Annotated in this window: 44 protein-coding genes (1 of these 44 running past the window's edge); 12 read left to right on the top strand and 32 right to left on the bottom strand. The window is 70.6% G+C overall.

Features of this window, described 5'->3' with window-relative positions; all coding sequences use genetic code 11:
• Positions 1–325 precede the first annotated feature (325 nt).
• From yjfF to ACGFIO_RS34955, 4 genes are read right to left on the bottom strand one after another with little or no spacing between them, the layout of a single operon-like run.
• Positions 326–1270: a galactofuranose ABC transporter, permease protein YjfF gene (gene yjfF / locus ACGFIO_RS34970; protein WP_392833202.1), complete on the bottom strand. Its 945-nt coding sequence runs from the start codon at positions 1268–1270 to the stop codon at positions 326–328.
• Positions 1267–2244: an ABC transporter permease gene (locus ACGFIO_RS34965; RefSeq protein ID WP_392833199.1), complete on the bottom strand. Its 978-nt coding sequence runs from the start codon at positions 2242–2244 to the stop codon at positions 1267–1269. The genes yjfF and ACGFIO_RS34965 overlap by 4 nt, the downstream gene beginning before the upstream one ends.
• Positions 2241–3758 carry a sugar ABC transporter ATP-binding protein gene (locus ACGFIO_RS34960; protein WP_392833198.1) on the bottom strand — a complete coding sequence of 506 codons (1518 nt, stop codon included), beginning with the start codon at positions 3756–3758 and terminating at the stop codon, positions 2241–2243. Before ACGFIO_RS34960 ends, ACGFIO_RS34965 begins: the two co-directional genes overlap by 4 nt.
• Before the next feature lie 3 nt (positions 3759–3761).
• Positions 3762–4745 carry an ABC transporter substrate-binding protein gene (locus ACGFIO_RS34955; protein WP_392833196.1) on the bottom strand — a complete coding sequence of 328 codons (984 nt, stop codon included), beginning with the start codon at positions 4743–4745 and terminating at the stop codon, positions 3762–3764.
• A 198-nt stretch (positions 4746–4943) separates the two neighbouring features.
• Here ACGFIO_RS34955 and ACGFIO_RS34950 point away from each other — a divergent pair, with 198 nt between their 5' ends.
• The gene (locus ACGFIO_RS34950) at positions 4944–5918 is read left to right on the top strand and encodes a hypothetical protein (protein WP_392833194.1); all 975 of its coding nucleotides are present in this window, start codon (positions 4944–4946) and stop codon (positions 5916–5918) included.
• Positions 5919–6023: 105 nt separating this feature from the next.
• On the opposite strand, the gene ACGFIO_RS34945 is transcribed toward ACGFIO_RS34950, so the two are convergent.
• The 7 genes from ACGFIO_RS34945 to ACGFIO_RS34915 form a co-directional block, all read right to left on the bottom strand.
• Entirely contained in the window at positions 6024–6887 is an 864-nt protein-coding gene (locus ACGFIO_RS34945; protein ID WP_392833191.1) for a hypothetical protein, read from the bottom strand.
• On the bottom strand, positions 6860–7471 hold the full coding sequence (locus ACGFIO_RS34940) for a hypothetical protein (protein ID WP_392833189.1): 612 nt from the start codon (positions 7469–7471) through the stop codon (positions 6860–6862). The genes ACGFIO_RS34945 and ACGFIO_RS34940 overlap by 28 nt, the downstream gene beginning before the upstream one ends.
• 29 nt (positions 7472–7500) lie before the next feature.
• On the bottom strand, positions 7501–8526 hold the full coding sequence (locus ACGFIO_RS34935; RefSeq protein ID WP_392833187.1) for a hypothetical protein: 1026 nt from the start codon (positions 8524–8526) through the stop codon (positions 7501–7503).
• 69 nt (positions 8527–8595) lie between these two features.
• Positions 8596–9156, bottom strand: coding sequence for an ATP/GTP-binding protein (locus ACGFIO_RS34930; protein ID WP_392833186.1), 561 nt, complete (start codon positions 9154–9156; stop codon positions 8596–8598).
• Positions 9157–9173: 17 nt separating this feature from the next.
• Complete coding sequence (locus tag ACGFIO_RS34925; protein ID WP_392833185.1) at positions 9174–9536, bottom strand: DUF742 domain-containing protein; 363 nt, start codon at positions 9534–9536, stop codon at positions 9174–9176.
• A gap of 3 nt (positions 9537–9539) precedes the next feature.
• A complete protein-coding gene (locus ACGFIO_RS34920; RefSeq protein ID WP_392833182.1) occupies positions 9540–9929 on the bottom strand; it encodes a roadblock/LC7 domain-containing protein in 390 nt (129 codons plus the stop codon).
• Positions 9930–9980: 51 nt separating this feature from the next.
• Positions 9981–12491, bottom strand: coding sequence for a nitrate- and nitrite sensing domain-containing protein (locus ACGFIO_RS34915; protein ID WP_392833179.1), 2511 nt, complete (start codon positions 12489–12491; stop codon positions 9981–9983).
• 397 nt (positions 12492–12888) lie between these two features.
• Between ACGFIO_RS34915 and ACGFIO_RS34910 the strand changes: the two genes are divergently transcribed.
• Complete coding sequence (locus ACGFIO_RS34910) at positions 12889–13809, top strand: hypothetical protein (protein WP_392833177.1); 921 nt, start codon at positions 12889–12891, stop codon at positions 13807–13809.
• Here the strand turns inward: ACGFIO_RS34910 and ACGFIO_RS34905 are convergent.
• Together ACGFIO_RS34905 and ACGFIO_RS34900 are read right to left on the bottom strand one after the other, a co-directional pair.
• The gene (locus tag ACGFIO_RS34905) at positions 13799–14455 is read right to left on the bottom strand and encodes a response regulator (RefSeq protein WP_392833175.1); all 657 of its coding nucleotides are present in this window, start codon (positions 14453–14455) and stop codon (positions 13799–13801) included. The two genes, ACGFIO_RS34910 and ACGFIO_RS34905, sit on opposite strands and share 11 nt — an antisense overlap.
• A complete protein-coding gene (locus ACGFIO_RS34900) occupies positions 14443–15645 on the bottom strand; it encodes a sensor histidine kinase (protein ID WP_392833172.1) in 1203 nt (400 codons plus the stop codon). Before ACGFIO_RS34900 ends, ACGFIO_RS34905 begins: the two co-directional genes overlap by 13 nt.
• A gap of 439 nt (positions 15646–16084) precedes the next feature.
• On the opposite strand from ACGFIO_RS34900, the gene ACGFIO_RS34895 reads away from it, so the two are divergent.
• A complete protein-coding gene (locus ACGFIO_RS34895) occupies positions 16085–17056 on the top strand; it encodes an asparaginase (protein ID WP_392833170.1) in 972 nt (323 codons plus the stop codon).
• Between the two features lie 480 nt (positions 17057–17536).
• Here the strand turns inward: ACGFIO_RS34895 and ACGFIO_RS34890 are convergent, their stop codons facing one another.
• Together ACGFIO_RS34890 and ACGFIO_RS34885 are read right to left on the bottom strand one after the other, a co-directional pair.
• Positions 17537–18205, bottom strand: coding sequence for a hypothetical protein (locus tag ACGFIO_RS34890; RefSeq protein WP_392833167.1), 669 nt, complete (start codon positions 18203–18205; stop codon positions 17537–17539).
• A 46-nt stretch (positions 18206–18251) separates the two neighbouring features.
• The gene (locus ACGFIO_RS34885; protein WP_392833164.1) at positions 18252–18902 is read right to left on the bottom strand and encodes a response regulator; all 651 of its coding nucleotides are present in this window, start codon (positions 18900–18902) and stop codon (positions 18252–18254) included.
• A gap of 453 nt (positions 18903–19355) precedes the next feature.
• On the opposite strand from ACGFIO_RS34885, the gene ACGFIO_RS34880 reads away from it, so the two are divergent.
• Positions 19356–19685: a hypothetical protein gene (locus ACGFIO_RS34880; protein ID WP_392833163.1), complete on the top strand. Its 330-nt coding sequence runs from the start codon at positions 19356–19358 to the stop codon at positions 19683–19685.
• A 52-nt stretch (positions 19686–19737) separates the two neighbouring features.
• Here ACGFIO_RS34880 and ACGFIO_RS34875 read toward each other — a convergent pair whose 3' ends face one another.
• On the bottom strand, positions 19738–20478 hold the full coding sequence (locus ACGFIO_RS34875; RefSeq protein WP_392833161.1) for a hypothetical protein: 741 nt from the start codon (positions 20476–20478) through the stop codon (positions 19738–19740).
• Positions 20475–21359, bottom strand: coding sequence for an ABC transporter ATP-binding protein (locus ACGFIO_RS34870; protein WP_392833158.1), 885 nt, complete (start codon positions 21357–21359; stop codon positions 20475–20477). The genes ACGFIO_RS34875 and ACGFIO_RS34870 overlap by 4 nt, the downstream gene beginning before the upstream one ends.
• Before the next feature lie 90 nt (positions 21360–21449).
• Here ACGFIO_RS34870 and ACGFIO_RS34865 point away from each other — a divergent pair, with 90 nt between their 5' ends.
• Together ACGFIO_RS34865 and ACGFIO_RS34860 are read left to right on the top strand one after the other, a co-directional pair.
• On the top strand, positions 21450–22895 hold the full coding sequence (locus ACGFIO_RS34865; protein ID WP_392833155.1) for a sensor histidine kinase: 1446 nt from the start codon (positions 21450–21452) through the stop codon (positions 22893–22895).
• A 660-nt stretch (positions 22896–23555) separates the two neighbouring features.
• On the top strand, positions 23556–25139 hold the full coding sequence (locus ACGFIO_RS34860) for an FAD-dependent monooxygenase (RefSeq protein WP_392833153.1): 1584 nt from the start codon (positions 23556–23558) through the stop codon (positions 25137–25139).
• Between the two features lie 235 nt (positions 25140–25374).
• Here ACGFIO_RS34860 and ACGFIO_RS34855 read toward each other — a convergent pair whose 3' ends face one another.
• The 3 genes from ACGFIO_RS34855 to ACGFIO_RS34845 form a co-directional block, all read right to left on the bottom strand.
• Positions 25375–26160 (bottom strand): hypothetical protein, encoded by a 786-nt coding sequence (locus ACGFIO_RS34855; protein ID WP_392833152.1) that lies wholly within the window; start codon positions 26158–26160, stop codon positions 25375–25377.
• 238 nt (positions 26161–26398) lie between these two features.
• Positions 26399–27049: a response regulator gene (locus ACGFIO_RS34850; protein WP_392833149.1), complete on the bottom strand. Its 651-nt coding sequence runs from the start codon at positions 27047–27049 to the stop codon at positions 26399–26401.
• A complete protein-coding gene (locus ACGFIO_RS34845) occupies positions 26982–28343 on the bottom strand; it encodes a sensor histidine kinase (protein WP_392833147.1) in 1362 nt (453 codons plus the stop codon). Before ACGFIO_RS34845 ends, ACGFIO_RS34850 begins: the two co-directional genes overlap by 68 nt.
• Positions 28344–28444: 101 nt before the next feature.
• Between ACGFIO_RS34845 and ACGFIO_RS34840 the strand changes: the two genes are divergently transcribed.
• Positions 28445–30220 carry an ABC transporter ATP-binding protein gene (locus ACGFIO_RS34840; protein ID WP_392833145.1) on the top strand — a complete coding sequence of 592 codons (1776 nt, stop codon included), beginning with the start codon at positions 28445–28447 and terminating at the stop codon, positions 30218–30220.
• A 277-nt stretch (positions 30221–30497) separates the two neighbouring features.
• Positions 30498–31328 (top strand): serine/threonine-protein kinase, encoded by an 831-nt coding sequence (locus ACGFIO_RS34835; RefSeq protein WP_392833142.1) that lies wholly within the window; start codon positions 30498–30500, stop codon positions 31326–31328.
• 27 nt (positions 31329–31355) lie between these two features.
• On the opposite strand, the gene ACGFIO_RS34830 is transcribed toward ACGFIO_RS34835, so the two are convergent.
• The 6 genes from ACGFIO_RS34830 to ACGFIO_RS34805 all read right to left on the bottom strand — a co-directional run bounded on the left by ACGFIO_RS34830 (position 31356) and on the right by ACGFIO_RS34805 (position 37115).
• Positions 31356–32396 (bottom strand): endonuclease/exonuclease/phosphatase family protein, encoded by a 1041-nt coding sequence (locus tag ACGFIO_RS34830; protein WP_392833139.1) that lies wholly within the window; start codon positions 32394–32396, stop codon positions 31356–31358.
• Between the two features lie 225 nt (positions 32397–32621).
• Positions 32622–33467 carry an NAD(P)-dependent oxidoreductase gene (locus tag ACGFIO_RS34825; RefSeq protein ID WP_392833137.1) on the bottom strand — a complete coding sequence of 282 codons (846 nt, stop codon included), beginning with the start codon at positions 33465–33467 and terminating at the stop codon, positions 32622–32624.
• 26 nt (positions 33468–33493) lie between these two features.
• Complete coding sequence (locus ACGFIO_RS34820) at positions 33494–34507, bottom strand: hypothetical protein (protein ID WP_392833134.1); 1014 nt, start codon at positions 34505–34507, stop codon at positions 33494–33496.
• A gap of 25 nt (positions 34508–34532) precedes the next feature.
• Positions 34533–35312 carry an ABC transporter permease gene (locus tag ACGFIO_RS34815; protein WP_392833131.1) on the bottom strand — a complete coding sequence of 260 codons (780 nt, stop codon included), beginning with the start codon at positions 35310–35312 and terminating at the stop codon, positions 34533–34535.
• 1 nt (position 35313) lies between these two features.
• On the bottom strand, positions 35314–36102 hold the full coding sequence (locus ACGFIO_RS34810) for an ABC transporter permease (RefSeq protein WP_392833129.1): 789 nt from the start codon (positions 36100–36102) through the stop codon (positions 35314–35316).
• Complete coding sequence (locus tag ACGFIO_RS34805; RefSeq protein WP_392833126.1) at positions 36099–37115, bottom strand: ATP-binding cassette domain-containing protein; 1017 nt, start codon at positions 37113–37115, stop codon at positions 36099–36101. Before ACGFIO_RS34805 ends, ACGFIO_RS34810 begins: the two co-directional genes overlap by 4 nt.
• A gap of 251 nt (positions 37116–37366) precedes the next feature.
• On the opposite strand from ACGFIO_RS34805, the gene ACGFIO_RS34800 reads away from it, so the two are divergent.
• The 3 genes from ACGFIO_RS34800 (at position 37367) to ACGFIO_RS34790 (ending at position 40131) form a co-directional block, all read left to right on the top strand.
• On the top strand, positions 37367–38824 hold the full coding sequence (locus ACGFIO_RS34800) for a CehA/McbA family metallohydrolase (RefSeq protein ID WP_392833125.1): 1458 nt from the start codon (positions 37367–37369) through the stop codon (positions 38822–38824).
• A gap of 81 nt (positions 38825–38905) precedes the next feature.
• Positions 38906–39430 (top strand): SigE family RNA polymerase sigma factor, encoded by a 525-nt coding sequence (locus tag ACGFIO_RS34795; protein WP_392833122.1) that lies wholly within the window; start codon positions 38906–38908, stop codon positions 39428–39430.
• Positions 39427–40131 carry a hypothetical protein gene (locus ACGFIO_RS34790; protein ID WP_392833119.1) on the top strand — a complete coding sequence of 235 codons (705 nt, stop codon included), beginning with the start codon at positions 39427–39429 and terminating at the stop codon, positions 40129–40131. The genes ACGFIO_RS34795 and ACGFIO_RS34790 overlap by 4 nt, the downstream gene beginning before the upstream one ends.
• Here the strand turns inward: ACGFIO_RS34790 and ptsP are convergent.
• The 5 genes from ptsP to ACGFIO_RS34765 all read right to left on the bottom strand — a co-directional run bounded on the left by ptsP (position 40112) and on the right by ACGFIO_RS34765 (position 46701).
• Positions 40112–42547: a phosphoenolpyruvate--protein phosphotransferase gene (gene ptsP / locus ACGFIO_RS34785; RefSeq protein ID WP_392833204.1), complete on the bottom strand. Its 2436-nt coding sequence runs from the start codon at positions 42545–42547 to the stop codon at positions 40112–40114. The genes ACGFIO_RS34790 and ptsP overlap by 20 nt on opposite strands.
• Positions 42547–43179 (bottom strand): dihydroxyacetone kinase subunit DhaL, encoded by a 633-nt coding sequence (gene dhaL / locus ACGFIO_RS34780; RefSeq protein WP_392833116.1) that lies wholly within the window; start codon positions 43177–43179, stop codon positions 42547–42549. The genes ptsP and dhaL overlap by 1 nt, the downstream gene beginning before the upstream one ends.
• Positions 43176–44177: a dihydroxyacetone kinase subunit DhaK gene (gene dhaK / locus ACGFIO_RS34775; RefSeq protein ID WP_392833114.1), complete on the bottom strand. Its 1002-nt coding sequence runs from the start codon at positions 44175–44177 to the stop codon at positions 43176–43178. The genes dhaL and dhaK overlap by 4 nt, the downstream gene beginning before the upstream one ends.
• 61 nt (positions 44178–44238) lie before the next feature.
• Positions 44239–46350 (bottom strand): DUF6596 domain-containing protein, encoded by a 2112-nt coding sequence (locus tag ACGFIO_RS34770; RefSeq protein ID WP_392833111.1) that lies wholly within the window; start codon positions 46348–46350, stop codon positions 44239–44241.
• Between the two features lie 27 nt (positions 46351–46377).
• Positions 46378–46701 (bottom strand): YciI family protein, encoded by a 324-nt coding sequence (locus tag ACGFIO_RS34765; protein WP_392833108.1) that lies wholly within the window; start codon positions 46699–46701, stop codon positions 46378–46380.
• A gap of 336 nt (positions 46702–47037) precedes the next feature.
• Here ACGFIO_RS34765 and ACGFIO_RS34760 point away from each other — a divergent pair, with 336 nt between their 5' ends.
• On the top strand, positions 47038–47490 hold the full coding sequence (locus ACGFIO_RS34760; RefSeq protein WP_392833106.1) for a hypothetical protein: 453 nt from the start codon (positions 47038–47040) through the stop codon (positions 47488–47490).
• 300 nt (positions 47491–47790) lie between these two features.
• Here the strand turns inward: ACGFIO_RS34760 and ACGFIO_RS34755 are convergent, their stop codons facing one another.
• Positions 47791–48301, bottom strand: the 3' end of a protein-coding gene (locus tag ACGFIO_RS34755) for a DNA recombination protein RecN (RefSeq protein ID WP_392833104.1). The gene runs 1397 nt beyond the window's last position; the window shows 511 of its 1908 coding nt (coding positions 1398–1908); its start codon lies beyond the right edge, outside the window; its stop codon occupies positions 47791–47793.

The raw sequence follows: 48301 nt of genomic DNA, 5'->3' as shown, positions 1-48301 counted from the left end.
TGACGGGCGCTCAACGGCGCAGTAGCCCTGTCGCCAGTCGGGATGCCCCGGACCGCCAAGCCTCGCTAACACTCCCGCAAGCCCTCAAACCAAAAAAGGGGGCAGCAACGGTGGGCGATGACCCGACGGATCCAGATGCCTCCGGCCCTAACGGGCCGGACAACATCAAGGGTCCACCAATGAGCAGCGGTCCGCACCACCCACCCAGCTACGACATCCTGCTCTTGATCTTGAAATTGCGCCGCCACCGCCTCCTCCCCCACCCTCTGGGTGGGCGGCCGACCATAGCCGGGAAAAGGGGCGAGCGGCCGCGGTTGTCCACAGGTCAGGGGGTTCGCCGGACGACTGTGCGTTGCAGCAGGACGAAGACGAACAGCAAGCCACCGATCACGATGCGCGTCCACCAGCTGCTCAGGTTGCCCTGAAAGGTGATGATGGTCTGGATCAGGCCGAGGACCGTGATTCCCAGGACCGTGCCCAGCACATAGCCGGAACCGCCGGTCAGCAGGGTGCCGCCGATGACGACGGCGGCTATCGCGTCGAGTTCCATGCCGATGGCGTGCAGCGGGTCGCCCGAGCTCATGTAGAAGCTGAGCAGCAGGCCTCCGATGGCCGAGCACAGCCCGCTGATCGTGTAGACCGCGATCCGGGTGCGCCCGACGCCCAGGCCCATCAGCATCGCCGAGGTCGGGTTGCCGCCGATGGCGTAGACGGTGCGGCCGAGGCGGGTCCAGGCCAGTGTCACCGCGGCGATCACCACCACCAGTGCGGCGATGAGCACGCTGGGCGTGATGGTGAAGGTGCCGAGGGCTATGCGGTGCTGGGCGGTGGTCTTCCAGAACGGCGCGTTGATCGAGATGGAGGATGTGCTGATCACGTAGCAGAGGCCGCGGGCCAGGAACATGCCGGCCAGGGTGACGATGAACGGCTGGATCTCGAAGAAGTGGATTACGCAGCCCATCAGGAAGCCGAGGGTGGCCCCCATGAGCAGGACGGCGAGCATGGACAGCGGGGTCGGCCAGCCGTGGTTGAGCAGGGTGGCGCAGACCATTGTGGTCAGCGCGACGACCGAGCCCACCGACAGGTCGATGCCGCCGGTCAGGATGACGAAGGTCATGCCGACCGCGACGACCAGGAGGAACGAGTTGTCGATGAAGATGTTGAGCAGGATCTGAGTGTTGTAGAAGTTCTCGTAGTTGGCGATGCCGATGGCGTACATGATGATCAACAGCGCGAGGGTCCCGGCGACGGGCAGATACCGGCGGCTCATGCGGGCACCGTCCGGAGGACGCGGCGGCGGAAGACGGGCGACTGGACCAGGCAGATGACGATCACCACGACCGCCTTGAACAGCTGGGTGGTCTGCGCGGGTACGCCGGTCGTGTAGATGGTCGTGTCGAGGGCCTGGATGAGCAGGGCGCCGATGACCGTGCCGGCGATGGAGAAGCGCCCGCCGGCCAGGGATGTGCCGCCGATGACGACGGCGAGGATGGCGTTCAGCTCGATCAGGCTGCCGACCGCGTTGCCGTCGGCGCTGGACACGTTGGCCGTGGCCATCAGGCCCGCGATGCCGGCGACGAGGCCGGTGAAGGCGTACACACCCCAGATCAGGCGGCGGGAGTGGATGCCGGAGAGGCGACTGGCCCGCGGGTTGCCGCCGACCGATTCGATCAGCAGGCCGAGGGCGGTGCGCCGGGTGATCAGGGCGGCGACGGCGACGACGGCGGCCGCGATGATCACGGCGAAGGGAAAGGTGAGCAGGTAACCGGCGCCGATGAAACGGTACGGCGGGGAGTTCACGGTGATGATCTGGCCCTCGGTGATCAGCTGGGCCAGCCCGCGCCCGGCCACCATCAGGATCAGCGTGGCGATGATCGGTTGCAGCCCGATCACCGAGACCAGGAAGCCGTTCCAGGCGCCGAGCACAAGAGCCAGACCCAAGGCGATCGAACAGCCGATGAGTACGCCCGGCAGCCCCGAATTATCCGATACGTACAGGCAGGCCAACGCCCCCGCGACTGCCATCACCGACCCGACGGACAGGTCGATCCCGCCCGTGGCGATCACCAGTGTCATGCCCAGCGACACCAGGATCAGCGGGGCCGACAGCCGCAGGATGTCGATCAGGCTGCCGTAGAGCTGCCCGTTGCGGAGCTCGATGGAGAAGAAGTGCGGCGTGAAGATCAGGTTGCCCAGGAGCAGGACGATCAGGGCGGCGGAGGCCCAGAACAATCGATGCTTCACGAGCTCTCCCCGCCGGCGATCGTGTTCATGATGGTGTTGGCGTCGACCGACTCGGTGTTCTCGACCTGGGCGACGACCACCCGGTCGCGCAGCACGACGATCTTGTGGCTGAGCCGGAGCACCTCCTCCAGTTCGGCGCTGATGAACAGCACGGCCAGCCCGTCCCCGGCCAGGCTGACGACCAGCCGCTGGATGTCGGCCTTGGCGCCGACGTCGATGCCGCGGGTCGGCTCGTCCAGGATCAGCAGCCGCGGCGCGGTGATCAGCCAGCGGGCCAGGAGCACCTTCTGCTGGTTCCCGCCGGACAGGTTGCGCACCACGGTCTGCGGGTCGGCGGGGCGGATGCTGAGCGCCTGGACGTACTTGCCGACCAGCTCGTCCTGCTGCCGGCGGGGCACCGGACGGGCCCAGCCGCGGCGGGCCTGCAGGGCCAGGATGATGTTCTCCCGTACGGTCAGCTCCTCGATCAGGCCTTCCGCGCGACGGTTCTCCGACAGGTAGGCGATGGAGTGGGACATGGCCGCGCGGGGGCCGCGTAACGCCACCGGCTGACCTTCGACGCGCAGCTCGCCCGAGTCGGCCTTGTCCGCGCCGAACAGCAGCCGGGCCAGTTCGCTGCGGCCGGAGCCGAGCAGCCCGGCCAGTCCGACCACCTCGCCGGCGTGGATGGTCAGGCGGAACGGCGCGATCGCACCGGTCCGGCCCATGCCGTCGGCCTCGACCAGCGCCGACGCGGCCGGCAGGACTGGTTTGGCCTGCTCCTCGAGGCTCTCCAGGGCCGACAGCTCCTTGCCGATCATCTTCTCGACCAGGTTGCGCTGGGACAGCTCGGCCGTCTTGAACTCACCGACCAGCCGCCCGTTGCGCAACACCGTGATCCGGTCCGAGATCTCGTAGACCTGGTCGAGGAAGTGCGTCACGAAGACGATCGCGAGACCCTGCTCGCGCAGGCCGCGGATCACCCGGAACAGTTGGGCCACCTCGCCGGCGTCGAGGCTGGACGTCGGCTCGTCGAGGATGAGGACCCGGGCCGAGATGTCCACGGCGCGGGCGATGGCCACCATCTGCTGCACGGCGATCGAGTGTCCGGCCAGGATCGAGCCGGGGTCGATGTCGAGGCCGAGCGAGCCCAGCAGCTCGGCCGCCTTCGCCCGCATGGCGCGGAACGAGATGAGGCCGAGCCGCCGGGGTTCGCGGCCGATGTAGATGTTCTCCGCCACGGTGAGGTTGGGGCAGAGGTTGATCTCTTGATAGACGGTGCTGACGCCGGCGTGCTGCGCCTGTTTCGGTCCAGAGAAATTCACGGGTACGCCGCTGAGCTCGATCGCCCCGTCGTCGATGCCGTGGACACCGGTCAGGATCTTGATCAGTGTGGACTTCCCGGCACCGTTCTCCCCCATCAGCGCATGCACCTCGCCGGGGAAGAGGCGGAAGTCCACGCCGTCGAGCGCCGTCACCCCGGGGAACCGTTTGCCGATGCCCCGCATCTCGAGGATCGGCGTGGTCTCCGCCATCGGTCAGTACTTCCGGGTGGGCAGGGCTTCCTTGGCCTGCTCCCGCGTGAAGGTGGTCTCCTCGGTCAGGATGCGCGGCTCGACCTGCTCGCCCGCCTTGACCTTCTTGACCAGGTCCATCAGCTGTGGTCCGAGCAGCGGGCTGCACTCCACGATGTAGTTGATCTTCCCGTCGGCCAGAGCCTGCATGCCGTCCTTGACCGCGTCCACTGTGATGATCTTGATGTCGGTGCCCGGCTTCTTTCCGGCCGCTTCGATCGCCTCGATCGCGCCGAGGCCCATGTCGTCGTTGTGGGCGTACAGGACATCGATCTTGGGGTTGGCCTTGAGGAAGGCCTCCATCACCTCTTTGCCGTCGGCCCGGGTGAACTTGCCGGTCTGCGATGCGATGATCTTGAACTTGGGGTCGGCCTTGATCTTCTCCTCGAAGCCCGACTTGCGGTCGTTGGCCGGCGCCGAGCCCGTGGTGCCCTCCAACTGCACGATGTTGACCGGGCCGGACTTGCCCTCGTACTCCTTGACCAGCCAATCGCCGGCCTTCTGCCCCTCGACCACGAAGTCCGAGCCGATGAACGTCTTGTAGAGCGTCTTGTCCTGTGAGTCGACCGCGCGGTCGGTCAGGATGACCGGGATGTTCGCGGCCTTGGCCTCCTGCAGCACCGCGTCCCAGCCGGTCTCGACCACCGGCGAGAAGGCGATCACGTCGACCTTCTGCGCGATGTAGGAGCGGATCGCCTTGATCTGGTTCTCCTGTTTCTGCTGGGCGTCGGCGAACTTGAGGTCGACACCCGCGGCCGCGGCCGAATCCTGGATGGACTTGGTGTTCGCGGTACGCCAGCCGCTCTCGGCCCCGACCTGCGAGAACCCGAGCGTGATCTTGCCGTCGTCGGTGCCGCCGGACACCTGATTCCCGTTCCCGCAGCCGGCCATGGCGCCGCCGAGCAATACGACCCCGGCGACGACGGCGGACATCCTGTGCAAAATCATGTTTCCCTCCTGGCGCGAGTAAGGAGGTTGATGAGTTTCGATAGTGTTAACGCTCCCATACCGGTGCGTCAAGGCTCGATCACACAACGCTCCCAAGTCCCATATCCGTTTGTTATCGTTCACAACTTGAACCGGCGCCCCCACGGCCTCCGGCGATGTGCCTACGCTGTCCCTCCGCACTATCCGGATTGGACAGACATGGCTTTACGCATCGCACGACGCGTGTTCGCCGGCCTCACCGCGGCCGCTCTCGCCGCGACGACCGGAGCCCTCCCGGCCTCCGCCGCCGACGCCGCCCAGGTCTACGTCGTCGCCTCCGACGTACTCCTCCCGGTGGACGGCGCGGCCATCCTGGTCTCGCCCCACCTCGCCGCGTCGGAACCGGTGACCATCGAGGACGCACAGGTCACCTTCCGCCTCACCGGCATGTACACCGCCGTCACCCTGACCGGGGCCGACCAGGGACCGGTGCACTGCTCCAGCACGACACCGACCGAGGTGGTCTGCGTGCACGACGGCAGCCTCACCCTCACCCCCGACGGGATCGCGGGCCTCTTCCGGGCGTACGCGAAGGCCGACTACAACCCGCGCTCCGATGGATCGCTGGCGATCACCTTCTCCGGCCGTGGCTACGGACCGGTCACCAGCACCGTCGCGGTACGCGCGGCCGACGCGGTCGACCTCACCGCCGGACCCCCGGTTCAGCGGACCCAGTCACCCGGCGACCGATTCGGCATCCCGCTCCGGGTGAAGAACACCGGAACCGACGGGATCAACGGCATCGCGGTGATCCTCAACAGCGGTCCCGACATCACGACGCGCGATCGGCCCAGCAACTGCTGGTTCAAGGAGGGCCGGCCGACCGCCTGCTTCTGGGACAAGCGGATCGTGTGGGACTCGACCTACCAGGCCGGCATGGGGCTCTACATCAGCAAGGACGCGCAGGCGCCGGCACGGACGAGCCTGCAGCCGCAGTGGATGACCGGCGACGAGTTCGCCGACTACCAGAACTACCTCGCCCGGCTCGGGCTCGACCTCGGCCTGCCCGGCACCGACTACAGCATGAAGCTTCAGCGCTTGACCCCGCCGACCGGCCAGACCAAGCTCCAGGCCGACCAGAACCCGGCCGACAACTGGAGCTACGTGGACATCACGATCGAACCATCAGCGTGACCAACAGGTTGGCATAGCCGCGGTGTCGGCGATGGCTCGGTGCGTGTGCTCCACGTCGCCGAGCCACCCGCGGCGGCAGCGTCCGCGACGTAGGCCCAGGGACCGTCAGTCAGGTCCGGGGTCCGCCAGACGCTCGTTCCAGCGCTCGACCGCCGCGATCAGCTCGGGTGGCGCGTCCACCCGGCGCAGGTGATAGAGGTGGTCGTCGAGGAACCTCCGATAGAGGGGTACCAGGCCGGCGGCCAGCGAGATGGCCGCCTCCTCCGGGTCCAGGGGTTCGCCACCGCGGATCCGGTTGGCCATGCGTACGAGGTCGCCCCCCGGAGGCTGGGACCGGTTGACCAGGTACCACATGAGGGCGTCGTCGTTCTTCGAGGAGGTGCCGGCTCCCCCCTCCGCGCTGAACCTGATGCGGAGCGGAAAGAACACCGCCTTGGTGAACCAGACCGGATCGACCAGCAGCCGGCGCGGCCGGTGGAACTCGGCGATCACCTCGTCGGTGGCCAGCAGCTCGACGGCGAACCGGATGCTCTCCAGCATCAGGTCACGGCCGGGGATCCGGCCCACCTGGCCGGTCACATCGGTGCCGGCCAGCAAGACACCGTCGTCAACGAGTTGCATCCGGTCGATCCCCGGGAACCGGCCGTCGGACTCGCCGGCACGCAGGGCGGGCAGAGAACTCCAGAAGACCGAGAGCTTGGCGTGCAACGGGCTCCGCTCGCGGAGCGCGCCGACGGTGGCATCGACGAGATCCGGGTCGCCGGGTTGCCGGTCGGTGAGGACGACGGCGACGTCGATGTCGCTGACCGCCGGGGCGTACCCCCCGTAGGCGAGACTGCCCAGCAGATAGCCGGCGGCGAGCCGGTCACCGAACGCGTCCGCGAAGGCCTGAATGGTTTCCGCGGCGACAGCGCGCGCCGCGGAAACCGGGTCGGGATGGGTCACGCCGCGGTGTCGCGGCGCGCGCACTCGGCGATGCGATCGGACACCACGCCGATCACCTGCCAGCCGCGGTCCAGGACCTCGATGACCCCGTCGGCACTCCAGTCGTCGCGCTCGCGGAGCACGTCGTAGCCCATCTCGAGGTGTCCGACATCGGCCTCGTCGTGCAGGTCGAAATACTCGTCGTCGGGGAAGGCCCTGGTGCCGGCCTGGCTGAAGACCAGGCTGCCGGCCTCGAGCGCCAGGTGGGCGAGGGCCGCCTTCTTGACCCCGGGCTGCACCGCGAACTGGTCGACGAACCAGGACGCGCCGGCCTCGATCACCGGGTCCCAGACCACCTTGGTGTCCTCGGCGCGGCTGCGGCGCAGGATCGCGTCGTGGCCGATCTCTTCCTGCTGGTGTTCCAGGGCCAGCGCGTACAGGGCCGGGTCGGACTCGAAGGTGACCCGGGCACTGATCATCCGCTGGAACGCGTTGGACCAGGGCTGGAGGTAGGTCAGTACCGCCTTCTTGGTCGCCGGGTCGGTGGACTCGTCGGTCAGCAGCCTGATCAGCGCCGACTCGGCGTACTCGCGCTGTCGTTCCTCGTTGAACTGGGCAACGCGTTCCACATCCTGGACTGTCACGAGGGACTTCCTTTCTACCGTGGGTAAACGGGGAACCGGAAGTAGGTGGTGATGTCCGCGGGGCGGCCGGCCGCACGGAAACTGACCAGTTCGAGCAGGCCGGTGCTGTGCGCCAGCGGCACCGGGGCGAACGCCTCGGTCAGCGCGCGGAACCGGCCGGGGTCGACACCGTGGTGGCTCAGCAGAGCGCTGGTACGGTCCACCGCCTCCTGGTCGGAGGCGGTCAGCGTGGGCATCCGCAGGTACGTCGTCGACTCGATCGCCGTGGCCGCCCCGGACCGGAAGGCCAGGCAGGTCAGCGCGGCCCGGCCGGCCTTGGTACTCGGCCCGGCCAGCATCCGGTAGGCGGTCGTCGCCTCGCTCACGTCGTGCTTCGAGGCCACCGCGGCGACCCGGCACACCTCGGCCAGGTCGGCGTCGTGGTTGCGGTAGTAGACCTTCGCGCGGGCCTCGGCCCGGCCGACCAGGTCGACCGCGAAGAACTCGATCTCCCGTTCGCCGCCGGGGACCTCGACCCGCCGGTGGGCGTCGGCCCAGGCCGCGTCCAGGCCGAGCCGGGTCATCGCCGCGCCGACGGCCGCCCGGCGATCGGGCTTGGGCAGTGCGTACAGGCCGTAGTAGGTCTTGAGCACGACCCGCACCGGGGGGCGCCAGGCGATCGCGTGCCACACCGGGGCCGTGGGGAAGAGGTCGGCGACCGAGCCCGCCGGCTCGTCGGGGAACACCCACTGCTCGCCGAGGCTGTCGAAGAGGAGGCGCAGCTCGGGGCGTGGCCCGGACCAGTTGACCGAGATCTCGGCCGGGAAGCCGTCATCGGACACGTAGGACTGCTGCGGTGGCGTGATCCCGATCTTTTCCGAGCTCCAGGCCGGGAGCAGCGAGCTCACCATCTGCACGCTCTGGGCCGCCGGGCTGTGCGGCACGCCGAGCGCGCCGCAGGCGGTGGCCCAGAGTCCACCTAGAAAGGTCCCGAACGACCGGCCCGCCGCTGGATAGTTTTCCCAGGCTATATCGGGAAATCCAGGGAGATGACTGGTCATGGGACTAGATAATATCGTCGATCGCCGATCTCGACCAGTAGTGACAAGGTCACTCAGCGCAGCGTATGATCACACCTTCAGTTCGTCCGGCAGCCGCGACAGAGCATGTCGGACCAGCGCCACCAAAGTCTCGCGCACCGACGCCCGGTTCCGCGCGTCCGTCCACAGGAGTGGGACGCTCTCGTTCAGATGCAGCGCGCCGCGGATCTCGGGCTCGGTGTAGACGCGCTCGCCGAAGAACATGTTGACGCCCACCACAAACGGGATCTTGCGCCGCTCGAAGTAGTCGATCGCGGCGAAGCTGGAGTCGAGCCGGCGGGTGTCGATCAGCACGATCGCGCCCACCGCACCCTGGGCCAGCTCGTCCCACATGAACCAGAAGCGGTCCTGGCCGGGCGTACCGAAGAGGTAGAGCACCACTTCGTGGTTGATGGTGATCCGTCCGAAGTCGAGCGCCACCGTGGTGCTGTCCTTGCTGTCCAGACCGGCCAGGTCGTCCACCCCGACGCTGGCCTCGGTCAGCAACTCCTCGGTGGTCAGGGGCTCGATCTCGCTGATCGACCCGACCAGAGTGGTCTTGCCGGTGCCGAAGCCCCCGGCCACCACCACCTTCACCGATGTGCGTTTCACGTCAGCTGTCCCTTGAGTCAGAGTCGTTGGAGGCCGTCGAGGAGCGTTTCGAGTAGGCCACGGTTGATGACGGTTTGCTGCGCCGGCGCGCCGATCGCCAGCAGTCCCTGCTCCAGCAGCACATCGACCAGAATCTTGACCACCGTCAGGGGACGGTCGATGTACGCCGCCACCTCCGCGATCGAGATCCAGTCGCCGCAGCTCAGGACGATCTGCCGGTAGTGCGGCTCCAGCGCGGCCGGGTCGGCCGGATACGCGATGATCTGCGTGGCCAGGTCCAGGCTGGTGTTGCGTGGGGTGGTCCGCCCACCGACCAGGACGTAGAGCGGGACGAGCTTGCCCAGCTCGTCCTCGTCGCCCGACCAGCTGCCATAGGTCACCCGTCAGCCGCCCGCATGTCCGTTGATCACCCCGGCCGTGGCTCTCGCCTCGGCGCCGAGGTACTGCCCGATCCGGGTGACCAGCCGGCCCATCTCGTACGCGATGGCACCCATGTCCACGTCCTCGCCGCAGAGCACGGCCAGGCGCGCGTTCTCCCCCGCCGCGGCGATGAACAGGGTGTGGTCCTCGTACTCGATGACCACCTGGTGCACCGGCCCGCTCTTGAACCGGCGGCCGGTGCCCGCGGCCACGCTGTACAGCGAGGACGCGGCGGCGGCCATCAGGTCGGCCGCGTCCTGCGGTAGCGAGGTGGACTTCTGAATGATCAGGCCGTCGGTGGAGAGCACCGCCGCGTTCAGGACGCTGGGGAAGGCGGCCAGTTCATCCAGCATCCACGTCAGATCGTTGTGTGACGTCGACTCCATCATCTTCCCTGTCTCGAGTTACCGGTTGTCAGCGCCGGGCGGCGGCTGCTGATCGGGGTCGGCGCCGGCGTGCCGGCCGGCACGCCAGCCGTGCTGGTATCGAGCGAAGCGGTCGCGCGCCTGGTCCGGGGTGCGGACCGGCGCCGCCGGCGCGGCGAAGGAGCCGGACGGCTCGTCGTCGCGCAGCATCGGGTTGAGATGCTCCTGCGGGCGGCGCACCGGCAGGGCGGGCCGCCCGTCGGCGGTGGCCGGCTGCTGCTGCGGGATCTGCGGCGGCTGCGGCTGCGGCGATTGGGCTTGTGGTTGGGGTTGCTGCCGCTGCACCGGAGCCTGCGTCTGCTGCGGCCGCTGCACCGGCGTCTGCGCCGTCACCTGGGGCTGCTGGCGCTGCGATCGGGCCTTCACCTGCGGGGCCTGGGCCAGGGTCTGCGGGCGGGACGGCGGCTCCTGGACCGCGACCGGCGCCGACGGCTGCGGTGGTCCGACATGCGCCCGGGCCTGGTCACGAGCCGCCGGCTTGGCCGCCAGACCGCCGCGCGGAACATCGCGGGCGGCGTCCAGCTCCATCGTCGGCGTCTCGCTGTACTGGGCCAGCGCGCGGTCCGGCAGCAGGATCACGGCGAGCACCCCGCCGTACGCGGAACTGCGCAGTGAGACCTGGAGACCGTCCCGGCGGGCCAGCTCGGCGACCACCCAGAGACCGATCTGGGCGCCGTCGCGCAGCACCGTCACATCGGGCGTCGGCGCGGTGGCCAGCATCGTGTTGATCTGGTCGAGCCGGTCGGCGGACATGCCCACGCCGCCGTCCTCGATCTCGATCACGACGCCACGCTCGACCCGGGCACTGCTGACCCACACCGGCGACTCCGGCGGCGAGAACGCCAGCGCGTTGTCCAGCAGCTCGGCCAGCAGGTGGATGGTGCCCGAGGTGGAGGTGCCAGCGAGCGCCACGTCGGCCGTCTGCCGGATGCTGACCCGCTGGTACTGCTGGGTCTCGGCGATCGCGGCCAGCAGCACCCGGCGCATCGGCACCGGCTTCTGGAAGCGGCGGCCGGTCTGCCCACCGGCGAGAATGATCAGGTTTTCCAGGAACCGGCGGGTCTGCGTCATCTGGTGGTTGATGTCGAACAACGCCGCCAGCAGCTGCTCGTCACCGATCTGGTCCTGCAGGTCCTCGACCACCTTGAGGCCACGCTGCAGCGGGCGCTGCGGGCGCCGGGCGACGCCCATCAGCATCGCGGTACCGGCGGCGCGGGCGTTCGCCTCGTCCACCGCCGCACCGACCGCGGCGTGCAGCGACCGGTTGAGCACCTGCGCGAGCTGGCCGATCTCGTCCCGGCCGTAGTCCTGGCTGAGCAGCTCGGCGCTGCGGTCGACCGGTTGTCGCGAGCGCAACTTCTTCATCATGTCGGGCAGCCGCTCGTCGACCACCGCCGCGGCGTCGCGGCCGAGCTGGGAGAGCCGGACCGACAGGGCGTTGTTGACCAGGATCTGCGACTGCCGGACGGCCCAGAGGATGGCCAGGGCGGCGATCAGCAGGGCCGCCGCACTGCCCGCGGAAGCGATCAGCAGCTGGCGGTTACCGCTGGCCAGGGCGGCCGCGGACACCTCGTCGGCCTGGGCCGTGGCCAGGATGGTCAGGTCGTTGGAGACGCTGGTGGTGATCCGTTCCCAGGAGGTCTCGTCGACCGGCAGCCCACTCGGCGCCCGGTTGCGCCACTGACCCGCGGCGATCAGCGCGTTCTCGGCCGCCGTCAGATCGCGCCACCCCGGACCCGAGGTGATCGCCTGGTACTGCCGGGCCGCCTCGGGCTCGAGGTTGGGCGCGGTGGCGGCGAGCGCGTTCCGGTACGCGCCGACCAGCGCGGTGAACCGCACGAAGTCGGCCTGAGCCAGCTTCCCCGACCCGAACGCGCCGGAGATGGTCGAGCTGCTGCGGGCCATCAGGTCGCTGGCCCGGAAGACCTCGGTCGCGGCCAGGCCACCGACCGAGGCGTCGACGCTGGGCACCGTACGCGCCTGCGTGTCGAACAGCCCGACCGCGGCGTCGAGCAGTCCGTTGTAGAAGTCGTAGACCTGCTGCGGGGTGGCCGACCCGGAGTCGATAGTGGTGCGCATGCCGGGCAGCCCGTCGAGCCCCTGCGACAAGGTCGCCCACTTGGCCTTGATGCTGCCGGGTGCGGCGGCCAGCACCGGGTCGGCGCTCCGCCGGAGGTCGGCGAGCAGCTGGTCGGTCTGCCGGCGCTGGTCGATGAGCTGCCGCATCTCCTGCTGTGGATGCGACAGGTACGCGGCACTCAGCCGCCGTTCCCGCTGGATGGCGGCGAGCCCGGTGACCGCGGGAATGGACACCTGACGGACACCGACGGCGACCGCCCGCTCGTAATAGCCGGTGAAGACGAGGTAGCCGGAGGCCACCAACCAGAGTACGAGCGCCGCGGCGCCCGGAATCAGGACCAGCCGGATGACCCGGCGCTTGATCGATTGTCGTCCGGCCGGTAGCAGGTCGGCGTCGGTTTGAGTAGTCACGTCTGCGTGATCGTCCTAGCCGCTCGGGGGAGGGGTCCGATAATCAAAATCAGACCGGCGTCTATGCGGAGTCACCATACCGGTATGTCCCCGGCAGGACTACCGGCGATGCCAGGACGTGATATCCGGACATCGGGTTTCCGCAGTTTGAGTGCGTTTACCGGCCTCCGGGCATCACGCTTTCGATGGTCGCAACCGGTCAGCGTGACATCACGATGATCGTCGAAGCCAAGGTCAGCGCGTACCACGATCGGACACCTTGGACGGTCAGCTTTCTTTCCCGAAAAACCTTCGGAAAATGCTTTCCAGCTCGTCACCGCAGTCGTCATCTGCCGTCCAGGGCAGTTTTTCGTACCCGGGTGAGCGGATCCACCCCCAGGCAGTAATCTGGCGCGCCATGCGTGCCGCTCTCCCCGCTTCGATCCTCGCCGTCATCCTGACCGCGGGATGCGCGAGGACGGCCGCCCCACCGGCCCCGCCCTCGCCGGCCCCGGTGGTGACGAGCGCGTCCTTCCAAGCCCCGCGCGAGATCGACGGCCTGCCCCTCCTTCCCTCCCCACCGGACGACGACACGACCGGCCTGGCGGCGAAGATCGGGCCGCCGTCGACGCCGTTCACCGCCACCTTTCGCAAGGGCGAGACGGTCATCGCGTACGCCGCGGCCGCCGGCCCCGTCACCGACCCGGCCGGCCTGCTCGACGCCTACCTGCCCACCGTCGCCACCGGCCTGGCCGACCTCGGCCCCGTCGACCCCGGCCCGTACGGCGGCGCGGCCCGCTGCGGCCGCGGGCCGGCCACCACCCAGTGCTGGTGGGCCGACCCCGGCAGCTTCGGCCGGGTCACCTACACCGCCGACCGGCGCGACGACTTCGCCCGGCTGCGCGGACTGGTACAGCGCGGCCCGCACCACCCGCCGATCACCGCCGCCGAACCGGGCCACCGCGCCGCCACCAAGGACGAACTGGGCTCACCGATCGACATCCGCTGGGGCGACGCCTGGCTCTCGGTCAACATCGACGGCGGCTGGCTCTGCCAGGACTGCGCCGGCGACGGCACCGACACCGAAGGCCGGATGAGCCTGCTCACGGTCAAGAAACTGAAGAAGCTGCTGGACGCCGGCCTCGCGGTCGAGACCGCCGTCCAGGACGACACCCGGCCGTCGTCCTGCCCCGGCGGCGTCACCACGGTCGCGACGTTCCGCACCGGGGACGTCCGCTGGACCACCTGCCCCGGCAGCACCGTCCCGCCGCACACGACGGCGGTGCTCACCTTCCTGCGGAACGAGACGCCGGCCCGGATCCCGATGCCTACCGGCTGACCGGGCTGTCCAGATAGCGGAGGACGGCCGTGACCCGGCGGTCGGCCCGGTCGTCCGGCGACAGGTCGAGCTTGGCGAAAATGCTGCGGATGTGCTTGTGCACAGCACCCTCGGTGACGAACAGCCGCTCGGCGATCGCCGTGTTGCCCAGCCCCTCGGCCATCAGCGCGAGCACGTCACGTTCGCGCGGGCTGAGCCGCTCCAGCGTGTCGTCCGGCCGCGGCCGGGCCAGCAACTGGCCGACCACCTCGGGATCGACCGCCGTACCGCCCTCGGCCACCCGGTGCAACGCCCGCAGGAACTCCTCGACCCGGCCGACCCGTTCCTTCAGCATGTAGCCCAGCCGCACCGCGCCACCGGCCAGCAATTCGGTGGCAAAAGCCTGTTCGACGTACGCCGAAAGCACCAGAACCGCCAGCCCCGGCTGCCGGCGCCGCGCCTCCACCGCCGCCTTGATGCCCTCGTCGGTGTGGGTCGGCGGCATCCGCACGTCCACGATCGCGACGTCCGGTTTGTGGGCGTCGACGGCGTCCAGGAACGAGGACGGATTGTCCGTGGTGGCCACCACGTCCAGCGACTCGGCCCGCAGCAGGGCGGCCAGGCCCTCACGCAGCAGGGGGTCGTCCTCGGCGATCACGATCCGCACGGCAGCTCCACCAGCATCGTCGTCGGCCCACCGAATGGGCTGGTCAGGGTCAATCTTCCGTCGTGCGCCTCGATCCGTCGGCGGATGCCGGTCAGGCCCGAGCCGCGGGTCTCGTCGGCCCCGCCGTGCCCGTCGTCGCCGACCCGCAGGAACAGCCGGTCACGGTCGCGCCACACCGCCACCGAGGCGTTCGAGGCCCCGCTGTGCTTGGTCACGTTGGTGAGTGCCTCCGCGACGACGTAGTAGGCGGTCGCCTCGACCGAGGCCGGGGCGCGGACATCGGGCGAGACGTCAAGCTTGGTGGGTACGGCGCTGTTGGTGGTCAGACCGGCCAGCGCGCCGGGCAGCCCGCGGTCGGCCAGCACCGGCGGCAGGATGCCGCGCACCACCGTACGCAACTCGGCCAAGGCCTGCTCGGCCGCCTCCTGGGCCCGGTCCAGCGCCGCCTCGGCCGCCGCCGGATCCCGGGTCAGCGCCCGGCGGGCCGCGCCCAGCAGCATGTTCACGGCGACCAGGCGGTTCTGGGTGCCGTCGTGCAGGGAACGCTCGATGCGGCGCAACTCCATCGCGTGCGCGTCAAGGGCGGCGGCGCGGGTCGCGGTCAGGTGCGCGATGCGCACCGACGGGTCGGTGTCCGTACGCGTGAGCAGCCTGCGCCCCGGCCACGCCTGCGCCCAGGCCAGCAGCGGGCCGAAGAAGATGACCATCAGCACCCAGAACAGGCCGAGCAGGAAGACGTAGAAGACCTGCAACGGCCCGTCCATCGACCAGTACGCGATGCCCGGGCCGCCCTCGCCCGGCTCGAACAGCCAGAAGTACACCGGCCAGGTGAGATCCTGCAGGGCCCAGAGCGGGAGGGTCAGCCCCATCAGGCCGAGGACGAAACCGGCGGTCGCGTGGATGCCCGTCCAGGCCAGCTCGCGGCGGATGGCGGGATCACGTACCCAGGCCCATCGCCCTTGCGGCAGGGGGTCCGGGCCGGCGATCTCGGGGCCCATCCGGGACAGCCGGGCCCGCTCGCGGTCGGCCGCGAGGCGCACGGCCGGGAGCGCGAGCTGCGGGGCCGGGATGAGCGCGACGATCGTCCAGATCGCGGAGGTGAGCGCCAGAACAGCCGTGCCGATGCCGAGGACCAGGTGCTCCAGCGCGTACACGGCGGCCCGGACGCGGCGGGAGACATGCAGAGGCATACGTGTGATCTTCCCGCGCCCGTCAATCCGGCGAACTCCAGCAGGCTGTACTTTCCTGCGGCAGCCAGCTGGATCGCTCGGCCCCCGTCCCACCCGTAACGTCGGCGACGAACCCGGGCCGGTGCCAATTTGGGGGGCGACCGGCCCGGGTTCGTGGCACTCCAGTGGTAGGCAAATCGGGCATCCGCCGCCCGGATGCCGCTTGCCTACCACTTCTCTCCCCTGCCGCAGCCCGTCTGCTGCCCCTTCTCCCCAGCGGCAGCCCGCCTGCCGCTGTCCGGCCCCGCCACCCATCCCGGCTCGTGGCTCGCGGGGTGGGGTGGTGCGTCGGGTTACGGCTCGCGGGGTGGGGGTCGCGGGTCTCGGGGTGGGGTGGTGCGTCGGGTTGCGGGGTTTGTCCGGGCGGGATGGACTTGGGAGAACGACGAAGGAGGCTTTCATGCGGGTCGCGGTGATCGGGCTGGGCGGAACCATCGCGATGACCGGGCCGCCGGAGGGTGGGGCGATGCCCGCCCTGTCGGCTGAGCAGCTGGTGGCGGCGGTTCCCGGGCTGACCGGGCTCGAGCTGGAGATCGTCGCGGAGAGCCGGCTGCAGCTGCCCGGCGCGTCGGTGACCATTCCGGATGTGGTCGCCACGCTCGGGGCGATCGAGCGTCACCTGGACGAGGGCGCCGCCGGGGTGGTCGTCACGCAGGGGACGGACACCATCGAGGAGACTTCGTACCTGCTCGACCTGCTGCATCGACGCCCCGAACCGGTGGTCGTCACCGGCGCCATGCGCAACCCGTCGCTCGCCGGCGCGGACGGCCCCGGCAACCTGCTCGCCGCCATCGTCACCGCGGCCAGCCCCGAGGCGCGCGAGCTGGGCTGCCTGGTCGTGATGTCGGACGAGATCCACGCCGCGAGCCGGGTACGCAAAACGCACAGCACCAGCGTCTCCGCGTTCGCCTCACCGACCGGCGGCCCGCTGGGCCACGTGGCCGAACGCCGCGCCCACCTGATCAACAAGCCACCGCGACGCCTCACCCTGCCGGCGCCCAACCGCCAGCCACGCGTAGGCATCTACCACGCCACCCTGGGCGACGACGGCGAGCTGCTGACAGCCTTCGCCGAGCAACTGGACGGCCTGGTGATCGCGGCGTTCGGAATGGGCCACGTCCCCGCCACCTGGGTCGAGCCCCTGACCGCCACCGCCCAGCGAATCCCGGTCGTCTTCGCCTCGAGAACCGGCGCCGGCATGACGGGCGTCAACACCTACGCGTTCCCCGGCTCCGAACACGACCTGATCACCCGTGGCCTGATCCCGGCCGGCCACCTGGACCCCCTGAAGTCCCGCCTCCTGCTCCACCTGGCCCTGTCCACCGACGCAGACCGCACCGAACTGGCCAACCTCTTCACCCTCATGAGCTGACCCGGCGCCGCCCACACCTGGCACCCCACCGCGCGCAACCCCGCTCCCGCCCACCACTCCCACCCGCAATGGCAGCCCAGCGCGCAATCCACCGCGCGCGAAGCACTCCCACCTACCACTGGCCCGGCGCCGTCACCACCCGGAAAGCACTCCCACCTACCACCGGCCCGGCGCCGCCACCACCCGGAAAGCACTCCCACCTACCACCGGCCCGGCGCCGCCACCACCCGGAAAGCACTCCCACCTACCACCGGCCCGGCGCCGCCACCCACCGCGCGCGAGGCGCTCCTGGCTACCACTGCTGGTTCGGGCGGTGGTGCTGCCCGCGGCCCCGGCACATAGGGGCAGTTCAGGGTGCTATCCGCTCCGCGGACAGCACCCTGCGCTTGGGGCGCGACCTCTCATGCACATGGAGCGGAGCGACCCTCGGGAGCAACGGTCCGCACCCACCACCCCGCTACGACCTGATCTTGAGCTTGATCATTCCTCGTCGGGATCTTCGTCGGTTTTGGCTTCGATGGCGGGCTGCTCGTCGGGCGTCTCCTCGACCTGCGGCTCGTCCACCCACAGCGCCCGCAGCTGCGCCTGCATGAACGACATCAGCCGGGCCCGGTAATCGCGGTCGAAGTTTTCCAGCGCCTCGATCTGCTGCTGGAGGGCCTCGCGCTTGGCGCTCAGGCCGCCGACGAAGTCGTCGTAGCGCTGCTGCGCCCGCGCCCCGAGTTGCTGCGCCTCGCCACGCGCGTCGGTGGTGATCGTGTTCGCCCGGGTCCGCGCCTCCTGCACGATCTGCTCGGCCTGGCGGCGGGCTTCGTCCACGGTCTTCTGCGCGTCGCGGTTGGCCTGGTCGGTGGCGTTGCGCGATTCGGCCATCGCCTTCTCGGCGTCGCGGCGCACCTTGTCGGCGTGCTCCTGGGCCTCCCGGCCGACCTTCTCCGCGGCCAGGCGGGCGGCCTCGCGGATCTTGGTGGAGTCCCGGTTGGCGTCGGCGACGTGCTGCTCGGCGGTGCGCTGGGCCATGGTCAGCACCTGCAGCGCCTGGTTCGGTTTCACCCCCGCCGAGACCACCGGGTGCTCCGAGGTCTTGCCGTCCGCGGACACCGCCGCGAGCAGGCGCTTCACGCGTTCGTCGATCAGGTTCTCACTCACCGCTGCATCTCCGTAAGGGTCGGCCGTCCCCCATCACAACGACGCTTCACGGAACTAGACCCGCCTCGTACGCCAATATGGCCGCTTGCACCCGGTTCTTGACTTCGAGGCGAACCAGAACGCTGCTCACGTACGCCTTGACGGTGCCCTCGACGAGAAACAGCCGCCCCGCGATCTCAGCGTTCGACAGCCCCGCGCCGATCAGCCCGAGGACATCCCGTTCCCGCGGCGCAAGCTGCGCCACGCGCTCCCGGGCGGTCGCCTTCCGGGTCGTCGCACCGCCGCTCAGCCGCTCGATCACCCGGCGGGCGATGCGCGGCGACAGGTATGCGGCGCCACCGTGCGCGGCCCGGACCGCGGCCATCAGCTCGTACGGGTCGCCCGACTTGAGCAGGAACCCGCTGGCTCCGCCGTCGAGCGCGGCGACGATGTACTCGTCCTCGGAGAACGTCGTCAGCATGACCACGGCCACCTCGGGCATGATCTTTCGCAGCTCGGCGGCCGCGCCCAGCCCGTCGAGCCGGGGCATCCGGATGTCAAGCAGGGCGACATCGGGCCGGCGGGCTCGGCACAACTCCACCGCCTCCCGCCCGTCGGCCGCCTCGGCCAGCACTTCGATGTCGCCCGCCTTTCCCAGGATCGCGCGAACCCCAGCCCGAACCATGGCGTCATCATCGGCGAGCAGCACGCGAATCATGCGAACGACTTTACGAGGCACCTGCTCCTGACCCTCCGTCCACTTTGCTCGAAGCTTCTCCCATTCCCCGGAGGAGCAATGAACTCACCCACACGCAAGGCGGGCGGCACCGCCGCGCGGTTACCCACCGGTATCTCGCGGATCCGAACTTCCGTCCCCGGAAACCCGGCCGCCCGTATCGACAAGTCGTCTGCCAGTGGAGTAGCGTCCCTTGTCAGGACCGGCGCCTTCCCCCGTGGGCGCCGGTCCTTTTACGTCCCGCCACCCCAGATGCGGCTGCCTCTTGCCGGCAGTGGGTTCGGATTCAGGGTCGGCTGGCCGGAGCCTCTTGGTGCTGCTGGTGGTCTGCGCTCTGGTCGCGCGCTCTCGGACACCCCACCGCTGAGCCGGATGGCTCCCTGACGCCGCGAGATCGACCGGCGGACTGAAGACGGACGGTGCAGACTCGGGGATGTGACTGCCGATGACGGCGAACTCTCGATCTTGCGGGAGGTCGTGCAGCAGCTCGACGAACTGCCCGAAGACCTGGTCATCTCCGTGCCGGATGATCGGCGGCCGGTCGACGCACTGACTCCGGTGCTATTGCTCGACGAGGAGGACGAACAGCCGCGCGGCTGGCGGTCGTTGCTTGATCTCCTCACCGCGCGCGACGTTCTGGAGGACTGGTCGGCGCGGCGCGAGGGCCGGACGCCCGCCCTGGATGAGGCGTGTGCGGCCATCGTGCGATTCGCCGAGGAGGGCGGAACCACCCGGGACAACCCGATGGCGGGGCATGGAGGGTGAGCAGTCGCGGCCTTGCGCGTGTGCCACGGCGGGTATGCATCACGCGTACCCATCATGCATCGCGCCTGCGTAGCACCCAGATGGCTCCGACCACCGACGCCGCCGCCCACCCCGCGCCGACCAGGCCCCACAGCGGCTCGCCGTGCATGAAGCGGTCGCCAGCCACGTTGGGTAGATAGCCCCCGAGGGTGTTGAACACCTCGACATGGAACACGTCGGCCAGCACCCCGAACAGCTCCGGCACGATGAAGAGCAACACGAATAAGACGGTCAGCGCACCGGCCGTGCGCCGGATGAGAACACCGAGGCCGAGCGACAGCACCGCGGTCAGGGCCAGTTGCGCGCCGATCGCCACGATGCGGCCGAACAGCTGCGCGGCGTCGACGTCGGCGAACTCGCGCAGCAGCGGGGCGCTGGACGCCACCCCGATCGCGGCGATCACGGTGCCGGCGGCGAACACCGTCAGTAACACCACCGCGGTCTTGGCCAGCATCAGACGGCTGCGGGACGGTGTGCAAGCCAGGGTGACCATGATGCTGCGGGTGGCGTACTCGCTGGTCGCGACCAGCATGCCGAGAGCGCCGACGATGACGAGCAGCCAGCCCGCCGCCACGATGGCCTCGGATGCCGCGTCGACCGACGCCGGTGGCGCGTGCTTGGCGACCAGCCCGCCGTGATCACTGTCCGCGTTGGACGCCGCCACCAGGATCATCGTGGCCAGGGCACCGGCGGCGAACCACCAGGTCGACCTGACCGAGCGTAGCTTCACCCACTCGGCGGCCAGGGTGCTCATGCGCGGGCTCCGAACTCGGTGCTGTCGGCGGTCAATCTCATGTATGACTCCTCCAATGACGATTCGGCCGGTTTCAAGCCGTGCAACATCAGACCCATCTCGTACGCCCGCCGGCCCACCTCCTCCGGCCCGAGACCGGGGACGGTGAGCTCACCGGGCGCCGTCCAGGTGGCCGACGGCAGCGCCTCGGCCAGCGGCTCGAGCGCCGGGCCGGAGACGACCGTGCCGCTGCCGGACAGCAGGTTGGCCATCGGCTCGTCGGCGATCAGGCGCCCGCGGCCGATCACCACCAGCCGGTCGGCGGTCAGCTCCATCTCGCTCATCAGGTGTGACGAGACGAAGATCGTGCGGCCCTCGGCGGCGAGCCCGCGCAGCAGCGTGCGGATCCAGCGGACGCCGTCGGGGTCGAGGCCGTTGACTGGCTCATCGAGCATGAGGGCGCGCGGGTCGCCGAGGAGCGCGCCGGCGATGCCCAGCCGTTGACTCATGCCCAGTGAATAGGTGCCGGCCCGCCGCCGCGCCGCGTCGCTCATGCCGGTCATCGCCAGGACCTCCTCGACCCGGGCGTACGGGATGTCCTGGCTCCGTGCCATCGCCCGTAGGTGATCGCGGCCGCTGCGGCCGGGATGCACCGCCTTGGCGTCGAGCAGGGCGCCGATCGTGCGCAGTGGATGCACCAGCTCGACGTAGGGACGGCCGTCGACCAGGGCGGCACCCCCGGTCGGCGTGTCCAGACCGAGAATCATCCGCATGGTGGTGGACTTGCCGGCCCCGTTGGGACCGAGGAAGCCGGTCACCAGCCCCGGCGTGATTTCCAGGGTCAGATCGTCGACCGCGGTCGTGGCACCGAACCGTTTGGTGAGTCCGTGCAGGCTAATCATGGGGCGGAAAGTTACTCGGGGAGGCGTACCGGCGATTACTGACTTTCGTCAGGTGTTCGACCTGACTTTCGGCGCCGTACGGTGTTGGACATGCACCGCTCATGGAGTTGGTCGGACCTGCTGTTGTGGCTGGTCATGAGCGCCGTGCTGGCCATCTCCGACGATCCGCTGCCGCTGTGGCAGAAAGGGATCATGGCGGTGTTGCTGGCACCGGTGGTCGTGGCCAGCCGGCGCTGGCCGGTCCCCGCCGCCGCAGTCCCGCTGGCGCTCTCACTGGCCACCACCGGCACGCTGTTCGCCGGCGCGCTGATGGTGCCGCAGGTGGCCCTGGCCCTGCTGCTCGGCCGGCACACCGCCGGTGCACGGGCCGGCCTGATCTTCGTGGCGGCCCTGTGCGTCGTCGCCGCGCCGGTCGGCGGCGTGCCCGCGGTCGCCAGCGCGTTGACCACGGTCATGCTGCCCTGGCTGGTCGGCCGGCTGGTACGCCGCCACGACGAGCTGGTGCACGACGGCTGGGAGCTGGCCGAGCACCTCGAGCGCGAGCAGGAGCTCAGCCGCCTGGTCGAGCGGGCCCGCATCGCCGGTGACATGCACGACTCGCTGGGCCACGAGCTCAGCCTCCTCGCCCTCCGCGCGGCGGCGCTGGAAGTCGAGGAGAGCCTCGACGACGCGGCCCGAAAAGCGGCAAGTGAGCTGCGCGAATCGGCCGCCCGGACCACCGATCGGCTGCACGAGATCGTCGACGTGTTACGCGAGGACCACCCGCTCACCAGCACCTCGATCGCCGGCCTGATCGAGCAGGCGCGCGCCTCAGGCCTGGAGATCCACGTCGATGGCGATCCGCCGACCATGCCGCCGGCCAGCGACCGGGCGGCCTACCGCGTCGTGCAGGAGGGGCTCACCAACGCGGCCAAACACGCGCCCGGTTCCGCCATTCACGTGCGTCTGTCCACTGACGAGACGGCTCGGCGGGCGGTGGTCATGGTCCGGACCTTCGCGCCGACTGTCGAGCCCGGCGCCGGCTTCGGGTTGGCCGGCCTCGATGAGCGGGTACGCCTGGCCGGCGGCCACCTGACCGCCGGCCCTGCCACAGTGGGCGGCTTCGAGGTGGCCGCCACGCTGCCGCTGGACACCGGCGCCACGCCGGCCCGGCCCGACGCGAAACTCCAGTTGGCCCGGGCCCGCCACCGCGTCCGCCGCAGCGCGATGGACGTCCTCATCTTCCCGGCGGTCACCGCGGCGGTGCTGCTGCTGGCGATGGTCGGCTACGACGCGTTGACCGGCAGCCCCAATGTGCTCGACGCCGACACGTATGCCCAACTCCGCGTAGGCCAGGACCGCGCGTCGGTGGAGGCGCGGCTCCCTGCTTACTCGCCGGCGAACGACCGCCCATCGGCCACGCCGGCCGATCCGACCGGTGTCGACGAGTGCCGGCTCTATCGGGTCCATGCGACGGCGCGCTCTCCCGCCTACCGCATCTGCTTCACCGCCGGCCACCTCTCCCACCGCGACCGGCTGACCATCCCCGGCCAATGACCTGGGGTCGCCACGTGATGGACACAATCCGGTGCGATCCCGCGCCACGGCTTCTTCGCGGCAGGCCGCCCCGGTTGATTCCACAGGCTTGCTCATCAAGCGATCGGGGCTGCAGGGGTCGAGCCGGCCCCAGGCCGAATTCCATAAGGTGTCAAATCCTGAGTCACGGACCAGGTCCCGTTCGGAACCGTATGTTGGATAGATGCCGACTCCAGCGAGGCCGTGAAGCTCGCCAAACTCCCGTCGGCGTCCTGCCTGTTCATTCGTGACCTCATCGTCCGGGTCGGCCAGTGCGACAACCCCGTTGCGGCCGGCGGCGCGGTACGGGTCAGCGCCGGGGACCCGCGACCGGACCTCTGCGCTCACATGATCACGGGGGCCACCAGGCTTCGCTGCCAATAGCCCGGATGCGCTGTCAGCGACGTACCGGCTCAGCCACAGGGCCACCGTCGGCCGCGACACTCCGGCCAGAGCGGCGAAGTCCTTCTTGATCCGATGCGGACAGTAGATGGCTCACCGCAGAGCGTCAATATGATCGATGCCAAGCGGGGAGTCGAGGCCGCCCCCGCTAGAAGATCGCAGGTCCGACGACGGATCGTGGTATCTATGGAGATCGATTAGGAAGCAGACAATCATTCACGTTCTTCGGAGGTCCCTGGTATGTCGGCAGCGGAACGCTTCAGGGCCATCACCTCGCCCGTCCGGCCCGAGGGCCGGCAGGTGCTGTTCGGGCGGGCGATTGTGCTCGGCGGCAGCGTCGCCGGCTTGATGGCCGCGCGCGTGCTCAGCGACCACGCCGACGAGGTGCTGATCATCGAGCGTGACGACCTGGCCGCGCTGGACGTCTCGGATGAGGAGATCGCCCGCGATCCCGCCGCCCTGCGGCCGCGACCGGGAGTGCCGCAGGGCAGCCAGGTCCACGCGCTCCTGCCGTCCGGGCAGATCCAATTGGAACGGTGGTTCCCCGGCTTCGTCGACGCGGCGCTGGCGGCCGGGGCGGTCAGCCCGCCGCCGGACACGCAACGGTTCTACATCGACGGTGAGCTGCGACCCGACCCGCCGAGCGGACCGGGCATGAACGGCATCATCTCCAGCCGGCCGTTCCTCGAAGCGCTGATCCGGAACCGAGTGCTCGCGCTGCCCAACGTGCGGGCGCTGCACGGCCGCGTCGAGGGCTTGACCATCGCCGACGGCGCCGTCACCGGTGTCCGCTACGTGCCGACCAGCGCGGGCGAGGCGTTGGGCGCGAGCAGGGCGGCCAGCACCGGAGAGCCCATGGGCCCCGCGACCAGCGCGGACGAGACGACCAGCGCGGGCCAAACAGCTGGCGCGGGCCAAACAGCTGGCGCGGGCCAAACGGCTGGCGTAGGCGCGGGCATGGTGGCGAGCAGTGGTGGGGTGTTCGAGGAGCCCGCCGACTTCGTCGTCGACGCGACCGGACGCTCCAGCCGGCTGGGCGATTGGATTGACGGGTACGGGTACCCGCGCCCGCCCATGCAGCGGATGAACATCAAGCTCAACTACGCCACCGCGTTCTTCCGCCGGCCGGCCGACGCCGAGGTGTGGGCGACCGTCTCGATCACCAACCCGAGGCCAGGCACCGTCGCGCGGATCGGCGGCTTCACGCCCGTCGAAGGTGACCGCTGGACGATGCTGGTCTCCGGGTACGACGACGACCGGCCGAGCCGCGACCCCGAGGACTACGAGCGCCGCTGCACCAAGGACTTCCCGGCCGAGTTCGGCCACATCGCCACCACCGCCGAGCGCACCAGCGACGTGGTCACGTACCACCAGGCCGACAGCCGGCGCCGCGACTACCACCGGCTGAACCGCTTCCCGGCCCGGCTGATCGCCGCCGGCGACGCGGTGGCCTCCTTCAACCCGGTGTACGGCCAGGGGATGACGTCGGCCATGCTGCACGCCGGCTGCCTGTCCGAATACCTGCGCGCCCACCCTGACCTGTCCAGGCCGGCACTGTCCTACTTCGCCGACGTCCGGGTCATCGTCGACGCCGCCTGGCAGGTGTCCACTCTCGCCGACCTGGCGCTGCCGCACGTCGACGGCCCCTACCCACGCGGCTACCGGCTGATTCGATGGGCCAGCGGTCTGGTCTACAAGGCATCAATGCGTGATCGTACGCTCAACCGCACGGTCGGCCGGGTCACGTCGATGCTGGCCCATCCCACCGAGCTCTCCCGCCCCGGCGCCCTATTCCGAGCCTTGGCCGCAACGGCCCGCAGTTAAGCCGCCGCACCCGGATCGGCCAACGCCGCAGCGCACCCACCCTAGACAGAACGTGGATCAGCCACCGCCGCAACGCCCCTTAGTTGGCTGAACGTGATCCACCAACGCCGCAAAGCCTCCCCACCTGCCTAAACGTGGATCGGCCGCAGGGGCCTTGCACTTGGCTGATCCCTCAACACGAGCACGGGCCGAGTGACCGCGTCGGTGGCCACGCCACCGGCGCGGACCCGCTCACCTAATCATCCGACTTCGAATCGTCCTTGCCGGACCGGCCCGAGCCGCCGGAACCACCCGAGCTACCCGACTCGCCGGATCCGCTGTGGTCGTCACCCGCGGCGTCGTCCCCACCACCGCTCTTGCCCTTGCCGCCGTTACCCGAGGTCTGGGTCGGCGTCGGCTTGGTGGTCGGCGATCCCTTCCCCTTGCTCTGGTCGGGCGAGGCGCTGCCTCCGGAGGACGGTGCCGACCCGCCGCCGGCAGGCGACGAACCGCGGCCCCGGGAGGAGTGACGTGACAATGGGCTCGTGGACGTCGCCGGCCTCGCTGACGGCGGCACCACCTCGGCGCGCCCGGGCGAATCCGGTGCCACAACCGGTCGGGCCGGCGTGGGACCCACCTCGGCCGGCGGCGTGTACCAGAGCGGCGACGCCTCCTCGGCCCGCGGGCTCCCACTGGCCGCGGTCATGATGCTCCAACCACCGGCGGCCACGGTCCCGGCGGCGAGCACCGCACCGATGGCCACCCCGAGCACCCCACGCGCAGCGCGCCCACGGCGTCGCCGATCGCGCGGACCCAGCGGCCCGGTGTCGAGCACCACCGGCCGGTTCCGCAGGTCAGACACCGGCTGCTCCAGCGACGGCCCGGCGTGCTCCAAGGAGCGCCCGGCGTGCTCCAAGGAGCGCCCGGCGTGCTCCAAGGAGCGCCCGGCGTGCTCCAAGGACGGCCCGGCGTGCTCCAAGGACGGCCCGGCGTGTGCCAGGGACGGTCCCGGTTGCACCTCGGACGACCCAGCGCCCGCCATGGACAACTCCACACCCGCCGAAAACGACGCCGCACCCAACGACGGCACCGCACCGGCGGCGGACTCCGCACCCGCCGAAGACGGCCCCGCTCCCAAGGACGGCACCCCGCCAGCGGAGGACTCCACGCCAGCCGAAGACGGCCCCGGCTGGAGCGAGGACTGCCCCGCACCAGCCGAGGACGACGCCGGTTGCGTCGAGGATGGTGCCGCTACCCGGACATTCTCCACACTCCGATCTTCAACCTTCGGTGCCCGGTGCGCCATTGTCCGTTGGTCCTAGTACCTCGGACTGACGCTGCGCCCACAGGGCGGCCTGGGTGCGGTCGGTCACCCCGAGCTGCTGATAGACGCTGGTCAGGTGGGCTTTCACGGTGCGTTCGCTGATGCCCAGCTTGCGAGCGATCGACTTGTTGGGCAGGCCCTCGCCGACCAGCCGGAGCACCTCACGCTCGCGCTCGGTGAGCGTGAGGGACGTGCGGGGCGCCCGGCGACTCGTGAGCAGCACCCGGGCCGCCTTCGGGTCGAGCGGCGAACCGCCGGCCACCACCTCGCGGATGCCGGCCAGGATGGTCTCGGGCTCGGCGTGTTTCAACAGGTAGCCCTCGGCCCCGGCGGAAAGCGCGTCGAGGATTCGCTGCTGGTCGCTGAACGACGTCAGCACCAGCACATGAGCATCGGGATTGTCGGTCACGATCACTCCGATCGCCTTGACCCCGTCGGTTTTAGGCATGGAGAGATCCATCAGTACGACGTCGGGGCGAAGAGACGCCGCGAGCGTGATGGCCTCTTCACCATTGGATGCTTCACCGGCCAGGCGGAGATCATCGGTCGTCTCCAGGAGCTGCGCCAACCCCCGCCGGACGACGGCGTGATCGTCGACGATCAGCACCCGGATCATGAACCGGCACCTCCGCTTCCACCCTGGTCCCGGCGGCGGGCGCGGACCGGATCACCAGCCTGCCGCGTGCGTCCGAGATCAGGTCGCTTAACGCTCGCAACCCGAAATGTCCGCCTTCGGCCCGTTCGGCGATCAGGTCGCCGTCGAACCCTCGTCCGTCATCATCTATCACGAGCCGGACCATTCCTCCTTCTTCAACCACCTTGATGTCGACCTGCGACGCCCCGCTGTGTGCGCTGACGTTGCGCAGTGCCTCCTGAGCGGTGCGGAAGAGCAGCCCGGCCGTGACCGGTGTGAGCCGCTCGGTGTCGGCCACATCGAGCGTGACCCCGACCCCGGTGCGTTCCAGACCGGCCGCCAGCTCGGCCAGCGCCGACGCCAGGCCCTCCTCGTCCAGGTTGGGTGGGTAGATGTCGACCAGCAGCGACCGGAGCTGGCCGATGCCCGTACGCAGATCGGCCGCGGCCTGACTGATCACCTCGGCCCGCTGACTCTCGTCGGGTTTGCCCAGCCGGGCCGCGTCCAACGCGTAGGTGATGCCGGTGAGCTGCTGCACCACCCCGTCGTGCAACTCACCCGCGATCCGCCGGCGCTCAGAGTCGGAGGCGTCGACCGCGTGGCGCAGCAGCCTCTCGCGTTCGCGCTGCTGGCGTTGCACCCGGCGGGCCAACGACCAGGCCAGCGGGATCTGCACCAGCTGCAACGCGACCAGGGCGCCGAGCGCGATCGGGGCGAACTTGTGCCACGCCGCCTGGCCGGCCTGGTCGACCGCGTCGTACCGGAAGTAGACCTCGAACAGCAGGCGCTGGCCGGTGGGGGCACGGACCCCCGCGTACACCTCGAGAAGTTTGCCGTAGCGCACCTCGAACCGGTTTTCCGGCCGGGACAGGTCGCTCACCTCGGAGTCGATCCGCTGCTCGCGCAGGGCCTCGAGCTCCTCCTCCTCGAGTTCCCAGGTGGTGCCGTCCAGGCCGGCCTGGTCGGAGTAGATGATCCGGCCGGACTCGTCCCACAGCTTGACCCGGACCAGCGAGCCGGCCAGCACGTACTGTCGCATGGCCCGATCGAACGCGGCCCGCGCGGCCGGGTCGCCGTCGATCAGCGCCTTGTCCAGCCGGGGCTCGACCACTCCCTTGGCGGTCACGAACGCGACCTCGCTGGCCGACTCGGTGGCCTGCTCGACCCCGGCCTGCCGCGCGGCCAGCGCGAGCAGGGCGGCCAGCCCGGCCAGCACGGCCACGCCGACCGCGGTGAACCGGGCCACCAGCCCGACGGTTGAGGTCATGGCGTGAGCGTATTCGGAAAGGTGCGAATGCGGATCGGACCGGAGTCTTAGTACCAAGGTGCAATGGCGGCGCCGACCGCTGAACGCCGAAAGTTGTCGGCATGTCAGCACCGCTCGCCATCTCCGTCGCCCGGCCCGCAGTCAGGGCCGAGGCGCTGCCGCTGGCGGCCGGGGCCGGGCTGAACGTCCTCCAGGTGGGGGTGACGCTGGCCCGCCCGTGGCCGCTCGCCTTCGCCGTCGACCACGTGATCGGCGCCGAGCACCCGCGGGTCGCCGTCCTGGCCCTCGCCGCGCTGGCCACGGTCGCCCTGAGCGGGGTGGCCGGCCTGCTCGACATGGCCGGGGTGATGACGGTCGAGCGGGCGGCCGAGCGGATCGGCGCCCGCATGCGCACCCAGGTGTTCGACCATGCGGTGACCCGCTCGCTGCGCTGGCACGACGGGTTGCGCAGCGGCGAGCTCCTCTCCCGGCTCACCACCGACGTGGGACGCATGCTGGACGCCATCGTGGCGCTGGCCGAGACGCTCATACCGGACGTGCTGATGCTTCTGTCCGTACTCGTCATCCTGGTGGTCTTCGACCCGGGCCTGGCCCTGGTGGGGCTGGCGGTGCTGCCGGTGCTGGCGGTCCTCGCGGTGCGGCAGCGGCGCAGGGTGCGGGCCAACCAGGCCGAGGCGCGGGCCGAGTCCGGCAAGCTGGCCGCCACCACGACCGACCTTTTGCGCAATGTACGCGCGGTGCAGGCGTTCGGCCGTACGGACCGCGCATCCCGCTCGTTCAACGCCCGCAACCGTGCCCTGCTCGACGCCGAGCTGCGCGCCATCGACACCGCCGCCCGCTGGACCCCGCTGGCCGACGTGGTGCTCGCCGTCGGCGCCGGGCTGGTGCTGCTGGTCGGTGGCCGCGAGGTGCTGGCCGGCCGGCTCAGCACCGGTGAACTACTGGTCGTCGTCGCATACCTGAAAGATCTGTACTCGCCGGTGCGCGCCCTGACCCGGCTGTCGACCACGCTGGCGAAGGCCGGGGCGAGCGCGGCCCGGGTGGCCGAAGTACTGGACAGTACGGACGCCGTACCGGAAAAGCCCGGCGCCGGCCCCGCGCCCCTGCTCCGCGACGAGATCCGCTTCGACCACGTGGGCTTCGGCTACGACCGCGAGCGGCCCATCCTGCACGACTTCAACCTGCGGGTCGGCGCCGGCGAGACGGTCGCGCTGATCGGCCCCAGCGGTGCCGGCAAGAGCACGATCCTGCACCTCTTACTACGGCTGTACGACGTGGAGGCCGGCGCGGTGCTGGTCGACAACGTCGACGTCCGCGACATCCGGCAGCTCAGCCTGCGCGAGCGGATCGCGTTCGTGCCGCAGGACCCGTGGCTGCTGGACGGCACACTGGCCGAGAACATCGCGTTCGGGTCGGCCACCGCCACCCGCGCGGACGTGCTCGCCGCCGGTCGGGCCGCGCTGGTCGACGAGTTCGCGCAGACATTGCCGGCCGGTTATGACACCCCCTTGGGCGAGGGCGGGGTACGCCTGTCAGGCGGTCAGCGCCGCCGGGTCGCGATCGCCCGCGCCGCCGTCTCGAACGCGCCCCTGGTCCTGCTGGACGAGCCGACCGCGTCGCTGGACCCAGCGTCCGCCGCGGAGATCATGCGGGCCATCCGCTCCGCCACCGCCGAGCGCACCGTGCTGCTCGTCACCCACGATCTCGACCTGGCGGCGATCGCCGACCGGGTCGTCACCCTCTCGGGGGGAGGTGAATCTCATGGCCGGTCGTCGCATCCAGTCCCCGCTGCAGCACCGCGGTGGACGCAAGCACACCCGGACCCGCAGCCGGACGCGCACCCGTACGCGGGGCTGATCCAGCAGTTCCGTCACTGAGAAACCGAGGAGGTGATCACCATGGCTGGTCGTCGCATCCAGTCGCCGCTGCAGCACCGCGGCGGTCGCACGCGGACCCGCACCCGCACGCGGACCCGCACCCGCACGCGCGGCTGACCCACCCCGCGGCGGACCGATTCCGGTGGTCCGCCGACGCGAGAGGGTGCAATTCCGGCGCCCGCTCGCCCCTGAAGCGGAGACCCGCCCCGATGGCCTCACCGAAACATCCGGGCGGGTCTCCACTCTCCTCATTCTGGAGACGCAGATGGAGTCGCAGATGATTGACGAACTCGTGCCGACGCTGGCGCTCGACGACGAGGACGGCGAGCCGATCTGGACGTTCGCCGAGGGCGCCCCGATGCCCGGCAGCTTCCGCGCCTGGGAACGACTCGGCGTCGGCGTGCGCTGCGAGACCTGGCTGGTCTGGTCGCCTCGGCTGTGGGGGCCGGCCGTGCTCAAGCTGCCCCGCCCGCACCAGGTGGGCAACCCCCGCGCGGCGCGGTCACTGGGCCGCGAGGTCGCCGCGCTCAGCGACAATCCGCATCCCGTTCTGCCGCGACTGTACGAGGACGGCATCAGCGAGGCGGTCCCATACGTGGCGCTGGAGTATGTGGACGGGCCGACGCTCGCCGACGAGATCGACGAGACCGGGACGCTGGGCGCCGAGGACGTCGCGCTGCTCGGCATTCAAGTGCTGGCGGGGCTGCGTACGCTGCATCAGCACGGGGTTGCGCACGTCGACGTGAAGCCGGAGAACATCGTGCTGCGCGACGGCCGCCCGATCCTGATCGACTTCGGCTCGGCGCGGGAGATCGGCGCGCGGCAGCCGGCCGGGCGTCCGGTGGGCACGCAGGGTTACGCGCCGCCGGAGATGGAGGCGTGCGAGCCGATCAGCCCCGGCATGGATGTGTTTGCCCTGGGCGTGACGCTGCGCGAGGCGAGTTCTTCGGTTGCTCTGCGCTTTCTGGCCGAGCCGCTCTCGCGACTGTGCGAGCCGGATCCCGCGCGCCGACCGACCACCGAAGGGGCCCTCGCTCTCCTCGGTGCCGCCTTGGACGAGGAGCTTCGACCCTGGCCGGGCTGGGTGCGGCCCTACTCCGGCCGATGAAGTTCTCCCCTCGGGCGCTAGCTATAGCTAGAGGGCGAGGTCGACGCAGGCCGGGTCGTGGTCGCTGCCGTCGCCGCTGATCTGGGTGCGGCGCATTACGTGGGCGGCCGTTACCGGCAGGTCGTCGGTGGTCCACACCTGGTCGTAGCAGCTGTAGGTGGTCTTCTTGTCGGCCCGGTGGCGATGCGTCCACATGGTTGCCGACTCGGCCGCGAACCTGTCTTCGACCAGGGCGCCTGTGCGCGTCGGACCGGGGATCGTGGTGGCGCGGCTGATCTGCTCGATCAGGCCGTGCCGGGCCAGTGCGGACAGGGCCGGACTGGTGGGAATGTCGTTGAGGTCGCCGAGGACGACCGCGCGCTTGGTGATGCGCTGGCGGCGCAGGATCGCGGCGATGGCTTCGGATTGGCGCGTACGTCTCGCCGTGATCGCCGCGTGTGCGGCCTCGACCCCGGCCGGGCCGAGCGCGAACTCGTCGGGGACGAAGTTGCTCTTCAGGTGGTTCACGAAGATGTTCAGCGATTTGCCGTCCGGCGCCTCGACCGCCACCTGCAGCAGATCGCGGCTGAACACGCGGTCAGCCCAGTAGCGCCACGAGCTGATCCGCTCGATCGGCCGGCGGGAGCAGATGGCGACGTCGATTCGCCGCGGATCGTTGCCTTCGATCACCACCCGGTACGGGTAGTCGACGCCCAGGGCGGCCAGATCCTCCCGGCCGAAGGTGTCCAGCGTGTCCTGGTCCTCGACCTCCTGCAGGCACAGCACGTCCGCGTCGAGAACGGCGATCCGCCGCGCGATCCAGGACCGCGCCTTCGGGTCCTTGCCGCTGACCAGCCGACCGGCGAAGGTGCGGAGGATCCCGGTCAGCTCCTGCCCGTCCGGCAGCACGATCCGCACGATGTCCCCGCCGGGAGCCTGCCCGTCGATGGTGACCGCCCGGGCCGCCGCGTCCTTGCTGTCCGCGTGCAGCGCCGGCAGAGCGGCATCGGCGACGGTACGCGGCAGGTCGGCCGCGAAACTCCACCGCGAGAAGAGATTGTTGACGTTGAACGTGGCGACCCGAAGCATTCCTTCAGGGAACTCCGGCGCCACCTGCATCGTTGTCGCCCAGCCGACGGCGGCCGGGTATCCCGCCCGATCAACCGATCCCGACGACCCGAACGGCCACGCCGCCACGACTGTTCGCCGACCCGGTGTGAGGAAGCAGCCCACCAGCGAAAGGTCGCACCCCCGCACAGCGACACGCCGGCAAACGCCGCGCGCGACGCCAGCCGGAGCGGCCGGACCCGACCGCTACTTGCCGGCGAACGCCTCGGCCACTGCGGCCATGTCGCTCTCGCCATGGCCGGCCTCGGCCGTGCGGGTGTACAGCCGCAGAACCGTGTCGAGCAGCTCGGGCGGGAAGCCCGCCTCGGCCGCCGCCTCGACCATCAGCCCGACATCCTTGACCACCCCGTCGACGGCGAACGACGTCGTGTAGTCGCCGGACAGGATGGCCTTGCCCTTGAGCTGGGCGTACGGCGCGCCGGTGGGGCCGTCGGCGATGGCCTCCAGGTAGAGCGCGGGGTCGACGCCGAGCGAGCGCGCGAACTGCACCGACTGGGCGATGCCGGCCATCAGCACCGTCACCCACGAGTTGCACACCAGCTTGAGCTTGGTGGCCGCCCCGATCTCGGTGCCGGCCACCACGACCCGCGAACCGATCGCGTCGAAGACCGGGCGGCACCGCTCGATCAGGGCGGGATCGCCGGACGCGAGCACGATCAGGGCGCCGTCCTCGGCCGGTTTTCTGGTGCCGAGCACCGGCGCGTCGACGATCGCGGTCACCCCGTCGGCGACCGCGGCGATCCCGGCGACGCCGACCGTGGCCGACTGGATCCACACGGCGTGAGGGCCGAGCGCGGAGACGACGGCGGGCTTGACGTCGAGCACCGCGCCGGCGTCGAACAGGATCGTGATCACCGCGTCGGCGCCGGTCACCGCCGCCTCGACCGTCGACGCGGGGTCGGCTCCGTCTGATGCCAGGTCAAAGGCTTTGGCGGCGGTACGGTTCCACACCGCCACCTCGTGCCCGGCCCGCAACAACGAATGCACCACGCCGACGCCCATGACCCCGGCGCCCAGGACAGCAACCCGCATCGGTGATCCACCCCCTCGGAAGGAACCTAGCCCAACCGGACGAACACCGTCTCAGGGTGGTCGTACTTCTCCAGATACCGTGACTGCACCTCGGCGGACTCCTCGTCCCCGTCGGCCAGCACCGCCACCCGGAACGAGCGCTCCGGCGCGTCGTGCAGCACGGCCCGTACCGTCGCCGCGCCGGCCCGCGCGATGTGCGCCACCACCTCCGGATCGGCCAGGTAGAACTGCTCCCCGACCAGGAGGAACCGTGCGGTGTACGAGCGTTGCTCGGCGTCGCCGGCGATCGTGACCGTGGTCCGCCAGTAGTCGTCCACCGGCATGCTCCGGTCCCAGAGTTCCTCGAACCGCTCGGTGACGAACCCGCCCAGCGGTGAGTCCTCCGACACCTCCAGCTGAGCGTGGTCCCCGGACAACCGGCCGAGCGGCAGGAACGAGGCCAGCAGCCGATCGTCCCAGCAGTAGACCTGCAGCGAGGCCGACGTCGCGTACAGCCGCACCTCGAACCGGTGTCGGAGCCCGGGGTCGAGGCCGCGCTCGAATGCGTCGAGCGCCTGCAGGTTGCGCCGCGACTCGATGGCCACGTCGCCGCGGCCGGCCAGCTCGGCGGTACGCTGGGCGGCGGCCACCGAGTCGGGGTGCATGAGCAGGATCCGGGCGGTGCCACCGCGCCGGAGCAGGTCGGCCGCCGCGGCCAGGAACCGCTGGTCGTGCGGGGGAAGCAGCAGCCGCGAGAAGGTGTGCAGGATCCGGATGCTGAGGCCGGCCGACCGGACCCGGCCGATGTACCACCCGAAGTCGAGGTGACGGTGCTCTCGGACCCGGCCGCGCTCGGCCCGGCGGATGATCGGCGTCAACGCGAAGATCACCACGAGCGTGCCGACGAATTCAGAACCGAGGTTCAGGGCCAGATTCGATCCGTACGCGTCACCGCCGCGCGCCAGCCACAGCAGCAGGACTGAGATCGCCCCGAAGACGGCGACGACCGGCAGCGTCCGCGATCGTGCCGCCTGCCCGAGCCAGACGCGCAGCATCCTCATGTCCTGCAGAGTAATTCCACAATGCTCAGTTTCCGGCCGACTCGTACCGTCGCAGGCCGCGCTTGAAGACGGCCAGCGCGATCACGGCGCAGTACACCGCGACCACCGGCGTGAGCAGCCCGATCCAGCGGTTCGTGCCCTCGTCGAGCAGGTACGCCGCCGGGAAGAAGCTGACGAACGCGAACGGCAGCACGATGCCCAGCACGGCCTTCAACGCCGCCGGGTAGATCGACAGCGGGAACCGGGCCAGGTCACCGATCGTGTGCACGGCGAAGGCGAAGTACGGGCTCGGGCTGGACAGCCAGAACGACGCCGCGTTGGTGGCCAGGTTGATGGCCAGCTTGATGACTATCGCGCTGACCAGCAGGAGCAGGCCGGCGACGGCCCGCCACGGGGTCCAGGTCACCTCGCTGTGCGCCAGCGCCGTGCCGATCATGATGCCGCCGACGACGATGTTGCTCAGGCCGTTGATGCCGATCTCGGCGCTGCTCGACTGCAGGACCACCGGGTACGGGCGGACCAGGAAATAGTCCAGCTCGCCCATGTTGATCTGCCATGCGATCCGCCACATGCCCTCGAAGAACAACGACCCGACGCCCTCGGCCAGCGCCACCGCCCCGAACATCAGCACCACCGCCCAGAACGTCCAGCCGTTCAGGGACGGAATCTTGGCGAACAGCGCGGCCAGGAACACCACGTTCACCACCTGCATGAGGACGGTCGCGACGGCCAGGATCCAGAAGTCCGCCTCGTACTCCAGCAGGGCTCGCAGGTGCGCACCCAGCAGGCGCAGATAGATCCGCATCTCAACCCCCGTTGACCGTCAGCTGCCGCACCGCGGCCCGCCACAGCAGTCGCGCCGCGAACCACAGCACGACCACCCACCCGAGCTGCACCGCGACCAGCAGCAGCCCCTCACCCGCGTCGACCCGGCCGATGTAGATCAGCGCCGGGGTCGAGGTCAGCCCGGCGAACGGCGACCACTTCGCCGTCGTCCCCAGCCAGGCCGGCAGGTAGGCGAGCGGGATCAGCGCGCCGGAGAGCAGGTTCATCACCGCCAGCCGGGCCCACTGCACCCCCAGGTAGCTCTGCGTCCAGAAACACACGAGGGAGGTCAGATAGAGGATCAGAAACTTGAGGGGTACGAGGAGCAGCATGCTGATCGCGAACAGCACCAGCCCGGCCCCGGCCGGGACGGACACGCCGCCGAGCACCGCCACCACGCCGGCGCACGCCGCCAGCACGATCAGCACCTCGATCCAGAGGCCGCCGAGCGCCTCGGCGAACCGCGACCGCTGGTAATCGACCGGCTTGACCAGGTCGAGGGCGACCAGCCCGCTCTGGATCCGGAACGCCATCCGGAAGTCGCCGTTGATCGACACCAGGGCACCGGACGCGAATGCCACCAGCAGGTACGCCTGCATCTGGGGCCAGGTGAAGCCCTGCACCGGCGACTCGGTCAGCAGCACCCGCCACACCGCCAGCAACGCGACCAGCTGGACCAGCGTCGCCACCATGCCGAGCAGTACGTTCAGCCGGTATTCGAGCACGCCCAGCGCCACCGCCCGGGCCTGCGCCCGATAGGCCCGGGTCATCGCGAGGACTCCGGGTCGAGCTGGAGTTCGCCGGAGTAGACGCGGCGGATGACGTCCTCGATCTTCGGCTCGTCGACCCGGATGTCGACCAGGTTCCCGAGGCCGGCCAGAACTGAGACGGCCTGCCCGGCGGTGAGAACGAAGCGGTCGAAGCGGACCGAAAGTTGACGTGAGGTTTCGCCCTCGGTGATCACCGCACTGGGTAAGGCGTTCCGGACCGAGTCGAGCGGCACGGGCTGTTCCGTCTCGACGTGCAGGATGCGCTCGCGGGCGTACCGGTCCTTCACCGCTTCCAGGTCGCCGTCGAAGATGATCCGCCCCTGGTCGATGATGACCAGCCGGCGGCAGAACCCTTCGATGTCGGCGAGATCGTGGCTGGTCAGCATGACCGTGGTGCCCTCGTCGCGCAGCGTACGGAAGAATTCTCGCACGCGGTCCTTCACCTGCAGGTCGAGACCGATGGTGGGCTCGTCGAGATAGACCACCCGCGGCCCGTGCAGCATCGCCGCGGCCAGGTCGGCCCGCATCCGCTGGCCCAGCGAGAGCTTGCGGCCCAGCGTGGGCAGGATCTCGCCCAGATCGAGGACCTCGTCGAAGCGGGCCAGGCGTTTGCGGTACGTGGCCTCGTCGATGCCGTAGATGTCGCGCAGCACCGCGAACGATTCGCGGACCGGCAGATCCCACCAGAGTTGCGTCCGCTGTCCGAAGAGGACACCGATGCGGTGCGCGATGGCGGTGCGGTCGCGTTGCGGGTGCAGACCGTCGATGCGTACGTCGCCCGAGGTGGGCACCAGGATCCCACTGAGCAGCTTCACCGTTGTCGACTTGCCGGCGCCGTTCGGGCCGACGTACGCGACCGCCTCTCCCGCCTCGATCGACAGGTCGACGTGGTCGACCGCGACCTTGTCGATGAACCGCCGCCGGAACAAATGCCGCACCGACCCGGCGAGGCCCGGATCCTTCACCGGCCGCCGGAAGACTTTGGTCAGGTCACGAGCTTCGACGATCGGCATGCCCGGACCCTACGATTTCCGCCGCACACCAAGCGACCGGATTTCCAGCGATCACCGTGGATCATCGACCACCTCCTACCCGATCCGCGCTCCCGCGGGCGCCGCCCGGCCGATCGCCACGCCGGGATCCCTGGACCTGGCCCGACCGCTTCGGGTAGGACGGAAGGGGCGGCCGAACTGGCCGCGGCCCCGTCACGTGGGCGTCGCCGGGCGGTCAACCCGAGGCCACGGCACGCCGGGAGGGTGGGCTCATGCCGAGCCGACGCAACCTGCTGATCAGTGCGGCCGCCGGGGGCGCGGCCGTCACGCTCGACCCGGTGTCGTTCGCGGCGGCCGCGCCCGGTGGTACGCGGACCAGCACGCTGACCGGGACCATCGGGTACGGGGCGCCGGACTGGGTTTACGTACCCCTGGAAATCCCTCGGGGTGTCAACGCGATCACTGTCGGCTACAGCTATGACCGGCCGGCCCCGCCCGCCGGGCAGAACGGCAACGCGCTGGACATCGGCATCTTCGACGAGAGCGGGCACGCCCTGGGCGACGCGCGCGGCTTCCGCGGCTGGTCGGGCGGGTTCCGCACCGAGTTCACGATCAGCGCGGCCGAGGCGACACCCGGCTACCTGCCCGGTCCGATCCGGCCCGGGACCTGGCACGTGATCTTCGGGGCGTACACCGTGCACCCGCAGGGCCTGAACTGGACCTTGACCGTCACGCTCAGCTTCGGCCCGCCGCCCCCGCCCTTCCGCCCGAAGCACGCCCCGCACCGGGCCGCCGGCCGCGGCGACACCTGGTACCGGGGCGACCCGCACCTGCACACCGTCCACTCCGACGGCCGCCGCACCCCGGCCGAACTGGCGGCGGGCGCCCGAGCGGCCAAACTCGACTTCTTCGTCTCGACCGAACACAACACCACCAGCGCGCACGGCGTGTGGGGTGAGTACGCCGGCCCCGACCTGCTGATCATCGACGGCGAAGAGGTCACCACCCGCAACGGCCACTACACGGCCCTCGGCCTGCCCGCGGGAACCTGGATAGATTGGCGTTACCGGGCGGCCGACGGCGGCCTCCAGCGCTTCGTCGACCGCATCCACCAGGCCGGCGGCCTGGCCGTGGCGGCCCACCCCAACGCGACCTGCGTGGCCTGCGGCTGGCGATTCGGGTACGCCGGGCTGGACGCGGTCGAGGTCTGGAACGGCCCCTGGACCCCCGACGACGACGCGGTCCTCGCCGCCTGGGACAACCTGCTGGTCAGCCGCCGCGGCCGCCAGTGGCTCCCGGCCGTCGGCGCCTCCGACGCCCACAGCGAACCCCAGGTCATCGGCCTCCCCCACACCGTCGTGCGAGCCACCGGCCTCGACCGGCGCGCCATCCTCGCCGCCCTCCGGTCCGGCCACTCCTGGATCGCCGAGTCCGCCGCCGTCAACCTCTCCTTCACGGCCGCGTCCCCCACCCGGACCGCCCACATCGGCGACCGCCTCCCCGCCGCGCCCACCACCCCGGTCCAGGTCGCCCTGACGGTCACGGGCGCACCGGGGGCAACGGCCCGCCTCATCTCCGACCAGGGCGTCCGTGTCACCACCCCACTCCCGGCCGACGGAACCGTCTCGTGGCCGACCGTCCCCCAGAACTCCCGCTACGTCCGGGCCGAGGTCCGTCGCGCCGATTCGTCGATGGTCGCCCTGACCAACCCGATCTTCCTGGGCGACTGACTCCCGCTTCCTCCCTGGTCCCCGTGGGGAGCTGGAACGACACGATGCAACCGACCGAGAAGGGCTCCGGTCAGAAGAGGCGTGAGACAAAACAGCGAACGTGATCGGGAGTTCTACGACTTCGTAGCCGGCCGACGCGGGAAACTGCTCAAAACGGCCCGGTTGCTGACCGGCGGCGACATCTACCTCGCCGAGGATCTCGTGCAGCACGTACTGACGAAGCTGTACGTGTCGTGGTCGTCGTTCAAGCGGGCCGACAACCCGGACGGCTACCTGCGCCGGGTGCTGGTCAACGCCATGACCGACGAGCGGCGGCGGCGTTGGCGGATGTTCGAGCGCAGTGTGCCCGCCCTGCCCGATCTGCCTGCCTCGGAGCATGTCGCCGTGGACGAGCCCGAGCTGGCGCAGGCGTTGCGGGAGCTGCCGCCGAAGATGCGGGCGGCGATCGTCTTCCGCTTCTACCACCAGCTCGACGTGGCCGAGACCGCCGAGGCTCTGGGCGTCTCCCAGGGCACGGTCAAGAGCCAGACCGCCCGGGCCCTGGACAAACTTCGCGCCGCCCTGCTGCGCACCGACACCTACCACTCTCAGGGAGCCCACCGATGATGGATCTGCAGAACCGTCTGGAGCGTCTGGCCGGCGCCGACGACGCCGTACCGGCCGGCACCATCGAAAAGGATCTCGGCCGGGGCCGGCGGGCCGTCCAGCGCCGCCGGACCGTTCAGGCCGTCGCCGGTTCGGCGTTCGGTGTCGCCGCGATTGCGACGGCGTTCACCTTCGGTGGCGTGTCACCGTCCGGGCCGGACGCGGGCGCGGCTCCGCCGCCGGTGACGTACACCGCCGGGAAGAACGGCGGCCTGAAACTGGTCGACTACCGCGGCGAACAGCCGAAGTGGTTCACCGTCGACAAGGTGCCGAAGGGCTACTTCATCCAGTACGACGACGGGCAGAACCTGACCATCGCCCCGGAGGCCGCGAAGAACGTGCCGGCGGGCACCGATCCGTCGAAGTCACCGATGTACGACCCGCGGGTGCTGACCGGCAAGATCGGTGTCTACCTGGAGAAGCGTGGCTACCGAGCCGAGCTGCACGGCGACAAGGTGACGGTGGCCGGCCGTGATGCGGTGCTGAACCCGGTCGGCGGGGGCACCATGCAGCTGGTCATGTCGGTGTCGGACGTGGTCTACGCGACGATCCAGTTCGACGTGCCGATGGGCCGGGAGCAGATGATCGAGATGGGCGCCGGGCTGCACGTCAGCCAGGACGGCATCGATCAGATGGCGAAGGTCAAGGGCAAGAACGAATAGCGGCTCGGACGGCCGCCGCGTCGGGCAGGTCGAGCACCGGCGGCGGTGTGGCGGTGGCGGAGCGGACGGCCTCCTTCACCGCCGGGATAGCGGGTGGCGACACCGACAGTTCGCGTACGCCGAGCTGGATGAGCAGCGGGACGGCGGCCTCGTCGGCGGCCAGTTCGCCGCAGACCGCGACCGCGACCCGGTCGCCGACGCCGTGGCAGGTCTGCGCGATCAGGCGGAGCACGCCGGGGTCGAGGGCGTCGGAGAGCCCGGCCAGCGCGGGGTTGCCGCGTTCGGCGGCCAGAGCGTACTGGGTCAGGTCGTTGGTGCCGACGCTGACGAAGTCGACGTGCGGTGCGAAGGTGGCCGCTTTCAGGGCCGCCGCCGGGACCTCGACCATGATGCCCACTTCGAGGCCCGACGGGTGGCCGCCGACAGCGGTCTGTGCGTCGGCCAGGGCGGCGCGGGCCGCCCGCAGTTCGGCCAGGGTGCTGACCATCGGGAACATGATGCTGACCGGGGTGTCCCGGGCGACGCGGACCATCGCGATCAGCTGGTCGGCCAGCAGGCCGGGGTGGGCCAGGGAGTGGCGGATTCCGCGTACGCCGAGGAACGGGTTCTGCTCGGGCGGGGACGGGAGGTAGGGCAGCGGCTTGTCCCCGCCCACGTCGAGGGTGCGCAGCGTGACGCGCCGGCCGCCCAGGGCTTCGGCGATCGCCCGGTACGTCGCCTCCTGCTCGTCGACGCCGGGCGCGGACGACCGGTCGAGGAAGAGGAATTCGGTGCGGACCAGGCCGGCGTGGTCGGCGCCGTTGGCCGCGGCCGCCCGGGCATCGGCGACGGAGCCGATGTTGGCGCCGACGCCGACGATGCGGCCGTCGGGGGTGGTGGCGGGCCGGGACGCGGCCGTCAGTGCGCTTCGGCGCCGGCTCGCGAGCTCCGCCGCCCGCGCCTCGAAGGTGGCCGTGACCTGGGCTGATGGAGCGACAACGACTTCTCCGGTACGCCCGTCGAGCGCGATCGTGGTGCCGGTGGGTACGCGGAGGATCGCCTCGCCGGCACCGACGACGGCGGGTATGCCCCGGGCCCGGGCCAGGATCGCGCCGTGCGCGGTGGGGCTGCCCGCCGCCAGCACGATCCCGGCGACCGTGGCCGGGTCGAGGGCGGCCGCCTCGGCCGGGGTGAGGTCGCGGGCGATCAGCACTCCCGTACCGGTCACGGCCGGCCCCGCCGCGCCCAGCAGGGACCGGAGCACCTGGTCGGACACGGCTCGGACGTCGGCGGCGCGCGCCCGCAGGTAGGGGTCGTCGAGGGCGGCGAACTCGGCTGCGACGCGGGTCGCGGCGGCTGCCCAGGCCTGCGGTGCGGGGGCGCCTTCGGCGATGCGGGTACGCGCTTCGTCCAGCAGGTCGGCGTCGTCGAGCAGGAGCAGGTGCGCGTCGAAGATTCCCGCCTCGGTGACACCGGTGCCGTCGCGGAGCCGCCGCACCGAGGCCCGCACGTCGTCGAGGGCCCGGTCCAGGCGCGTCGTCTCGACATCCGAACCCTGGGACGGCACCTCGGGAATGTCCGGTGTGGACTCACCGAGCTGCCAGGCCGGCCCCACGCCGATTCCCGGCGAGGCGGGCTGCGCCCCCGCCCGGACACCCGCTCCCGGTTCGCCCGGTTCGCCCGGCTCGGACGGCGCGGACGGCTCGGACGGCTCGGCGGGTGTCTCGTCGAAGGCGCGCCCGGCCAGGGCCAGCACCCGGTCCACGGCCGGCTGGGCGTGGGCGCCGGACGCGCGTACCTCGAGCTCGTGGTCTTGAAGTGCGCCCAGCGTGGCCACTCGCGTGAGGCTCGACGCCGGCACCCAGGCCGAACCCGTGGTGCGGTTGCGGATCTCCATCGGAGCGCCGGCGTCGCGAACCTCGGACACCAGTCGAGCGGCCGGCCGTGCGTGCAACCCGTGCGGGTTGGTGACGGTGAAGGTCGCCGAGACACCCTCGGCCGGAGCGGACGCGGCCGGGGCGGCCGGCTCCGCGCCGAGGTGGGATTCCTTGCCGGCCAGACCGGCTACCGCCTCGGCCGCCACCTCGTCCCGGGACGCACCCGCGGACGCCGCCACGACCGCCGCGACCAGGCCCTCGACCAGCGGCGCCGGGCACAGCACGACCTGGTCGCGCCGGTCGGGATCGTCCAGCAGGTCGAGCGCGAGTTCGGCCGAGAGCACCGCACTGCCCAGATCCATCAGGACCACGACACCGTCACCGCGGTCGGCCGAGGCGATCGCCGACGCGATGGCGACCGCGTCGGTGCCGAACGAGCCGTCGTCCAGGCCGGCCGCCACCGCCAGCGCGATCTCCTGGCCCTGGACCATCTCCGCGGCCAGGGCCACCGCCGCGTCGGCCAGCGCACGGCTGTGGCTGACCACGACCAGCCCGGTCATCACCCGCGGAGCGTGCCGGCGGCGGCCGCGAGCAGGAACGTCATCGAGGTCGCGCCCGGATCCTGGTGGCCGGCGCTGCGTTCGCCGAGATAGCTGGCCCGGCCCTTGCGCGCGACCATCGGGATCGTCGCCTCGCGGCCCTCCTCGGCGGCACGGACGGCCGCGTCCAGCGCCTCGGCGAACGGCTGACCGTCGGCCAGCGCACCCTCCAGCGCGTCCACGGCCGGCGCCAGCGCGTCGTACATCGTCTTGTCACCGGCCACCGCCTTGCCCCGCGCGACCACCCCCTCGAGGGCCGCGCGCAACGCCTTGCCGAAGGTCGCCGGATCCAGCGTCTCGTCGTCGCCGGCGGCCGTGGCCATCCGCAGGAACGCCGTCCCGTAGAGCGGCCCGCTCGCCCCGCCGACCGTGCTGATCAGCGTCATGCCGGTCCGTTTGAGTACCGCCGCCGGGGTCGCCGGCTGTTCCTTCTCGAGGGTCGCGAGCACCGCCTTCATGCCGCGGTCGAGGTTCGAGCCGTGGTCGGCGTCCCCGATCGCCGAGTCCAGGTCGGTCAGCAGCTCGCGGTGCGTCTCGACGAGCCGTGCGAACTCGGTCAGCCAGGCGGTCAGTGCGGCCGCGTCCACGCTCACGCCCCCCACCGCAGGCCGGACGTGTTCACCGGCGCGTCCCACAGCCGCAGGGTCTCGTCGTCGGCCTTGAGCAGCGTCACCGAGGCGCCGGCCATGTCCAGGCTGGTGATGTACGGCCCGACCAGCGACCGGGCGACCGTCACGCCGGCCTTGGCCAGAATCTGCGCGACCTCGTTGTAGAGCACGTACAGCTCGATCAGCGGGGTGGCGCCCATGCCGTTGACGAACGCGATCACGCCGTCGCCGCCGGTGAAGTCGAGGTCGGCCAAGATCGGGCTGACCAGCATCTCGGCGACCTCGGAGGCGGGCGCGAGCGGCACCCGGCGGCGGCCCGGCTCGCCGTGGATGCCGATGCCGACCTCCATCTGGTCGTCGGGCAGGTCGAACGTGGGTTTGCCGGCCGCCGGGACGGTGCACGAGGTCAGCGCCAGGCCCATGCTGCGGCCGGCGTCGTTGACCTTGCGGGCCACGTCGGCGACCTCACTCAGCGACCGGCCCTGGTCGGCCGCGGCACCGGCGATCTTCTCCACGAGCACTGTCACACCGACGCCCCGTCGCCCGGCGGTGTACAGGCTGTCCTGCACCGCGACGTCGTCGTTGGTCACTACCGAGACCACGTGCACGCCGGTCTCGGCCTCGGCCAGTTCGGCCGCCATCTCGAAGTTCATCACGTCGCCGGTGTAGTTCTTGACGATGTGCAGCACGCCCGCCCCGCCGTCCACGGCCTTGGTGGCGGCGAGCATCTGGTCCGGTACGGGCGACGTGAACACCTCGCCCGCGCAGGCCGCGTCGAGCATGCCCGGCCCGACGAACCCGCCGTGCAGCGGCTCGTGCCCCGACCCGCCGCCGGAGACCAGCCCGACCTTTCCCCGCACGGGCGCGTCACCCCGGATGATCAGCCGATTCTCATGGTCGACGCGCAGCTCGGGATGGGCCGCGGCGATGCCCCGAAGCGCGTCGGACACCACATTCGCCGGATCGTTGATGAGCTTCTTCATCCCACGCTCCCTCGCGTCGCCACTGGGCACCTGTCCGACACGCTACGCCGAAGATCGGTGTTCAGGGTTGTCCGTTCGGAGGATGCTTGAGCGCGCCGAGCGTGTGCCCGGTGGCCCGCTTGCAGAGGTATTCGGCGCGCTCGTAGGACAGCCGGCGCCGCCCGGTCTCGGGGCAGCGGTCGGCGTCGGCGAGCGGCCGTGACGGCACCGGTTTGCGTTCGGCCAGAAAGACCGGTCCGCGGGTACGCCCGGCCAGCAGCCGTGGCAGCAGCCGCGCGGTGCCGGACCGCCAGGTGACCCAGCGTCGCCCGGCCCGGGCCCGGCGGTCCTCCAGATCGAGATCCTCGACGTCGAGCGCCAGCACGGCCTGAATCGGCGCGCCCGACTCCTGAAGCAATGTCCACAATGCACGTTCGCGGAGCGGTGTGGAGTCGTGGTCCCATCGCACTGCCCGAACTGGGACGGCCACCACTGCTCGGCCGATATCCTTTCTGGACAGTGAATCGGCCATTGCCGGGTCGCCCAGCCACGCCGCGAAGGTGCGGACCGCCGCGACGTGGCGGTTCCAGGTCGCCGGGGCCGCATCGCCCCAGGCCGTCACGAAGGCGCGGGCGACGTCGCCGGCGGTAAGGGCGCTGAGCGGAAGACGGTCACCGACGGTACGGCGCAGGCGCCGCATCGTCTGCTGGTACGACCGTCGCGTTGCCGCCTCGAAATCGGTGCGGCCGAGAAACGCGTCGGCCGCCTCCCCCAACGTCCGTCCCGCGGACCCGTCTTGCTCGTCGGGCTCGTCTTGCTCGTCTTGTGCCGCGGGCTCGCCGGGCTCCGTGGGCTGGGCTTCGGCCCGGCGCTCCTCGGCTTCGGCCCGGCGGTCCTCGGCTTCGGCCCGGGATTCTTCGGCTTCGGCCCGGTGTTCCAGGAACGCGCGCTCGGCGGCGTTGGTCGCCAGGCCGGCGGCCCGGGTGAACTCACGGCTGGCCTCTGACGCACGACCGAGGCGTCGCAGGAGGTCGGCGCGGACGCTCGGAAGCAGGTGGAAGTCGCGCAGAGCCGGGTCGGCGAGCAGGGGTTCGACCAGGTCCAGGGCCGGCCCCGGGCCGCGGGCGAAGCTCACCGCGACCGCCCGGTTGAGGCGGACGACCGGCGTCGGCACGAGACGTTCAAGCAACTCGTAAAGGGTGACGATCTGCGTCCAGTCGGTGTCGGCGGCGGCGCGGGCCTGGGCGTGACAGACGGCGATCGCGGCCTGCAGGACGTACGGTCCGGGCGTACCCCCGATCTCGCGGGCCCGCAGCATGGCGCCGAAGCCGCGCCGGATGAGCAACTGATCCCACAGCCCGCGGTTCTGCTCGTGCAGCTGGATCGGCGCACCGTCCGGCCCGGTGCGCGCGGCCGACCGCGACGCCTGGATCTCCATCAGCGCGACCAGGCCGTGCACCTCCGCCTCGCCCGGCGCCAGCTCGGCCAGGATCCGGGCCAGCCGCACCGCCTCCCGGGTCAGTTCCGGGCGCAGCAGGTCGTCGCCGGCCGTGGCCGCATAACCTTCATTGAAGATGAGGTACAGCACCTCGAGGACGGATGAGAGTCGCCCGGCCAGCTCGTCCGGCGGCGGCAACTCGAACCTCGCTCGAACTTCGGCCAGCACCCGCCGGGCCTCGGCGATCCGTTGCCGCACAACCGGTTCGGTGGTGAGGAAGGCCCGCGCGATCTCACCCGCGCTCAATCCCGCCACCATGCGCAGGGTCAGCGCGGCCCGGGTACGCGGGCCAAGCGCCGGGTGGCACGAGATGAACATCAGCCGGAGCACGTCGTCCGGCTGCTCCTCCAGCGCGTCCACGGCCAGCCGGGGCGCCATCTCCTCGAAGCGGCGCTCGCGGCGGATCCGGTCGACCGCCCGGCGCTTGGCGACAGCGGTCAGCCAAGCACCGGGATTGCCCGGGACGCCGGTCGCCGGCCACTGCTCGAGCGCGGCGACCAGGGCGTCCTGCGCGACCTCTTCGGCCCGGCCGACGTCGTGCAGCAGGCGCATGAGGGCGGCCACGATCCGCGCCGACTCCAGCCGCCAGACCGCGTCGACCGTAGCCCGGACAGCCTTGGGGGTCACCCGGCCGCCGGCCGGCACCCCGCCCTCGGCGGTCGCCCGACCGTCGGCTGCCCCACCGCTCTCGATCATCGCCGCTGCCACCTCACTCGCGCCGGGTCAGCCGCCGAACACCTGCTGGATCACGCTCGTGCCGTCGCCGACGATCCGCCGGAAGCGCCGGCCCAGCTCGATCGCCTCCTCCTTGGATCCCACCTCGACCAGCGCGAACCCGCCGACCGCCTCCCGCGCCTCGGCGAACGGCCCGTCGGTCACCGTCATCTCGTCACCGGCCGAGCTGATCACCACGCCTTCGGGCGCGAGCCCACCGGTCGCCAGCAGCACACCCTTGGCCGTCATCTCCTCGATGAACGCCGCCATCTCGGCGAACAGCTTCTCGTCGGGCCGCTCGCCGTTCGCCATCGACATCATCAGGTAACGCATGTCCTGCTCCGTTCTCGTCGGATCATCTGCCCCTACGTCGCCCGGCCGATGTGACAGGGAACGAGTATATTCCCTGTCACATCCACTGGTCGACGAGTTGGTGACCCGCACTCCCGAGGAGGACACCAGCCATGACCGCCATCGCCACCCGCACCCTGCTCACCGCTGGTCCCGCCGCCTGATCAGATCACCCGGCTCGGACATTCGACGCCCAGCCGAACCCGGGCCGGATACCACCAAACAGCACCGCGGCCACGCAAAGGGCCCGTCGAGGTCGCCTCGTAGTGGCACGTTTCCGGGATTCGCACAGGTCACCCGGCGCCGCACCCTGTTCCCATGGCTTACGCATACCCCCAGTACATGCCGCCCGCCGCCCGCCGCAGCGCCCCCGTCAGCGTGCATTTCATCGCGATCCTGTACTACCTGGGCGGTGCGATCTACCTGCTCGCCGCGGCAGCCGCCGGCTTCCTGTTCGCCACCGGTCACCTCGACGGCCGGATCCAGCAGCTCAGCCAGCGTGACCAGCAGGCCGCCACGATCGCCGGCGTCGCCGTGCTGGGCGTGCTCGGCCTGATCACCATCTGGTTCGGCCGCCGCCTGCAGATCGGCCGCAACTGGGCCCGCGTCCTGCTGAACTTCCTGCTCTTCCTCACGGTCGCGGGCATCGCTTACACGACCTGGCGCACGCAGGATCCGACCGTGCTGATCGCCCTGATCCAGCCGGCCTTCTACCTGATCCTCCTGAACACCCGCGCCGCCCGCTCCTGGTTCAAGAACCACACCTGGTAGATCAAGATCAAGATCAAGATCAAGCTGTCGTAGCTGAGTGGGTGGTACAGACCGCAGCTCCCGCCGAGGGTCGCTGCGCTCCACGTCCGTGCGTGGCAGGCGCGCTCCGCGCGCCACCCGAACGCCAGCCCCACCCAACATCCCGTCCCCCCGAACCCACCACTCAAAGTCCCAGTGGTAGCCCCGCGCGGCTGGTTCGCGAATACCGCCCGGACTACCACTGGTGAGGGCAGTGGGTCCGGGCCGCCGAAACCGCCCAGGTCTACCACCGGAGGTTGGGGTGGTCGGGCAGGGCGGGGGTCAGGCTATGTCGTCGTCGATCAGGGCGTACGGGGGGCGGTCGGCTCGGCGGGAGAAGCGGACCACCACGTCGGACGCGACGGTCGGCGGGGGCGCGTTGTCGGCCACCACGATCTGCGCGCCGGCGCCACCCCCGGCCAGCCACCGCTCGATGTGCCGGTAGATGCGGTCGGTGACCGCGTCCTCCCCGGCCCCCAGGTTTTTCTGCGGGCTGTCCAGCAGCAGGAAACCCGGGTGCGACGAGCGCTCCTCCCAGGCGATCTCGAACAGAGCCAACTGCCAGGCCAGGGCGATCAGGGTACGTCCACCGGACGACGCCGCCGTGTACGGTTCGTCGCGCGTGTAGGGCGTCAGGTCCTCGGCCAGCCGCGCGTCGCCGGCCCGGGGGAAGTGCCACTCGCGCAGGATGTCGCGGTACCGGCCGCCGACCCGCTCGACCACGGCCGTACGCTCACCGGCCGGCGTCAGCACCGCGAACAGCTCGTCGCGCAGCGTGCCGAGCTGCGACTCC

The sequence above is a fragment of the Actinoplanes sp. NPDC049265 genome (assembly GCF_043197135.1).
Taxonomy (GTDB): domain Bacteria; phylum Actinomycetota; class Actinomycetes; order Mycobacteriales; family Micromonosporaceae; genus Actinoplanes.
This window is presented reverse-complemented; position numbering and strand designations above follow the sequence as displayed.

What these genes read in the sequence shown, in the direction of transcription:
- yjfF (WP_392833202.1), bottom strand. Translation starts at nt 1,270, where the DNA reads ATGAGCCGCCGGTATCTGCCCGTCGCCGGGACCCTCGCGCTGTTGATC.
- ACGFIO_RS34960 (WP_392833198.1), bottom strand. Translation starts at nt 3,758, where the DNA reads ATGGCGGAGACCACGCCGATCCTCGAGATGCGGGGCATCGGCAAACGG.
- ACGFIO_RS34955 (WP_392833196.1), bottom strand. Translation starts at nt 4,745, where the DNA reads ATGATTTTGCACAGGATGTCCGCCGTCGTCGCCGGGGTCGTATTGCTC.
- ACGFIO_RS34950 (WP_392833194.1), top strand. Translation starts at nt 4,944, where the DNA reads ATGGCTTTACGCATCGCACGACGCGTGTTCGCCGGCCTCACCGCGGCC.
- ACGFIO_RS34935 (WP_392833187.1), bottom strand. Translation starts at nt 8,526, where the DNA reads ATGACCAGTCATCTCCCTGGATTTCCCGATATAGCCTGGGAAAACTAT.
- ACGFIO_RS34920 (WP_392833182.1), bottom strand. Translation starts at nt 9,929, where the DNA reads ATGCTGGATGAACTGGCCGCCTTCCCCAGCGTCCTGAACGCGGCGGTG.
- ACGFIO_RS34910 (WP_392833177.1), top strand. Translation starts at nt 12,889, where the DNA reads ATGCGTGCCGCTCTCCCCGCTTCGATCCTCGCCGTCATCCTGACCGCG.
- ACGFIO_RS34900 (WP_392833172.1), bottom strand. Translation starts at nt 15,645, where the DNA reads ATGCCTCTGCATGTCTCCCGCCGCGTCCGGGCCGCCGTGTACGCGCTG.
- ACGFIO_RS34895 (WP_392833170.1), top strand. Translation starts at nt 16,085, where the DNA reads ATGCGGGTCGCGGTGATCGGGCTGGGCGGAACCATCGCGATGACCGGG.
- ACGFIO_RS34885 (WP_392833164.1), bottom strand. Translation starts at nt 18,902, where the DNA reads ATGATTCGCGTGCTGCTCGCCGATGATGACGCCATGGTTCGGGCTGGG.
- ACGFIO_RS34875 (WP_392833161.1), bottom strand. Translation starts at nt 20,478, where the DNA reads ATGAGCACCCTGGCCGCCGAGTGGGTGAAGCTACGCTCGGTCAGGTCG.
- ACGFIO_RS34870 (WP_392833158.1), bottom strand. Translation starts at nt 21,359, where the DNA reads ATGATTAGCCTGCACGGACTCACCAAACGGTTCGGTGCCACGACCGCG.
- ACGFIO_RS34865 (WP_392833155.1), top strand. Translation starts at nt 21,450, where the DNA reads ATGCACCGCTCATGGAGTTGGTCGGACCTGCTGTTGTGGCTGGTCATG.
- ACGFIO_RS34860 (WP_392833153.1), top strand. Translation starts at nt 23,556, where the DNA reads ATGTCGGCAGCGGAACGCTTCAGGGCCATCACCTCGCCCGTCCGGCCC.
- ACGFIO_RS34855 (WP_392833152.1), bottom strand. Translation starts at nt 26,160, where the DNA reads ATGGCGGGCGCTGGGTCGTCCGAGGTGCAACCGGGACCGTCCCTGGCA.
- ACGFIO_RS34845 (WP_392833147.1), bottom strand. Translation starts at nt 28,343, where the DNA reads ATGACCTCAACCGTCGGGCTGGTGGCCCGGTTCACCGCGGTCGGCGTG.
- ACGFIO_RS34840 (WP_392833145.1), top strand. Translation starts at nt 28,445, where the DNA reads ATGTCAGCACCGCTCGCCATCTCCGTCGCCCGGCCCGCAGTCAGGGCC.
- ACGFIO_RS34835 (WP_392833142.1), top strand. Translation starts at nt 30,498, where the DNA reads ATGATTGACGAACTCGTGCCGACGCTGGCGCTCGACGACGAGGACGGC.
- ACGFIO_RS34830 (WP_392833139.1), bottom strand. Translation starts at nt 32,396, where the DNA reads ATGCTTCGGGTCGCCACGTTCAACGTCAACAATCTCTTCTCGCGGTGG.
- ACGFIO_RS34825 (WP_392833137.1), bottom strand. Translation starts at nt 33,467, where the DNA reads ATGCGGGTTGCTGTCCTGGGCGCCGGGGTCATGGGCGTCGGCGTGGTG.
- ACGFIO_RS34820 (WP_392833134.1), bottom strand. Translation starts at nt 34,507, where the DNA reads ATGAGGATGCTGCGCGTCTGGCTCGGGCAGGCGGCACGATCGCGGACG.
- ACGFIO_RS34815 (WP_392833131.1), bottom strand. Translation starts at nt 35,312, where the DNA reads ATGCGGATCTATCTGCGCCTGCTGGGTGCGCACCTGCGAGCCCTGCTG.
- ACGFIO_RS34810 (WP_392833129.1), bottom strand. Translation starts at nt 36,102, where the DNA reads ATGACCCGGGCCTATCGGGCGCAGGCCCGGGCGGTGGCGCTGGGCGTG.
- ACGFIO_RS34805 (WP_392833126.1), bottom strand. Translation starts at nt 37,115, where the DNA reads ATGCCGATCGTCGAAGCTCGTGACCTGACCAAAGTCTTCCGGCGGCCG.
- ACGFIO_RS34800 (WP_392833125.1), top strand. Translation starts at nt 37,367, where the DNA reads ATGCCGAGCCGACGCAACCTGCTGATCAGTGCGGCCGCCGGGGGCGCG.
- ACGFIO_RS34790 (WP_392833119.1), top strand. Translation starts at nt 39,427, where the DNA reads ATGATGGATCTGCAGAACCGTCTGGAGCGTCTGGCCGGCGCCGACGAC.
- ptsP (WP_392833204.1), bottom strand. Translation starts at nt 42,547, where the DNA reads ATGACCGGGCTGGTCGTGGTCAGCCACAGCCGTGCGCTGGCCGACGCG.
- dhaK (WP_392833114.1), bottom strand. Translation starts at nt 44,177, where the DNA reads ATGAAGAAGCTCATCAACGATCCGGCGAATGTGGTGTCCGACGCGCTT.
- ACGFIO_RS34770 (WP_392833111.1), bottom strand. Translation starts at nt 46,350, where the DNA reads ATGATCGAGAGCGGTGGGGCAGCCGACGGTCGGGCGACCGCCGAGGGC.
- ACGFIO_RS34765 (WP_392833108.1), bottom strand. Translation starts at nt 46,701, where the DNA reads ATGCGTTACCTGATGATGTCGATGGCGAACGGCGAGCGGCCCGACGAG.
- ACGFIO_RS34760 (WP_392833106.1), top strand. Translation starts at nt 47,038, where the DNA reads ATGGCTTACGCATACCCCCAGTACATGCCGCCCGCCGCCCGCCGCAGC.